Here is a 56,583-nt window from a genome sequence, read left to right as displayed (position 1 = left end):
AACCACCCGGTAATACCGCTTGTCATCCAAAACCAGGTCAATGGTGGTCCGGTCGTCACTCCCGGCAACCTGCAGGTAAACCGTCACCTGAAACTTCAACTGCAACGGGTCCGGCCCCGGCGGCAAGGCCACCACATCCACCCGCTTCACCCGCGGCTCAAACTTCTCGATGCACTGACGAATCGCCCCCCGAATCTGGATACTCAGATCCAGCGTCCCCAAGGTGGCATCGTTGAAATCCAGCAACCCGAGATCCGGTACGCTGGCGCTGTTGCCCGGATGGGCGTTCAGCAGGCGCACCAGGTGGCGCTTGATGGATTCCACCACATGGGTCACTTCACCCATTCCCTGCCCCGCGGGAGCGGCAGCCTGTTCGAGCCGTTCAAACAGGCTGCCGGTATTGCGAACGCCGTCAGTGCCGGTGTCGCCGAACACGGATTAATCCTTGTCCAGGCGGCCAACCAGCGACAGTTCGAAGTTGGCACCCATGTACTTGAAGTGCGGGCGCACGGCCAGGGAGACCTGGTACCAGCCCGGATCGCCTTCCACATCGGAGACTTCCACGTGGGCGGCACGCAACGGGCGGCGGCTGCGAACGTCGGCGGGCGGGTTCTCCTGGTCGGCCACGTACTGGCGAATCCAGGTGTTGAGCTCACGCTCCAGGTCCTGGCGCTCCTTCCAGGAACCGATCTGCTCGCGCTGCAGTACCTTGATGTAGTGGGCCAGGCGGTTCACGATCATCATGTACGGCAGCTGGGTGCCCAACTTGTAGTTGGTTTCCGCTTCTTTACCTTCCTTGGTGTTCGGGAACTGCTTGGGCTTCTGCACCGAGTTGGCGGAGAAGAACGCCGCGTTGTCGCTGCCTTTGCGCATGGTCAGGGCGATGAAGCCTTCTTCCGCCAGTTCGTATTCGCGGCGGTCGGTGATCAGCACTTCGGTCGGGATCTTGGCTTCCAGCTGGCCGAAGGATTCAAAGGTGTGCACCGGCAGGTCTTCCACCGCACCACCGCTTTGCGGGCCGATGATGTTCGGGCACCAGCGGTACTTGGCGAAGCTTTCGGTCAGTCGGGTCGCCAGCAGGTACGCAGTGTTGCCCCACAGGTAGTGCTCGTGGTCGCCGGACACTTCTTCCTTGTAGTTGAAGCTGCGCACCGGGTTCTCGGTGGGGTCATAGGGCACCCGCAGCAGGAAGCGCGGTGCGGTCAGGCCCAGGTAACGGGCGTCTTCGGATTCCCGCAGGGAGCGCCACTTGGCGTATTTCGGGCCTTCGAAAACGGCGCTCAGTTCCTTGATCGCCGGCAGCTCCTGGTAGCTGTCGACACCGAAGAACGACGGCGCCACCGAGGACAGGAATGGCGCGTGGGACATGGCGCCCACGGACGACACGTACTGCAGTAGTTTCATGTCCGGTGTGGACGGGCTGAAGGCGTAGTTGCCAACAATCGCGCCCACCGGCTCACCACCGAACTGACCATACTCGGCGGCATAGATGTGCTTGTAGAAGCCGGTCTGGGTCACGTCCGGGGCAAATTCGAAGTCTTCCAGCAGTTCGGTCTTGGTGGCATGCAGGATATCCACCTTGATGTTCTCGCGAAAATCGGTGCGATCCACCATCAGCTTCAGGCCGCGCCAGGACGATTCCAGTTCCTGCAGCTTGGGCGCGTGCAGGATTTCATCCATCTGGGCGCTGATCTTGCGATCCAGCTCCACCACCATCTGGTCCACCAGGGCCTTGTTGACCGGCTGGCCTTTTTCGTCGCTCTTCAGCAGGTTGGCGATAAACGTGGCCACCCCTTTGCGGGCAACATCGTAACCTTCGTCGGCCGGCGCCATGCGGCTGTTGGCCATAACCTGGTCCAGCAAGGACCCTTGTGCTACGGATTCGGAGGCAGCAGATTGCTGCACAGCAGTATCAGACATACCACATCCCTTCAGTACGTGATTGATAATCGGTGTTGGTTACCGGGTTCCGGTGGCGCGCTTATTCGCCGCCGTCGGTGGCCAGCTCAAGCTCCGCCAGCAGTTTTTCCCGGGCGCCGTCGTTGTCCAGCAGTTCCTGCAGCTTGCTGCGGAAGGCCGGTACGTTACCCAGTGGGCCCTTGAGGGCAACCAGGGCTTCGCGCAGTTCGATCAGCTTTTTCAGCTCGGGCACCTGGCGGGCGATGCTGTCCGGAGAAAAGTCGTCCAGGCCCTGGAAGTCCAGGTTCACCGGCAGGTCGTCGGCATTGTCTTCGAGCTTGTTGGAAACGGTGGTGGAGAGGGTCAGGCCCGCTTCCTTCATGACCGAACGGAAGTTGTTCTTGTCAACGGAAATGGCCTTGCGGTCTTCGATGGGGGTTTCTTCAGCATGGCCCTTGAAATCGCCAACCACGAACATCTTCAGCGGCAGCTCGGTTTCAGCCTGCTGGTCGCCGGTGGCGGGGACATACTTGATATTGATGCGCTCTTTAGGCGCGACAGAACCGTCTTTGGCAGACATGGCGTGCTCCCTGTGCAATTCATTTGCAGTGTCGTTCAATCCCTGAAGCCAGCCATCCTGGCAGGCAACGGCGCAAACTGTACACAGATGATCTGCTGTTCTCAAGCAGGCGCTGGCGAGAAATGACCTGAAATGTGCAGTCGGGCAAACTTTTGCCAGATTGCCCTGCCGCCCGTCATAACGCGCTTTCAGTCAATGACGGCGATTCACACCAGGGCTATACTCGGCCCACCCTCAGAGGAAAAAACCATTAAAACCAAGGAGCCAGACCATGAGTGACCTGAAAGCGAAATTCGATGACGCGGTAAACTACATCCAGTCCGCCGAAGGCGACTTCAAACCCTCCAACGAACTGAAGCTGGAGTTCTACGCACTGTACAAGCAAGCCACCGAAGGCGATGTTTCCGGCAAGCGCCCGGGCATGATGGACTTTGTCGGCCGCGCCAAGTACGACGCCTGGGAAAAGCTCAAAGGCACCTCCAGCGACGAAGCCATGCAGAAGTATATCGACAAGCTGGAAGCGCTGAAGTAACCAAGGCGCGCCCTGGGCCCGGAGCCCCCTGCTCCGGGCAGACAGCCCCTCGCCCGGTGGCTGCAGGTCTTTTTTGCACCATTCAAACGTTTGTCATATGATGCGCGCACCATAACAACAACAAGCTTTCCGGAAGAGTGCGTAACATGAATATTACCCAGGCGCTGGAGCAGTCACGACCCGGCATGGTCGACGAAGTTCAGGCGGCCATTCGCAAACACCAGCTCAATCAACGTGCCGAACAAACCTACCTGCACTGGATCAGCCGCTTTGTGCTGTTTCACGATCTGACCGACCCCGACAACCTTGCCGAAGAAGAGCAAAGGCAGTTTCTGGCGTATCTGAGTGACCAGATGCAGTTGTCCCGGGCCCGGCTGAACCAGGCTACCCAGGCACTGACATTTTTCTACCGGGATGTGCTGGGCAAACCGGTGGCGCTGGAATCGGCGGCCTGAAGGCTACCGGCGCTCGGTCATGTTGAGATTGAAGGTGTCGTAGGTGCGGTTCTCCGGCGGCCGGATCACATAGTTGTTGCTGTGGGTCTGGCCGGGAATCACCTTCGGGTTGCTGAAACGGATATCCACGGGAATTTCCGAGCGGCCCAGGTCAGTGCGGTCGTCCCTGGGCTGAAACGCCAGCGGGTCCAGGTAGAAGTCATCATCTTTTCCGACCTGCACCGGCACACCGGCTGCCGGCGCCTCCAGGCCACCCTCGATCACCGTGTTCGCCAGGGCTTCCTCTCCGATGGCCCGGAACGGGATGGTTTCAATGGTTGAACGCTGCTCAGGTTCGAAAGCAGACTCCGCACTCTGCGCCTGCACCACAGCCGGCACCAGCACCGTAATAGCCAGCACCATACCCGCCATAAGGGGCGGCCTTAGCCACGGTTGCTCTGTGCTCTGTCTGTTGCTGCTCATGGTATCTTCCTGAATCCTGGCTATCCGGTGCGGCACATCACTGATAACGCCCTGCGCACACTTAGTCTGTTCAGTTTATCGCCAACCCCGGGAGTTTTCCGGCAAGACTGGTCAAAGTGTGACCACCTTCACGTGTCCCTGCAGGCCATTCAGCAGTTGACCCGGATCCGCCCCGGCGATATGAATGGGCAAACTCTTTCACCTGACCTTTGAAGGCCTTATGGATACCAACGTTATTACCCCGGAAGGCTATGCCGAATTGCAGCAGGAACTGGACGAGCTGTGGCGCAAGGAACGCCCGGAAGTGACCAGGAAGGTACAGTGGGCGGCCAGCCTGGGCGATCGTTCAGAGAACGCGGATTACCAGTACAACAAGAAGCGATTGCGCGAAATCGACCGGCGGGTGCGATTCCTGAGAAACCGGCTGTCGAAACTGCGGGTGGTGGAGTACAGCCCGGTGCAGGAAGGCAAGGCCTTCTTTGGCGCCTGGGTAACCCTGGTGGACGAAGACGACAACGAACTCACCTTCCGGATTGTCGGGCCGGACGAGATCTACGGCAAAAACAACTACGTCTCGGTGCATGCGCCGGTGGTCAAAGCCTGCCTCGGCAAAAGCGAAGGCGACGAAATCATGGTGAGAACCCCGGAGTCGACCAAGCTGTGGGAAATCGATCGAATCTGTTACCAGCAGCCATAAAAAAACCCCGCGGGTAACGGGGTTAAGGCTAGCGCTGTGCTGGAGGGGGAGGCAGGCAACGGGTCACCCGCCTCCGCATCTACAGTACCCATTATCCTCACCTCTCATTACCTGCCTGTGGCCACGGAATTACCTTTTGGCAAGACATCACGCCCTTGGCTCCGGCCGGAAATTAGGTTGAACACTCTAGCGCCCGCCATTAGTTTGCAGGTAATTGACCCGATTTCCCTGTTAACGGAGACACACCGATGAACACCAAGAAGCTGCTGAACCTGGCACTGGAAGGCATTGATACCCTGGGCTTCCGCCTGGACGACATGGGCATTACCAGCAAACTCAACCGGCACAATATTGCCGCCTTTGTGATGGCAGAACAAAAACACCTGGAAGGGGAATGGGACAGCCTGCAGGCCAGGGTTGACCGTCGTCGCGCCCAGTTTGACCAGCTGGCACAGGCCGTCGAAAGCCGGGCCGACAACGTCATCGGGCCGGTACTCAGCCGGGTGAACCGGTTCCGCGCCAGCCAGTAAGCAGTCAGGCCTTGCCGGGTTCCGCCGTTGACGTTTGTTCATCAGCGGAATCCGCTGCAGGCTCCACCGTGGTGGCCTTGATCCGCTTTCGCACGCCGGTGAAGGCCGGCATGCGCACACTGACCGTAAGCCCCGGCGGCTCCTCGCCCGGATGGGTGTCGCTGAGCAGGATCTGGCCCTGGTGAATCTCGGCCACCGCACTGACCAGGCTCAGCCCCAAACCATTACCCGGCAATGACCGGCTCTTGCCGACCCGGTAAAAACGCTGGAACACCTGGTCTTTCTCGTCGTCCGGAATGCCGATACCGGAATCCCGCACTTCAAACACCGCCGCAGCACCTTCCCGGCGGACCGCCACCACGATACCACCATGCTCGGGGGTGTACTTGATGGCGTTATCAATCAGGTTGCTGACCATCTGGAACAACAGGTCGCGATCACCTTCAATCATCACCCCGGACGCCATCTCCTGGGTAAAGGTCTGCTCCTTGTCTTCCGCCAGGGCTTCGTAAAGCTCGCAGGCATCACTGACCAGCTCATCCAGCGACACCACCTTCATATCGGCGGAATTACCCCGGGTTTCCAGCCGGGCAATCCGCAGCAGGGCGTTGAAAGTCGCCAGCAGTTGATCGGCTTCCGCAACCGCCCGGCCTACCTGTTCGCGGGCCTCGTCGTTATCGACGGCAATCAGGGTGTTTTCCAGCTGGTTACGCAGGCGGGTCAGCGGGGTGCGAAGGTCGTGGGCGATGCTGTCCGATACATGCCGGATACCTTCCATCAGGTACACAATCCGGTCGAGCATCTGGTTCAGGTTTTCGGCCAGCTGGTCAAAGTCGTCTTCGGTACCCCGGGTGGGTATCCGCAACGACAGGTGCCCGTTCATGATCCGTCGCGAGGTGTTGTTGATTACTTCGATGCGCCGCGTGGTACTTCGGCTCATCAGAAAACCACCCAGCAGGGCCAGGGCCAGGGTGATGCCCATGCCCCAGTTGATGGCGGTCTCGATCACCCGCTTCAGGCTGGTCAGCTCATCCACATCCCGGCCGACCAGCAGGCGCAGGCCACCCTGGACATCAAAGATACGGGCGCGGGCCAGGCGTTCCGGCCCCTGCCAGCCCACGGTCGGGTTCAGGGTAAAATTGATCCAGCCACTGTCGGAAGAACGACTGCCTTCCGGCCAGGTTTCAATATTTCCGGCCAGTTTCAGGAAGTCATCGGTGGTCAGCAGGTAGATGGACTTGGCGTTCGGATCCCGGGCGACACGCTCACGGATGATGGTAATGAGCCCGTTCACGCCACGCCCGCGATACTGTTCCGCCAGACCGGCGATTTCCGCCTCGATGGTCTCGTCGGTCTGGGCGGTCATAAAGCCGGCCGTGCGCCAGTAAATGAATGCCAGGAGCAGGAATACAGAGGTGGCAAACACCACCATATAAAGCAGTGCCAGTTGGAACGATGACGTTCTGAGCTGACTAAGCAGTTTCACGCAACATGTATCCCGCACCCCGAACTGTCTGCAGCAAGGGTGTGTCGAATTCCTTGTCGATCTTGGCGCGCAGACGGCTGATGTGCACGTCGATTACGTTGGTCTGGGGGTCAAAGTGATAGTCCCAGACTTTCTCCAGCAACATGGTCCGGGTAACCACCTGGCCCGCGTTGCGCATCAGATATTCCAGCAAGCGGAATTCCCGGGGCTGGACATCGATATTATGGCCGGCGCGCTTCACGGTACGGGCCAGCAGGTCCATTTCCAGGTCTGCTACCTTCAGCACAGTTTCGGTTTCAGCCGCCTGCCGGTTACGGCGGATCAGCGACTCGATCCGGGCCAGCAGTTCGGTGAACGAGAACGGCTTGGTGAGGTAATCATCGCCCCCGCCACGCAGGCCTTCCACCCGGTCGTCCACATCACCCAGGGCACTGAGAATCAGCACCGGGGTCTGGTTGCCGGTGGCCCGCACGGTTTTGATGATGGATAGCCCATCCATGCCCGGCAGCATGCGGTCGACAATCATGATGTCGTATTCTTCACTGGCCGCCATCATCATGCCTTCCTTGCCGTCGGCCGCATGATCCACCACGAAGTCAGACTCTTTCAGCCCCTTCACCAGGTAACTTGCTACATCCTGATCGTCTTCGATTACCAGCGCTTTCACCGGTGACTCCTCCTGATAGCGGATTTGGTTGCTTACAAGGTTACGAATAACACCGGAACCCGGCCAGTTACGATCTTGTAAGAGGGTGTCGCCTATGACGACGGTCAACAACCGGGCCGGAACCAGCCCAGAGACGCCTCGGTTACAACAGAAGGCCGATACTCGGCACTGACCCAGCCAGCGTAGCCCAACCTGTCGAGGGCAGCGAAAACATTCGAAAAGTTAATCTCGCCGGTACCGGGCTCGTTCCGTCCCGGATTATCGGCAAACTGAATATGGGCAATCCAGGGCAACAGGCACTCCATGGAGCGAACCAGATCTCCCTCCATGACCTGCATGTGGTAGATGTCGTATTGCAGGCGCACGTTATCGGCATCCACCGCTTCAATCAGCTCCATCACCTTGCCGGTGGTATCCAGCAGGAAGCCGGGCATATCCACCCGGGAATTGATCGCCTCCAGGCACAGTGTCAGCCCCGCCTCGGCAAAGCGGTCCGCCGCATACTGAACATTCTCGACCAGCGTGCTCCAGGCCTCCTCCTCTGAAAACTCCGCCGGCTTGAGCCCGGCCAGGCAATTGAGCCGGGTATTACCCAGCCCCCTGGCATAGGCAATGCCCTGCTCGACACCAGCCCGGAATTCCTCAACGCGATCCGGCAAACAGGCAATTCCCCGCTCTCCCGAATGCCAGTCCCCCGGTGGCAGGTTGAACAGTACCTGGGTCAGCCCGTTCGCCTGCAACCTCTGCGCCAGCTCCTCTGCCGGCCACTCGTAGGGAAACAGGTACTCCACCGCCCTGAAACCCGAAGCTGCAGCACGCTCGAAACGCTCGAGAAACGGCACCTCGGTAAACAACATGGACAAATTCGCGGCAAAACGTGGCATCAGTGCCTCCTCAGTCCTTTGGCCCACGGCCCAGCGAGCCCAGCAAGGCCCCGTTCATATGCTCCAGCTCCAGCAACAAACCGCTGTGGTCCACATCGCTGTGGCCATTGGCCACCAGCGACAAATATTCGTTATGAGTCTGCTGCGCCAGCGGCAACGTCAGCCCCTCGGCCCGGGCCTCATCCAGGATCATACGCATATCCTTCAACTGAATCCGCGCCGGCGCCCCGGGGGCAAAGTCCCGGTCAATCATCCGTTGCCCGTGCAACTCCAGAATCCGGCTACCGGCAAAGCCGCCCAGCAACGCCTCCCGCACCGCGGCAGGATCCGCGCCACCCTTAGCCGCCAGCAACAAGGCTTCAGACACCGCACCAATGGTAATCCCCACAATCGCCTGATTCGCCAGCTTCGCCAACTGCCCGGCCCCCACCGGCCCGATCCGGGTACACTTGCCCAGCGCCCCGAACACCGGCAACGCCCGCTCAACATCCGCCTCTGAACCCCCGGCCATAATACTCAACCGAGCCTCCGCAGCCCCCACCGTACCCCCGGAAACCGGCGCATCCACAAACCCGGCCCCACGCTCCGCAGCCAGCCCCGCCAACTCACGGGCCAGCGACGGCTGCACCGAACTCATATCAACCACCAGCGCCCCGGCCCTCAATGCCCCGATCGCGCCCTGATGCACCAGCACATCCTCAACCACCTGCCCGTTCTCCAGCATAGTGATCACCAAATCCGCGTCCGCCACCGCCTCGGCCGGCGTCGCCGCAATCGTAGCCTCCTCCCGGAATGGCTCACACTTGCTGGCTGTCCGGTTCCACAGGGTCATCGGAAAGCCTGCATCCAGCAGGTTACGGGTCATCGGCGCGCCCATCAGGCCAATACCGAGGAAAGCGATATGGGGAGAATTTGCATTCATTTTCGGGAATCCCACTCAAAAGTCCGAAGAAGGGATTGGGGTGGGCTTTCCAAAAATGTGCGGAGCCATGGATGGCGGAGCAGAAGCGCCACATGGGCTCAGCCGAGCGCTTATGAAGCGAAGCTTCATGCGACAGCTGAGCGACCGCAATCTGTGATTGCGGGCCGGACCCCGTAGGGGTGCCGCAGAAGCGGTTTTTGGAAAGCCCACCCCAATCCCTTCCTCCCGGAGGTATGAATTGTCAAAGCCAGTACGGATTATACAAACAAAAACGCCACCAACCGCGAACGGTGGTGGCGTTTTCAAACCCCAAGGGCCAATGATCAGCTTCAGGCAACCTCGGCCATCTGCAACTTGATCTTCTTCATCGCATTCTTCTCAAGCTGCCGAATCCGCTCCGCAGACACACCATACTTGTCCGCCAGCTCATGCAACGTCGACTTGCTCTCGGTCAGCCAGCGCTCGCGAAGAATATCCTGACTGCGCTCATCCAGGTTTTCCATCGCCTGCATCAACCGGCCGTTGGAGTCCTCTGACCAGTCGGAATTCTCCAGCTGCACCGCCGGATCACTGCGGCGATCTTCCAGATAATGCGCCGGCGCCTGGTAGGCACTGTCTTCATCGTCATCCATCGGACCGTCGAACGCGGTATCCTGGGATGCCAGACGACCTTCCATCTCGCGCACCACCCTGGGCTCTACCCCCAGGTCCTTCGCGACCGCCTGAAGCTCATCGTGGTTCAGCCACGCCAGCTTCTTCTTCTGGCTGCGCAGATTGAAGAACAGCTTGCGCTGGGCCTTGGTGGTGGCCACCTTCACAATGCGCCAGTTGCGCAGAATGAACTCATGGATCTCTGCCTTGATCCAGTGCACCGCGAACGACACCAGCCGCACGCCATACTCCGGGTTGAAGCGCTTGACCGCCTTCATCAGGCCCACGTTACCTTCCTGGATCAGGTCAGCCTGAGCCAGGCCATAGCCTGAATAACTGCGGGCGATATGAATCACAAAGCGCAGGTGGGAGAGCACCAGATGACGGGCGGCTTCCACATCGCCATGGTAGTGAAGCCGTTCTGCCAGCTCCCGCTCCTCGTCAACTGAGAGAACCGGAATGCGACTCGCAGCCTGAATGTAAGACTCGAGATTCGCGCCCGGAACCAGTCTGTCAACCAGCTGTAAACTCGTACCCATGCAATAACCTCCGAACCTGACAGCCGTTAAATATAACAACTGAAACTTTGACCGCCAAGCACCTGATTAGTTCCCGAACTTCCCAGTAACACGTTAAAAATCATACATCTGGGGAATTCCTGAATGCCATTCCAGCGTCGATAACCGGTAACCAAGCTACGCTGGAACAAGCTGTATTTTCAATACGGTTTTCCCGCTATCCGGATCACCCTCCGGCAATATCGCCCGGTTCTATGTCATCCAGATGACGCTTCACTGCCACCCAGGCGCCAAGCCAGCCTAACACCATGGCTGTGATAATCAATGCCAGGGCGCCATCAAAGCCCGGGCCGTGAATCACAAACTCGCTCTGGTAAAGGCTCGCCAGCCGCTCGATGGGGCCGTTCAGCCACCATAGCGAAACCTGGATCAACACCCAGGCGACCACGCCGCCGCCCAAACCGAACCAGGCGCCAGTATAAAGAAAGGGCCGGCGTACGAAGGCATCGGTGCCTCCCACCAGCTTGGCCACGAGGATTTCATCCCGGCGGTTCTCGATGGAAAGCCGCACCGTGTTACCGATCACCAGGATCACCGCCGCACCCAGCAACAGCGCCAACGCCCAGACGGCCCTCGCCAGGATATCGGTAATGGCATTGAGCCGTTGCAGCCAGCCCAGATCTACCTGGACCCGCTCGACGGCATCCATGCCTTCCATAAAGGTCACCAGGGCCTGCACGCCGTCGGCAGAGCGGGCACTGTCTTCCGGCGTTACCAGCAGGGTGTGAGGCAACGGGTTGTCGTCCAGGAAATCCAGGGCATCATCCAGCCCGGACGACACCCGGAATTCAGCCAGGGCCTGGTCCCTGTCTACCATCTCTACCGACAACACCCGGCCATCACCGTCAATCTCGGAAGCCAGCTCCCGGGCCTGCTCCACCGGCACATCCAGTGACAGGTAGGCGGTAATCCGGGCACTGTTTTCCCAGCCGGCACTCACGCCCTGCAAACTACCCAGCAACAGCAACAGCGCCACCGGCAAAGCCAGGGCCACACCCATCACCATCCAGGTCATCATGCTGGCCACCGGACTGCGCCACAGCCGCTGGGCGGAATCTTTCGCCACCTTGCGGTGATGGTCCAGATAACTCCGGGCCTGGTTCGAGGCCGGTGAGCGGCCCCGGTTGGCGCCCCTGCGCTTCTCAGGCTTCTGGCGTGAGTCAGTAACCACTTACACCTCCGGTCAGGGGTGCATCTGCGCCGACAATCATCCGGCCATGGTCCAGGGTCAGCCGGCGCTTGTTCATCTGGTCGATCAGGGCAATATCGTGGGTGGCAATCAGCACAGTAACACCCACCTGGCTGAACTCGGTGAACAGGTGCATGATGTCTGCCGACAGCTCCGGGTCCAGGTTACCGGTGGGCTCATCCGCCAGCAGCACCGGCGGCTTGTTCACCACGGCGCGGGCAATGCCCACCCGTTGCTGCTCACCGCCCGACAGCTGCATAGGGTTCATCTTTTCCTTGTTCAGCAGGCCTACCTTGTCCAGGGCCGCCCGCACCCGCCGGCCGATGTCATCCGGCGACGCACCCATCACTTCCAGCGGCATGGCTACGTTGTCGAACACCGTGCGATCAAACAGCAGCTGGTGGTTCTGGAACACCACGCCAATGTGCCGGCGAATGTAGGGAATCTGCCGCCGGGGCAGGCTGTTGAGCTTCTGGCCGCCCACGATCACCTCACCGGCGGTGGGACGCTCCATCACCATGATCAGCTTCAGCAAGGTACTCTTGCCGGCACCGGAGTGGCCGGTCAGAAAGGCCAGCTCGCCCCGGTCCAGGTGGAAATTCACCTGGCGCAGGGCGGTGTGGTCGCTGTCATAGCGCTTGGTTACCTGACGAAACTCGATCATCGGGGGCTGGCTCCGTGGCCGGTACTTCAGTCGTCGAACAGGGCGTCTACAAAGGTTTCTGCATCAAAGCTGCGCAGGTCTTCCGCCTGCTCGCCGACACCGATAAACCGGATAGGCAGCTGCAACTGGCGGGCAATGGCGAAAACGATACCACCCTTCGCCGTGCCGTCGAGCTTGGTCAGGGTAATGCCAGACACGCCCACCGCCTGCTGGAACACCTGGGCCTGGCTCAGGGCATTCTGGCCGGTGCCGGCATCCAGCACCAGCATCACTTCGTGGGGCGCGGAATCGTCCAGTTTTTTCATTACCCGGACCACCTTTTCCAGCTCGTGCATCAGGTTGTCCTTGTTCTGCAACCGGCCGGCAGTATCGGCGATCACGATATCGGTACCCCGGGACTGGGCAGACTGGATGGCATCGAAAATCACCGAGGCACTGTCGGCACCCGTGTGCTGGGCAATAACCGGAACATTGTTGCGCTCGCCCCATACCTGCAGCTGTTCCACAGCCGCGGCCCGGAAGGTGTCGCCAGCCGCCAGCATCACCGACTTACCTTCCGCCTGGAATTTCTTGGTGAGTTTGCCGATGGTGGTGGTCTTGCCAACACCGTTCACGCCCACCATCAGGATCACGTAGGGCTGTTTGCCGGTATCGATTTCCAGCGGCCTGGTCACATCCTTGAGCAGGCCATGAAGCTCTTCCCTCAGGGCCTTGCGCAGGGCTTCGCCGTCTTTCAGCTGGTTGCGTTCCAGCTTGTCGGTCAGGGATTCGATGATTTCCGAAGTGGCCGTTACCCCCACGTCCGCCATTAGCAGGGTGGTTTCGATTTCCTCAAGCAGGTCTTCGTCGATCTTCTTGCCAACGGTGAACAGGTCCGCCAGGCCGCCGGTCAGGCTGGCGCGGGTCTTGCCCAGGCCCTTTTTGATGCGCTCGAAGACGCTGAGCTGAGGCTCTGGCTCTGGCTCTGGCTCTGGCTCTGGCTCTGGAGCAGGCTCGACGGCCGGGGCAGCTTCTTCTACCGGTGCCGGCTCGGCAGGCACTTCGGGCGGAGCCTCCGGTATGGCCTCAGCCACGGGAACTTCCGGCGCTTGCTCAGGCTGTACTTCCGGTTCAGGTGCTTGCTCCGGGGCAACCGGTGCCGGGCCCTTGGCCACCTCCGGCTTGCGCTGGGCCACCTTCTCCGGGCGCGGGGCGCGCTTGCGGTTGCCGGCGATATCCAGCACAAAGAACAGGACAAGAAGGGCCAGGAGGCCGATTGAAATCCACTCTGCCGTCATAGTCTTACCATCTGTCTGAAAATGGGCGGGCGAAAAGAAAGCCGGTATTCTAGCAGACTGCCGGCACTAAGTGATGGGGGCTCCGATTATCCCCTGCTGCGGGCTTTCCGGTAACATATCGGCCCGAACCTGATCACCGTTTCACCCACCGGAGCAGCTCCATGGCCAAGCGCAGACCACCTCAACGCAAACCCGCCCCGGGCGCCGCCAAGGCCGGCGGACAGGGCGAGTTGCGCATTATCGGTGGCGACTGGCGCAGCCGTAAGCTCCGCTTTCCGGATGCCGGCGGCGTGCGCCCCAGCCCGGCCCGAACCCGCGAAACCCTGTTCAACTGGCTGAATTTCCAGCTGGCCGGCAGCGATTGCCTGGACCTGTTCGCCGGCTCTGGCGCGCTGGGCCTGGAAGCCTTGTCCCGGGGTGCCGCAAAGGCAACCCTGGTGGACCATACCCCTCCACTGGCTACAGCCCTGCGGGATAACCTGCGGCTGTTGAAATCCGAAAACGGCGAAGTGGTCTGCCAGGACGTGGAAGGTTACCTGCGCAGCCCGAACCGACCGCCGTTCGACATTATCTTCATGGACCCCCCCTTCCGGCAGGGCTGGCTGGCGCGACTGCTGCCGCTGATCGCCGCCGGCCCCTGGGTGAAACCGGGTAGCTGGGTGTATGTAGAACACGAAAGTGAACTGACCGGGCTATCGGTACCCGAAGGCTGGCAGTTGCACCGCCAGAAAACCGCCGGCCAGGTAACCTACAACCTATACCGGGTGGCGCCGGAAGCCGACCAGGACTAACTGGTCAGCTACAAAAAAGCCGGAAGGGGGGGGGAATCCCGTCCGGCTTTTTGCATCTGCGGCCAATCAGGCCATCGGGCGCAGTGAATAGGCCCGCAGGTGCGCCGCAAACTCTTCCAGGTAACGGACACCGCTGGTTTCCGCTTCCTTGCACCAGTCCATCAGCGCCTGCAGCTTGTCCTGGGGCTTGAGGCCCCGCTGGCGCCACAGGGCCTGGAGCTCGTGGCTCTTGTCGTAGATCAGCTTGAGCATTTCATGACGCTCCAGCACCGAATCCAGGGTTTCTTTCTCGCGGGGATGGATCAGCGACACCTCCCGGGACAGCAGACGCTTGAGCTTGCGGTAGCGGGGGCGGATTTCATCGTCCATCAGGGACTTCTGCTGGCGCAGCACCGGCTCCATCACCCGCTTGCGATACTGGCGCATGATATCGAACCGGCTGTTGGTAATGGCTTGCACGGTTTCCACATCCATTTCCTGCTTGCCCGGCACATAGTGGGCAATGGGCCGGTAGCCCTTGGGCTTGGCCAGGCCGAACAACTGGAACAGGCGGATGTAACCCCAGCCAATGTCGATCTCATACCAGCGACGGGACAGCTTGGCGGAATTCGGATAGGTATGGTGGTTGTTATGCAGCTCTTCGCCGCCAATCAGGATACCCCAGGGGGAGATATTGCGGGCGTTGTCGGCACACTCGAAGTTGCGGTAACCCATATAATGGCCGATACCATTAACCACTCCGGCGGCCCAGAGCGGAATCCACATCATCTGCACGGCCCAGATCCAGATACCGTTAACCCCGAACAGAAGCAGGTTGATGACGGCCAGCAGGGCAATGCCACCCATTTTATAGGGGGTGTATACCTTGCGTTCGATCCAGTCTTCCGGGGTACGCTGGCCGTAACGTTCCAGGTTTTCCGGGGTTGCCGACTGGGCGTAGAGCTCCGCACCTTCAAACAGAACCTTGCGAATACCCAGAACCACCGGGCTGTGAGGGTCTTCCTCGGTCTCGCACTTGGCGTGGTGCTTGCGATGGATAGCAGTCCATTCCTTGGTATTCTGGGCCGTGGTCAGCCACAACCAGAAACGGAAAAAATGCTTGAGCACCGGATGCAGGTCCAGCGCATTGTGGGCCGAGTGGCGGTGCAGATACAGGGTTACACTGACGATGGTGATGTGCGTCATCACCAGGGTAACAGCGATCAGCTGCCACGCGGAGAGGTCCAGGAGACCGTTAAACCACATAAAATATCCTCAAAAATCAATCAACTTCGACAAGGCGATACTGCGGAGGTTTTCGCTGGTACTCGAAGGGGAAGTTACCTCGTCACTTTAGCGTACACTTGTACGCAACAACAACCGGGTTTGGCGCCATTTTTGTTACTGATTACACTTGGCGGCCGAGAAACCTGTTATCCGCGGAGGCCCCGTGCCTGAGTTACCGGAAGTTGAAACCACCCGCCAGGGCATTGCACCCCATTGTGAAGGCCAGACTGTGACCGGGGTATTAATCCGCAACCCCAGCCTGCGCTGGCCCGTACCGGATGACCTGCCCGAGAAACTGCTGAACCAGGTTATCCGGGCAGTGGACCGCCGGGCCAAGTACCTGTTCCTGCACCTGGATGCCGGCACTGTGATTGTCCACCTGGGCATGTCCGGCAGCCTGCGGGTGATTACCGACGACAGCCCCGCCGCCGCCCACGACCACGTGGAGATTGCCCTGGGCAACGGCCGCACCCTGCGCTTCAACGACCCCCGCCGCTTCGGCTGCTGGCTCTGGGCCGATGACTGCTCCGAACACCCGCTGATCCGGGACCTGGGGCCTGAGCCGCTGTCAGATACATTCAACGGACCCTGGTTGTTCCGGCTGTCCCGGGGCAAGCAAACGCCCATCAAGTCTTTCATTATGGACAACCACATTGTGGTCGGCGTGGGTAACATCTACGCCAATGAAGCCCTGTTCAAAGCCGGCATCCACCCGAAACGGAAAGCCGGCCGTATCTCCCTGGACCGCTACCACAAACTGGCTGAAGCCATTCGCGAAACCCTGAGCGCAGCCATTCTGATGGGCGGCACCACCCTGCGCGACTTCGTGAACAGCGACGGCAAACCCGGTTACTTTGCGCAGTCCCTGCTGGTGTACGGTCGCGGCGGCAACCCCTGCCCCGAATGTGCCACCACCCTGAAAGAGATCCGCATGAACAACCGCAGCACCGTCTATTGCCCCCGCTGCCAGCGCTAGCCAACCGCCAGAGTTGCCAACCGGATATCGAAAAATCGTTTGAAATTGGGGCAATATGATTCATAGTTAACAGAGTATTAACAGGAGAGAATAACGATGACCCGCAAGATTTCCCGCACCCTGATGGCCACGGTTGCAGCCTGTCTGCTCGCTTTTTCTTCTCTGGGCCATGCCAGGGCGATTGACGAAAGCCCGTCGGCGCTGGCCATGACCACCGACGCCGTGCTTCTGCGCCCGGTTCTGCTGGCCACCACCATTGTGGGCAGCGCGGTGTATCTGGTGTCTCTGCCGTTCTCTGCCCTGGGCGGTAATGCCGGTGAAGCTGGCGAAGTCCTGGTTGTCGGCCCGGCCAAGGCTACCTTTGTAAGGTGCCTGGGTTGTTCCCGCAGTGGCCGCAAGGCGGAAACCGTGGAGCAGTCCGAAGACTGATCCCGGGCATTCGTCCGTAGAATCCCGGCTTGCCAGAGGCCGGAAACTGAGGCAGCCTGAAGCAAATTCTTCAGGCTGTTTTTGTTTATGGTGGATTGGTCAACCCTCGATACCGTGTTCCTGGATATGGACGGAACACTGCTGGATCTGCACTTCGACTCGCACTTCTGGCTCGAACACCTGCCCTGGCGCTATGCCGAACAATACGACCTGCACCCGCAACAGGCCAAAGACCAGCTGCTGGCCATGATCATGGCCGAGCGGGGTTCCCTGAACTGGTATTGCACCGACTACTGGAGCGAACGGCTGTCGGTTGATATCAACCAGCTGAAAGCGGAGGTCAGTGACCGCATCGGCTACCGTCCCCACGTGCCGGACTTTCTCGCCTCCCTGCGCAAAGCCGGCCTGCACTCGGTGATCGTTACCAACTGCCACCCGGATCCCCTGGCACTGAAACTCAGCCGTACCGGACTGGACCGCCACGTGGATGCCATCGTATCCAGCCATGAACTGGGCAAGCCCAAGGAAGACCGGGCGTTCTGGAGCGACCTGGCCAGGCGGATTCCCTACCGCCAGGAGCGCACCCTGATGGTGGACGACAGCTTCCCGGTACTGGAAAGTGCCCGGGATGCCGGTATCGGCCAGTGCCTCGCGATCCTGGCACCGGACAGCACCCAGGCCCCGGCGACCGGGCACCCGGAAATACCGGGCATTCGTCACTTCGACGAGGTCCTGCCAACGCTGCAAGCCCGCCCGCCACTGCCATCGCAATGACAGGCCGGTTATAATCCGCACAGTTATCCATAGGTCAGGACAACCTGGCCTGCCAGGTGGGGAGATATGGCAGCAACAAACACCGACGACCCGAAAGTGAGGCTCGACAAGTGGCTCTGGGCCGCGCGCTTCTACAAAACCCGCGCGCTGGCAAAAGAAGCCATTGAGGGCGGCAAGGTGCACTACAACAGCCAGCGCACCAAGCCCGGCAAGATCGTGGAAACCGGCGCCAGGGTCTCCCTGCGTCTGGGCTGGCAGGAAAAAATTGTGGTGGTGGACGACATCAGTGACCGGCGCCGGGGCGCACCGGAAGCGCAGAAGCTGTACCACGAAACCGACGACAGCTTAAAAAAACGCGAAGACCTGGCCTGGCAGCGTAAGACCATGCAGGCCGCCCAGCTGCCACCGGCCCGGCGCCCGAGCAAGAAAGACCGCCGGGATATCCAGCGTTTCCGGGACCAGAACGGCCTTTAGAACCGGCTCGCCCAGCCTGGTTTCAGGCATTGCACCGCAACTTACATCCTTACAGGCATCACCAGTGAATCAACAGACAGTTTCAGGAGACATCATGGCTTCCCAGGATCAGTTCCAGCGTTTTATCTTCGAGCACAGCCAGGTGCGGGGAGCCTGGGTACAACTGGGCGACAGCTTCCGTGAAATCATCAACCAGGCTCCCTACCCGGATTCCGTACGCCAGCTGCTGGGCGAATCCCTGGTAGCCAGCGTACTGATGAGCAGCACCCTGAAGTTCGAGGGCACCCTGTCACTGCAGGCAGCCGGTGAAGGCGCCCTGCGCACCCTGATGGCCGAATGCAGCCACGATCGCAAGATCCGCGGCCTGGCCCGCTTTGACGAACAGGCCATGAGCGGCGAGACCCTGCACGAGCTGCTGGGCCAGAGCCGGATGGCGATTACCATTACCCCGGAAAAGGGCCAGCGCTACCAGGGCGTGGTCCCCCGGGAAGCAGACAACCTGGCCGGCTGCCTGGAAGAATACTTCGAGCGCTCCGAGCAGATTGCCACCAGCCTGTTCCTGTTTGCCGATGGCGATACCGCTGCCGGCCTGCTGCTGCAGCGCCTTCCCGGCCACACCGAGGAAGACGATGACCTGTGGAACCGGGTAAACCACCTGGCGCGCACCGTAGAAGCGGAAGAGCTGCTGAAACTGGACAGTGAAACCCTGCTGCACCGCCTGTTCCACGAGGAAACCGTGCGCCTGTACGAGCCGGAGCCGGTGGAATTCCGTTGCAGCTGTTCCCGCGAACGTACCCTGGCGGCGCTCGAATCGATCGGCAAGGAAGAGTGCTACAGCATTCTGGACGAACAGGGCAGCATCGACATGGACTGCCAGTTCTGCCACGCAAACTATCGCTTCAATAGAAATGACATTGATCACCTTTTCACCGGTCATACGCTACACTGACTACTCTTTAACATTGCCCGAAAGCCGCCAGTAGCGCGGCTTTCGGGGCAGTCGTTTTTTATCGGCGTCTCTGGCATAATAGCGCGCCTGAATTGACCCGATTGTTCAGAATTCCGCCAGTGTTCGGGGGCAAGGACTGGGCAATCACGAAGACATCCCGAGGGCGAGGTCGAAGTGAGCAACACTTATAGTGATCTGAGTACAGCAAGACTGGTTGAAGTAGCACTGGCACGGCAGGAAGGCCAGCTTGCGGCAAACGGTTCCCTGGTGGTTACCACCGGCGAGCGCACCGGCCGGTCTCCCATGGACCGTTTTATCGTTGAGGAGCCCAGCACCTCCGACGACATCCACTGGGGCCCGATCAACCGCCCGTTCGACGCCGACAAGTTCGACGCCCTGTGGGACCGTGTTGAAGCCTACATCGCTGAAAAAGACCAGTTTGTCTCTCACGTACACGTTGGCTCTGACCCCGAGCACTACCTGCCGGTGAAAATGACCACCGAAACCGCCTGGCAGAACCTGTTCGGCCGCAACCTGTTTATCCGCCCGGACGCCTACAACCCGGCCGACAAGCAGGAATGGCAGATCCTCAACGCCGCCAACTTCGAGTGCGTGCCCGAACGTGACGGCACCAACTCCAACGGCTGCGTTATCCTCAACTTTGCCAAGCGCAAGGTGCTGCTGGCCGGTATGCACTACGCCGGTGAGATGAAGAAAGCCATGTTCTCTGTGCAAAACTTCCTGCTGCCGGAGAAAGACGTACTGCCGATGCACTGCTCTGCCAACGTGAGCGAAACCGGCGAAACCTGCCTGTTCTTCGGCCTGTCCGGCACCGGCAAGACCACCCTGTCTGCCGATCCGCACCGCTACCTGATTGGTGATGACGAGCACGGCTGGGGCCCCGGCACTGTCTTCAACATCGAAGGCGGTTGCTACGCCAAGTGCATCGACCTGAGCCAGAAGAACGAGCCGATCATCTGGGACGCCATCCGTTTCGGCGCCATCGTCGAGAACGTGATGATCGACCCGGAAACCCGCGAGCCGGATTACACCGACGTTTCCCTGACCGAAAACTCCCGCTGTGCCTACCCGCTGGAGCACGTCGAGAAGCGCGTGATCGAGAACCGTGCCGGTGAACCGTCGCACATCATCTTCCTGACCTGCGACATGACCGGCGTTCTGCCTCCGGTATCGGTACTGAGCCGCGAAGCCGCTGCGTACCACTTCCTGAGTGGTTACACCGCGCTGGTGGGTTCCACCGAAATGGGCTCTTCCTCCAAGCTCAAGTCCACCTTCTCTACCTGCTTCGGCGCACCCTTCTTCCCGCGCCCGGCCGGCGTTTACGCCGAGCTGCTGATGAAGCGTATTGACGAGTTCGGCAGCAAGGTATTCCTGGTCAACACCGGCTGGACCGGCGGTCCTTACGGTGAAGGCAAGCGCTTCAGCATCCCGACCACCCGTGCCATCATCGCTGCCATCCAGAACGGCGACCTGGACGACGTGGAAACCGAGCACCTGGACGCCCTGAACCTGGACGTGCCCAAGCACATCCCGGGTGTCGAGACCGAACTGCTGAACCCGCGCAACACCTGGACCAGCCCGGAGTACTACGACGGCAAGGCCCAGGAGCTGATTGGCCAGTTCGTAGAGAACTTCAAGAAGTTCGACGTGGCAGACACCATCGTCGAAGCCGGCCCGAAACTCGACTGAGTTTCCCCGGCCTGAAAAAAAAGCGCCCTGCGAAAGCACGGCGCTTTTTTTGTATCGGTGGCTTTTGAGCCAGGCCGCCGGAAGCGGTCACCCTGCTCAGTTTGCGTAGAACAGCAGCGGCACAAACGCCACCAGTACCAGCGAGATGCCCATGGCAATCAGCGGCATGATGATGCGCTCATGGCGCTGGTAGAAAGTACCGCCTTCCTGCTGCGCCGCCAGCACTTCCGCTTCGCCCACCACCTGCCGGGTGAGCAGGTGGTTCAGGGCCACCGGCGGGCTCAGGTAACCCAGCTCGAACGCCACCAGGGTCACCATCCAGAAGTGCACCGGATGAATACCACTGGAATAGGCAATGGTTGCCACCGTAGCCGTCACCAGGATCACGGCACCGAAGGCATCCATGATCATGCCCAGAATCACCAGGATCACCACCATCAGCAACATCGCAGACCAGGCACTGTCGAACGCCTGCGGGAAGGCTTCCATGATATGGGAGCGTTCGATAACCCCGCCAATACTCACGGACAGCCCCAGCAACAACAGCAGGGCACCGATCTCGGCGGTGGTGTCGTTGGTGGCTCCCCGAATGCTGGTTTCCAGGCCCTGGTAATCCGTGTCGCCGGCCGTATCGTCCTGCCGGCGTTTGCGACTGAAGTGCTCGTACACCAGGATGGCCAGCATGATCACCGGCAGCAGGCGCGGTGCGGAGAATTCATCCATCTTCACATCCAGCGCCAGGCGATAGAACAGCACCACGGCAATGATCACCAGCACATAGGGTACCAGCGGCCGCAAGGCCAGCACCGAGGCCGGCATGGCATCGGTCACCGGGGCCAGGTTGAACTGGCTCTGGCGGTTCACCGTAACCGCCACCAGGCTGAACATGGTCGCCGTCAGCACAAACACCCAGATGCCCCAGCCGAAGAGTTCGTCGGTGGTCACTTCCCGGTTCAGGTAGGCAATCACCACCACCAGCAGGCACGGGCGCAGCACCACACCCAGGGAGCCGGACATCGCCGTGGCTGCCAGCGCCAGGTGGCGCCGGGCACCGGCCGCCCGCAGCTCGCTGTAGATCACCGCCCCGGCGGCGATCACGAAAATGCCCGAGGCGCCGGTATAGGCCGTGGGCACTGCTGCCACCAGCACGGCAACGACTGCCAGCAGCTCCGGCGGCATGCGCCAGGGCCGGAACACGTTGAACACCAGAGTCGCCAGCCGGGTCTGCTTGAGCATCATGCCCACCCAAACGTACAACCCCACGTTCAGGAACATGTCGGCCAGCTCCATCATCTTGCCCAGGTAAATACCGATGCCCGAGGAGTGGCCAATCATCGCGAAATAAGTGCCGGAAATCAGGCACATCACCGTGTAGAGCGGTACCGACAGGAAGGCCTGGCCCAGGCTGCCGCCGGCGGACAGGCCATCCGGCACCCGGAACAGACGGTACAGGCTGGCCAGGGTGAGACAGCCAAAGCCGATGATCCAGAAGTTGTGCAGCAACAACTCCTCGCCCGACACTGCGGTACTGCTGGCCAGGGTGGATTGCCGGAAAATCAGGCTGGAACCCAGCAACATGGCATTGGCGATGGTTTGCAGGGTCAGGGAAACGGTGTAGTCGAGGCGGGTTTCCATCGCCCGCATGGCAATATGGTGGCGGGTCAGGGTTGCGGTGACGGCACAGAGCATCACCAGGATCACCAGTATGTAGCGCTGGGCACTAAGCCCGAAGGCAATCAGGTCAGCCACAAACAGCTCAACGGCGCGGTAGGCCTTTACCCCGGCAGTCAGCTGGCCCTGTAACGACTCATAGCTGGCGTGGGCCGAGCGGCAATCCGCTACCGAACGCTCAATCGCCAGGCGCACATCGGCCGGGTCTTTTTCCACGGTGCCCAGCAAGGAGGCCATGGGATCATCCGCCGGGGCTTCCCTGGCCATTTCCTCGGCCACCGCAGCCTCGATATCCCGGTTGGCATCACACTCCGGCTTGGCTGGATCCATCCGGAGCTTGTAGTAGCCGCTCCAGAGCTGCTCCCCGCCCCGGAGCATCTGGTTGTGAATATCACTGCTGGTGGAGAACAGCACCACTGCCAGCAGCAACAGGCAAGCCGGCAAGGAGGAAAACCATTCCAGCCCGGTACGACGAAAACCACTCGGGGCCATAACTACCTACTCCGGGAATTGGGGGTTACAACAGATCATCCAGATCCATGGTTTCGGTCGGCGCCTGCTGGTCATCCCAGAAGCTGCCGAACTGCCCCATCGGGGTACGATGACCGGTATTTTCTACCCAGAGCCGGTCAGACATAGCCACCAGCATGTTGGTGGCCATGGCATCGACAAAGCGCCACTCTTCGTTGGCATCGTCATTTTTCAGGGACTCGGCGTGGTCACGGATAACCGCCTTCACCAGGGCTTCGTCGCCCTTGTTGCCCGCGGCAATGGCCTGGAACACGTGGCCAAGGCGCACGCCGGCCTGCTTGCCCTGTTCGCTGGCAATGGCTAGTCGCTCCAGCGGAACTTCACCTTCGGGCCTGGTCCCGGGAATCATGGCCCAGACAGTTGCCCTCAGGCCCATGGGGGCACCCCACCATTTCTTGTTGTCCAGGCACTGGGTAGCCCGCCCCACCACAGAGCCGGTGTTGAAGGGCACGCCGATGGAAGAGGTAGCCTGGATCTGGGCATTCAGGGCCTGCAGTCCGGACAGCAAGCCGGCCATGTAGATGAATTCATCCATGTCATCGTCAAAATCCGGGCACTCGGTTTCTTCCGGGTTTCCATAGTAGGCGTTGTGGTGCTGCCAGGCACGGTGATAGCGCTTGGCCGCGAGGGTATGGGCGCGCTTCTGGCGGATAAAGGCATCTTCAGCGGCCGTTCCATCCATGCCGTGCATGGCCGCAAGGCCTGCCAGCTCATGCTCCATGGCCTGCTCTTCGGCGCAGCTGCCGGACGACAGATACAGCATCACCGCCAGCTGGTCCGGCTCGCTGGTCACCCGGCCGAACGACATCAGCAGCGGCGCCGTGGCCTCGCTCATGGCACAGCCCATGGCCAGGTCTTCAGATTCCATCAGGTAGGGCACGGTATGGTTCCGGGAAAACCCCTGCATTACATCGCCGGTGGTCTTGTAGATCATGTGGTTCACCACGCCACAGCCACTCAGGGCGACGCTGGCCGCAACCGCTGCAGCAAAGCCGCGCAGGCGTTTGCCACAGGCCAGGGAGGTCCGGAAGTCTTTCATAACATTCGTGTCCTTTTTTATTTTTTCGAACATATCGTTACACGCCGGGGTTTGCACATTGGCCCCGAAGCCACTATAGATTGCTTCAACCGCCGGCACGGTCGGCGGTCTGGAGCAAAAAACAACAAACAGAACCAAGAACAGGAGTTTTCGATGCGTAAACCTGAACTAGCTGCCGCGATTGCCGACCAGACCGGCCTTACCCGCGAAAAAGCCAGCGACGTTATCAGCGCCTTTACCAACCAGATTTCCGCCGCCACAGCCAAGGGTGATGACGTTACCCTGATCGGCTTCGGCACTTTCAATGTCCGCAAGCGGGAAGCCCGCACCGGCCGCAACCCGCAGACCGGGGCCAGCATTGAAATTCCGGCCAGCAAGACCGTTGGCTTCAAGGCCGGCAAGGCCCTGAAAGACGCCATCCGCTGACCGCCAGGGCCCGCAGCTATGCGGGCCTGTCACCTTCCCTGCCCTGGCTGATCAGGACGCACATTCCGAACGGGCACCGTCTACCCGGCACCGGATCGCCTTCATCAGCTTGATCGCCCGCTCGTCATACACTCCGTCTTCCAGCAGCGACAAGCGGACCTGGCGCAGCATCTTGTCGTACTCGGCTACGTCTTTTGCCGGCGGATGCATCCACACGTTATCCGGAATGCCGGACTCGGCTTCGGCGATAATCGCGTAGGCTTCATCCAGCCGCTTGATGGCCTGGTCACGCACCATCTGGCCCGCTTCATCCGGGAACCGGTCCCGGTGGATGATCACCTGGAAGTTCATATACGCCAGCGCATACTTGAACACGCCGCCCTTTTCAGCCACGCCCTTGTACAGTTCCAGGGGCTGGTAAGCCACGGCCGGGGCATAGGCCAGGTCGACGCTGCCGTTATTGAATTTGCCGGCAAAGTTGGCGGAGTTCGAGCCCACCACGGAAGCACCTACGTGGCGCACCATGCGCACAGACGCGGAGTCATAGTCCAGGGTGGCGATGCGCTTGCCCTGCAGCTTCTCTACCGAATCGACGTTGCGGTCACGGGTGTGCAGGTAAATGGCACCACCGGGGAACACGCCGGCCACTTCGTAGGGACCATCGATCAGGAAGGGGCGCGCCTTGGGCTGGCTCAGGGTGTTGTACAGCAGGCGCATTTCCTCTTCGCCCGGCACGGCACCCATAGCTTCAAGGCTGCCGGTGAACTTGTTGAACTCCCGGGCGCGGGTGCCGGTGAGCAGCACGGCATCGCACTGGCCGGCCTTGAAATCCTCGGCCGCTACCTTTTCATCGGTGTAGGCGCGCAGGTCAAGCTTGATGCCCTGTTGCAGGGCAACCGGCTGAAACTCCTTGGTAATGGCAAACAGGGGGCCATTGGCACCCACCGGGTCAAACACACAGAAGCTGCGTTCGATAATCTCGGACTGGGCATGGGCAAGGGGCGGGACAAGGGCGGGAACAACAAGGCTGGCGCTCAGGGCAGCAGCCGCCGCCACCCGGCGGGAAAGACTGGATAACTTCACGGGTTCACTCCTGATTATTATTCTCTGGCGCGCGCTGCAGTCAGGCAGCCGCAGCTCGTGTCCTGGGACAACCATAAGGGGTCACCCCATAGGATACGTTGGCTCGGGTGCCTGTTATCAAGGGTTTTTCAGCAACAGGAAGGATTCTGTGACAGTGTCGACAGAGGCCGGACAACCTCTGCCGCACTTTCAGGACAGGCAGGTCAGGCCGGGTCGGCCCAGGCCGTTCTGCCGGCCACCAGCGTGAGCCGGACCCGGCCAGGCAATTCGCGGTCCAGTACCGGCGCGTGCCGGCCGGCGGAGACCAGGGTCTGCACTGACGGCTGCCAGGACTGCTCCGGCGCGAACACGCACAGGTCTGCCGCCTCGCCTTCGGCCAGCCGCGCGTTTCGACCCAGCACCGAGGCCGGGCCGGCGGTCAGCGCGCTCAGCAGCCGGGCGCGCTCCAGCTCACCCCGGGCGACCAGTTCCAGGCCCAGCGACAGCACGCTTTCGATGCTGGACAGTCCCGGCTCGGTAGCCGGCAGCGGTGCCTGCTTGGCAGCGCTGTCGTGGGGCTGGTGCTGGCTGACAATGGCATCGATCACACCATCCCGAACACCGGCCACCAGCGCCTGCCGGTCGGCTTCGGAGCGCAGCGGCGGGCGCACGTGGAAACGGCTGTCAAAACCGGCCAGGGCCTCTTCAGTGAAACTCAGCTGATGCATGGCCACGTCGGCCGTGACCTGAATCCCGCGCTTGCGGGCATCCGCCAGCATTTGCACACTCCGGCCCGAGGACAGCTGGCTCAGGTGCAGTTTCACACCGGTTTCTTCCGCCAGCAGCAGCATTTCCATCACCGCCGCGGTTTCCGCCACTTCCGGAATACCCAACAGACCCAGGCGGGTAGCCACCTGGCCATCGTGGGAATAACCGTCAGCCGCCAGGGCCTGGTTTTCCGGGCTGAACATCACGGTCAGGCCGAAGGTCTGGGCATAGGCCATACAACGGCGCAGGATCCGGGCATTACGCACACCCCGGGAACCATTGCCCACCGCCACACAACCGGCATTCTTCAGGCCCGCCATGTCGCTCAGCATTTCACCGTCGAGGCCCCGGGTGATGGCGCCCACCGGCAGTACCCGGACCGAGCCGCGGGAGTCTGCGCCTTCGCGGATCAGGTGGGTTACCGCACTGGAGTCGTTAACCGGCGAGGTTTCCGGCGAGGCACACACGGTGGTGAAGCCACCATGGGCCGCGGCCCGGGTTTCCGAGGCGATGTTGCCCTTCTGGCCATTGCCCGGCTCCCGCAGGTTGCAGCACAGGTCAATAAAACCCGGCGCAATCACGCAGCCACTGGCATCAAACTCCTGGGCCGCGCTGGCGCTTACCGCAGCGCTGCCGAGGGCCTCGATCCTGCCGTTGCGAACCAGCAGGCCGGGGTTGTCGGTTTCGGTGCCGGAACCGTCGAACAGGGTGCCACCGGTAATTTTCAGACTGTCATTGTGCTGGTGGCTCATGCCCGGGCTCCCTCGTGATCACTGTGTTTCTGCTGTCGTTCGGCCACCTGGCCGCCCATGGCCATGGACATCACCGCCATGCGGATGGCGATACCGTTGGTCACCTGGTTGAGGATGACCGATTGCGGGCCGTCGGCCACCGCTGATTCAATCTCGACGCCCCGGTTGATGGGCCCCGGGTGCATCACAATGCAGTCCGGCTTTGCCAGTGCAAGCTTGTCCTGGTTCAGTCCGTACAGCCGGTAGAACTCCCGCTCGCTGGGCAGCAGCGCCCCTTCCATACGTTCTTTTTGCAGCCGCAGCATGATCACCACGTCCAGGTCCTGCATGCCCCGGGCCATGTCGTATTCCACGGTGCAGCCCAGGTCTTCCACGTCTCTGGGCAGCAGGGTGCCCGGTGCAATCACCCGCACTTCCCCGGCGCCCAGTACGTTCAGGGCACGGATCTGGGAACGGGCCACCCGGGAGTGCAGCACATCGCCAACGATGGCCACTTTCAGGCCTTCGAAGCTGCCCTTGTGCTGGCGAATGGTCAGCATGTCGAGCATGGCCTGGGTCGGATGGGCATGGCGGCCGTCGCCGGCGTTGATGATGGCCACGCCCGGGGTCACGCTTTCGGCAATAAAGTGCGGCGCGCCGCTCTGGGAATGGCGCACCACAAACATGTCGCTGGCCATGGCTTCCAGGTTGAGCAGGGTGTCAGACAGGGACTCGCCCTTGGAGGTGGCGGAGGTATTGATATCCAGGTTCAGCACGTCGGCGGACAACCGCTTGGCGGCCAGCTCGAAGGTGCTGCGGGTGCGGGTACTGGATTCGAAAAACAGGTTAACCACCGTGCGGCCCCGCAGCAGGGGTACTTTCTTGATCCGCCGCTCGCCTACTTCGATGAACGAGTCGGCGGTGTCGAGGATGTCCGTAAGCAGTTCGCGGCCCAGGCCATCCAGGGTGAGGAAATGCCGCAACTGACCGTCCCGGGTCAGCTGCAAGTGGTTCGGGGAGGGGTCGTTCGCGGTCATGGCTCGCCTGTTGTCTGGTGGGGAGTATTACTGCCCGGTTTCCTGGAATTCAATGCGCAGCGGATCAGGGCCGCGCAGTTTTACTCGCTGATGGGCGTCCAGCGCAAGTGCCTTGCCGGTGACATCCGGCTGCACCGGCAATTCCCGGGCGCCCAGGTCAATCAGTGTGGCCAGTATGATACTTGCCGGACGGCCGTAATCGAAGATCTCGTTCATGGCTGCCCGGATCGTGCGGCCACTCATGATCACGTCATCAATCAGGATGATGTCACGGCCTTCGGTATCGAAAGGCAGGCTGGAGGGCGCTACCCTGGGGTTCAGGCCAATGCGGCTGAAATCGTCCCGGTAGAAGGAAATGTCCAGCTCGCCGTAGGGTTCGGCCAGGCCCAGGCGCTTGCTCATCACATCCGCCAGCCACACGCCGCCGGTACGGATGCCGATCAGCGCCGGGTTGTCGACGCCACGCTCTGCCAGAATCCGGCGCAGGCCGGCTTCCAGTTCATCCAGCAGCTGGTTGATATCAAGCAATGCGGTCATTAATGCCTCGTCAGTCAGGTTTGCCGGTCTGCTCCCGGCACCAGGTTTCCAGAATCAGTACGGCAGCCCGGTCGTCCACGCCGTGGCGGCCGAAATCCCGGCTGCCGCCGGCGGCCATCACATCGCCCTTGGCTTCAAAACTGGTCAGCCGCTCATCGACCATCTCTACCGGCACATGGTAGCGGCCGTGCAGGCGCTTGCCGAACTTGCGGGCCCGGGCACACATGTCGTTCTCGGTGTCGTCCATATTCAAAGGCAGGCCCACCACCACGATATCCGGCTGCCATTCCGCCAGCAGTTTCTCGACCTGCTGCCAGTCCGGAATGCCGTCACGGGCCGGGATCATGGCCAGCGGCTGGCCGGTGCCAAGCAGCTCCTGGCCGCTTGCCACACCAATGCGGCGGGTGCCGAAGTCAAACGCCAGGATTCTGCGGTTACCGGTATCAGGCATGGCCCACCGAATCGCTGAGCTGGTTCAGGTCTATGCCGATCAGTTTCAACACCGCCTCGTAACGTTTTTCCACCGGGGTGCGGAACAGGATGTCGGTGCTGGCCGGGCAGGTCAGCCAGGCATTGCTGCCCAGCTCTTCCTCCAGCTGGCCTTCACCCCAGCCGGAATAACCCAGCGCCACCAGAAACTCTTCCGGCCCTTCGTTGCGGCCGATGCCTTCCAGGATGTCCCGGGAGGTGGTCAGCAGTACGTCGTCGGTTACCGTGGCAGTATTCTGCCAGTGCTGCCCGGGAGAGTGCAGTACAAAGCCTCGCTCCGGCTGCACCGGGCCACCGGTAAATACCGGCAGGTCCAGCTCGCCACCGTGCATATCGAGCTGTTCAAGGATTTCACCCAGGTGAATGCCCAGAGGCTGGTTGATCATCAACCCGAGCGCACCCTCGGAGGAATGCTCGCACAGGTAGATCACGCCCCCGTGAAAATTGGGATCGGCCAGCCATGGCGATGCCACCAGGAAATGGTGCCGCAGACTTGCCTTGGTATCCGTGCCGGTTGTCATCCGGATGTCAGCCCCCGCCTCTGGAACGACCAGGTTCGTATGATTTCCAGTTCGTCGACCTGCTCGCGCATGTCTTCCGGGAAGGGTGCAAACGGCGCTGCCATGCGCACAATCCGGATGGCGGCATCATCGAGTACCGTGCTGCCGGACGACTGGAGAATCGCCACTTGCTTGATTGTGCCATCTTTGCGCAGAGAAACCAGCATCCTCAGGTCACCATACAGGCCGGAACGGCGCGCTTCGTTCGGATAGTTCATGTTGCCGACCCGGGTCACCTTGCTGACCCAGTTCTGCACGTACCAGGCGTTATCCGACTTGAGCGTGGACGCCGCGGTTACCCGCATGACCCTGGGGCGCCGGGCATAGGCCTGCTGCTGGGCGTCGAAGCGGGCTTCCAGGCTGGCGATTTCCAGGCTGCGCTCCATCAGGCTTTTGCGCTCGGCCCGGGGCAGCGGCTCCGGATCTTCCCGGGTTTCCGGCTGCCGGACCTGCTGGTGGGCCTTGCTTTCGGTCTGCACCACGGCCCGCTCTTCCTGCGGATTGGGCTCTGCCGTGGTTGCCGGCTCCGGCTGGATTTCGGCCACCTCGGGCTGGCTGACTTCCGCCGGCTGCGGCGAGGTCATTTCCATGGCCTGCTCTTCAGTACCACTGCCCTTCTGGCTGGTCTGGGCCAGGAAATCGGCCTTCTCCGGCGCTTCTTCGTCGTCAAACTGCGACAGGGTGATTTCCATGGTCTGGGCAGAGCTGCGGGGCGGTTCCGGGGCGAAGGTAATGCCCAGCACGACGATGGCGTGAACCGCCAGCGCCATGAACAGGGTGAAGGAAAACCGGTCGAAATCGCTTACCTGAACTGCCATTACCTATCCTGATTCTGTGCCCGCATTACCGGTGCTGTTCAGCCCTGTGACAACCGGCGCTCCACGGCGTCCAGCAACATACCGGCAATATCGATGCCGAAGGCAGCGTCCAGTTCCCGGATGCAGGTGGGACTGGTTACGTTGATTTCGGTGAGGTAGTCGCCAATCACATCCAGGCCCACAAACATCAGGCCCTTGGCCTTGATCACCGGCGCCACCCGGGCACAGATTTCACGATCCCTGGCGGTCAGTTCACGGCCCTCACCCCGGCCGCCGGCGGCCAGGTTGCCGCGATTCTCGCCTTGCGAAGGAATGCGCGCAAGGGCGTAGGGCACCGGCTCGCCATCAATCAGCAGGATGCGCTTGTCACCGTCGGTGATTTCCGGAATGAATTTCTGGGCCATGGCCTGGTGCGCGCCATGGTTGGTCAGGGTTTCGATGATCACACCCAGGTTGGCGTCGTTTTCTTTAACGCGGAAAATCGAGCGACCACCCATGCCATCTACGGGCTTCATGATGATGTCGCCGTGCTCGGCATAGAAATCCCGGAAACGCTGGGAGGAGCGGGTCACGATCAGCGGCGGTGTCAGGTCTTCAAACTGGGTGGCAAACAGCTTCTCGTTGCAATCCCGCAACGTGGCGGCCGGATTGACCACCAGGGCACCCTGCTGTTCCGCCGCTTCCAGTATATAGGTGGCCATCAGGAACTCCCTGTCGACCGGGGGATCCTTGCGCATCAGGATCACATCCAGGTCGCCCAGTGCCGTGTCTTCAGCGGCACCGTAGCTGAACCAGTTTTCCGGATCGTTATGCACCGTCAGCTTGCGGGTATGGGCACGGGCCTGGCCACCGGCCAGGTACATATCCGGCAATTCCATGTACTCGATTTCCCAGCCCCGTTTCTGGGCCGCCAGCAACATGGCCAGTGAGCTGTCTTTCTTGAAATGGATATCCTCGATCGGATCCATCACGATCCCGAGCCGGATTGTCATAGAGTCTCCTGGAAAGTCGGTTGGGGAGCGGGAAGTTGCTCCGTCAAAAACACGAACCGGTATACAGAGCAAACCGGTGCAAGGTGCTATGCTGAAACCCTAGATGGTATTGTACCCGAGCCATAAATGCATCCGGATAAATCGCCACATCAATCCGTGACGCAGCGGGCAGAAGTACATTTGGTCACAAACTAATGCTTTTTATCCGGCCATCGATATTCTATAAATGTGCGGGGTTTATAGATCAACCTTAATGTTTGTGTTAAAAACCCCGTTCGAAAATAACGACAGTCGCTAGAGCGCAAGGCAGTTGGACAATGGATGACAACTTCGAGAACTTGAAGATCATGGTGATCGACGACAGCAAAACCATTCGTCGCACCGCAGAAACCCTTCTGAAAAAAGTCGGTTGTGAGGTCATCACTGCCACTGACGGCTTTGACGCTCTGGCCAAGATTGCCGATTCCCAGCCGGACATCATCTTTGTTGACATCATGATGCCCCGCCTGGACGGCTACCAGACCTGCGCACTGATCAAGAACAATTCCTCTTTCAAGAAGACGCCGGTAATCATGCTTTCGAGCAAGGACGGCCTGTTCGACAAGGCTAAAGGCCGCATCGTAGGCTCCGACCAGTATCTGACCAAACCCTTCAGCAAGGATGAGCTGCTCAACACCATCCGCCACTACATGCCGCAGGCGGAACAGTAAAACCTGCTGAACCCCCAGAACCATCGAGGAAACCATGGCCCGCATTCTGATTGTTGACGATTCGCCAACCGAAGTTAAGAAAATCTCCACCATCCTGGAAAAGCACAAGCACGAAGTGCTGACCGCCGACAACGGCGCCGACGGCGTAGCCAAGGCCCGCGCGGAAACTCCGGACCTGGTGCTGATGGACGTGGTCATGCCCGGCCTGAACGGCTTCCAGGCGACACGCCAGCTGACCCGCGCACCGGAAACCGCATCTATTCCGGTTGTGATCGTAACCACCAAGGATCAGGAAACTGACCGGGTGTGGGGAACCCGCCAGGGTGCCAAGGGTTACCTGGTCAAGCCAGTTAACGAAGACGACCTGATCAAGACAATCAACAGCCTGATTGCCTGATCCCTGACTTTGGAGTTCGCATGTCCGCCCAGGCCGCCCCTTTTGCTGTTCTGACGGATATCGCCCGGCGCAGCCGTTCCATGGCGGCCGGCCTGCCGGAGCAGGAAGAAGCCGTTGAACTGTGGAACGGTATCGGCTTCATCCTGGCCGGCGAGCACTACGTTGCCCCGATGGGGGAAGTCACAGAAATCCTGCACGTGCCCCGGTTTACCCACATTCCGGGCGTCCGCCCGTTCCTGCTGGGTGCCGCCAACGTCCGGGGCCGGTTACTGCCGCTGGTTGACCTTGCCAACTTCTTCGACATCCCCCGCTCTTCACGGAATGCCCGTGAACGGCGGGTGCTGGTGGTTGAGCAGGGCGATGTATTCAGCGGCCTGGTGGTCGACACCGTGCTGGGCATGCAGTATTTCGCAAAAGACAGTTTCAGGGCCAGCACCAGCGGTGTGCCCGAAAACGTTCAGCCGTTTGTGAACGGCGGCTACGAACGTAACGACGAAATCTGGAAAGTATTCTCTGCCGCCACCCTGGTGGAAGACGAACGCTTTCTTGATGTTGCACAGTGGTAAGGGTGATGGCACTGGCAGGCACATCACCCTGTCCATCTGAAGCCCGCTACACCAATATTGCCATTTCCAGAAGAAAGAGGCCGGGAGCCAGAAAATGAAAAACAGAGCCGGAAGACTCAGTACCGGACAGGGCGGCAACAAACTCGTTGCCGGCCTGATCGCAGCGCTGATTGCACTTACCGTCCTGCTCGTTGTGGTGCTGTTCATCATCAACAAGGACGGCCAGAACGATCAGCAATACATTGCCAACACTGCAGAAATGCGGGTGCTGTCCCAGGAGATTGCGAAGAACGCGACCGAGGCTGCCGGTGGTACCGCCGAAGCGTTCGACCAGTTGCGTCGCTCCCGGGACGAGTTCCAGCAACTCTGGACCAGTGTTACCGAAGGCAATCCGGAAACCGGCCTTCCGGCCAGTGAACTGGCACAACAGAGCGGTGTACAGCAGCACTGGAACAGTGTTCGCGAAAACGCCGACAGCATCCTGTCTACCCGGGAAGCGGTACTGGGCCTGCATGAAGTAGCCCGCACCCTGAACGAAACCATTCCGCAGCTGCAGGTGGAATACGACGATATCGTTCAGATCCTGCTGGATAACGGCGCACCCGCCGAGCAGATCTCCCTGGCCCAGCGCCAGTCCCTGCTGGCCGAGCGTATTGTCCGCTCCGTTAACAACGTACTGTCCGGTGACGAAGACGCCGTTATCGCCGCCGACCGTTTCGGCCGCGACGCCAGCCTGTTCGGCCGGGTACTCGAAGGCCAGCTCAACGGCAACCCGGCCATGGGCATCACCCGGGTCGCCGATGAAGACGCCATCTACGGCCTGGAAGCGGTTGACGAGCTGTTCGAATTCGTTTCCCAGAACGTTGACGCGATTCTTGAAGCCTCTCCCGACCTCTTCAAGGTTCGTACCGCTGCCAGCGACATCTTCCAGAACTCCGAAATCCTGCTGGCCGAGCTGTCGGTACTGGCTGACGGCTTTGGCTCCCAGTCCGGCTCCCGCCTGGTCAGCCCCACCCTGGCCTTCTTCATCCTGGCGGCCATGGTAGCGATTGTAGTGTTCATCGGCCTGGCCCTGTACCGCGATGCCCAGTCCCGACTGGCCACCACCCAGGAACAGAACGAGCAGAACCAGAACGCGATCCTGCGACTGCTGGACGAACTGGCCGACCTGGCCGATGGTGACCTGACCACCGAGGCCACGGTAACCGAGGACTTCACCGGTGCCATCGCCGACTCCATCAACTACGCGATCGACCAGATGCGCGGGCTGGTACAGGCCATCCGGGGTACTGCCGTACGGGTAGCCGGTGCGGCCCAGGAAACCCAGGCCACAGCCATGCACCTGGCGGATGCTTCCGAGCACCAGGCCCAGGAAATTGCCGGCGCCTCTGCCGCGGTTAACGAGATGGCGGTGTCCATCGACCAGGTATCTTCCAACGCCGCGGAATCCTCAGCGGTTGCGGAGCGGTCGGTTGCGATCGCGAAGAAAGGCGCGGAAGTGGTACAGAACACCATCCGCGGCATGGACAACATCCGGGAGCAGATCCAGGAGACCTCCAAGCGGATCAAGCGTCTGGGTGAATCCTCCCAGGAAATCGGTGACATCGTATCCCTGATCAACGACATCGCCGACCAGACCAACATCCTGTCCCTGAACGCAGCAATCCAGGCCTCCATGGCCGGTGACGCGGGCCGGGGCTTCGCGGTGGTTGCGGACGAAGTTCAGCGCCTTGCGGAACGTTCCTCTGCGGCAACCAAGCAGATTGAAGCGCTGGTTAAGACGATCCAGTCTGACACCAACGAAGCGGTTATCTCCATGGAACACACCACCGCCGAGGTGGTCCGTGGTGCCCGTCTGGCCCAGGACGCGGGTATCGCCCTCGAGGAAATCGAGAACGTATCCATGTCCCTGGCGGAGCTGATCCAGAACATCTCCAACGCGGCACGCCAGCAATCGTCCTCTGCGGCGCACATTTCCAACACGATGAACGTTATCCAGGAAATCACCTCGCAGACCTCCTCCGGTACCAACGCCACGGCGAAGTCTATCGGTAACCTGGCTGAAATGGCGTCCGAGCTGCGGTCCTCCGTTGCCGGCTTCACCCTGCCGGATGAAGACCAGGCCGACCAGGAACAAGAGCAGGACAACGATATCCCGGTGGTCAGCTGATCACCGGCCCGGGGCAGATAACGGTTTATGGCTCAGATGCATAACCAGCTGTCAGCCGCCGAAGGGATCTGGGCACTGCGCCGGCTTCCGGATATGGACGAGGCGCAGTTCAACCAGTGGCAGACCCTGCTGGAACACCGTACCGGCATGACCCTGACGGCCGACCGCCGCTCCTTCCTGGAAACCAACCTGGGAATCCGGATGCGGGAAATCGGCTGCAGCAGCTACCAGGCCTACTACGAGAAAATCGTATCCGGCCCGGATGCCATCAGGGAATGGGCCACACTGGTGGACCGCCTGACCGTGCAGGAAACCCGGTTTTTCCGGGATGCCGATGCCTTCAGGCTGGTGGCCGATTACGTACTGACCCGGCCCCGGGAGCAACTGAGAAAGCGTGCACTGGAAGCCTGGAGTGTGGGCTGCTCCACCGGCGAGGAGCCCTACACCCTCGCGATGATTCTGAACGAATGCATGAACCAGCTGGCTCTGCAGCCCCTGTTCGGGGTAACCGGTTCGGACATCAGCCAGCCGGCCATCGAGAAGGCCAGGCTGGGCCAGTACAGCGCCCGCAAGTTGCTGGGTATGGATGAAGACCTGAAAGCCAGGTACTTCCGCCCTGCCGAAAGGAACACCGTAGAAATCGTGAACAGCATCCGTGAACGGGTGTGTTTTACCAGGCTCAACGTAATGGATCTGGGCAAGGCACCCATGCACGGCATGAACATTATCTTCTGCCAGAACCTGCTGATTTATTTCCGCCGCTGGCGTCGGCGGGACATTGTGAAAAGGCTAGCAGAGCGTCTGGCACCGGGGGGCTTACTGGTGCTTGGCCAGGGTGAACTGACCGATTGGCAGCCACCGGGCCTGCAGAGGGTTCCCTCGGAACATGTACTGGCGTGGATCAAGCGCCAGCCCGACGAAGAATAACCGGAGTGGTTATGGGCAATCACCATGACAGTATCGCCCTCGACTGGGTTCGGGGCGAAATACAGGACACGCTGACTCAAGGCCAGCATGCACTGGAAGCGTACGTCGAGAATCGCGACGACACCGCACGCCTGCGCTTCTGCCTGAACTACCTCCACCAGGTACACGGTACCCTGCAAATGGTGGAACTCTACGGTGCAGCCCTGCTCACCGAAGAGATGGAGAAACTGACCCAGGCCATTCTGAACGAATCCGTCACCAGCGTTGACGATGCCGTTGAAGTACTGATGCAGGCCATCCTGCAGCTGCCGCAATACCTGGAACACCTGGACAGCAGCCAGGACGATTTCCCGATGGTGCTGCTGCCCCTGCTGAACGACCTCCGGGCTGCCCGGGGCGATTCCCTGCTGTCTGATACCTCACTGTTCAAGCCTGACCTGACCCCCTCACAGCTGCAGGTCAGCGCCGCTGTTTCAGAACGCCTGCAAGATCCCAAGGTTCTCGGCCACCTGCGCAAACTGCGCCAGATGTACCAGTTTGCCCTGGCCGGCGTAGTGCGCGAGGAAAGCCTCTCAGCCCACTTCAACTACATGCAGAAGGTGCTCCAGCGCCTGATCCGCCTGTGCCAGAAAACCCCGAGGGGTGAACTCTACAAAGCCGCCAGCGGCTTTATCGAAACACTCCAGGGCGGTGCCAACCCGGTCAACACTGCGGTCAAATCCCTGTTGCGGGAGCTGGACGCGGAAATCCGCAGGCTCACCGACGAACACAGCAGCATCCTGCAACAGCCGGTACCCGAAGCCCTGTTCAAGCACCTGCTGTACTACGTCGCCCGCGCCCGCGACCTGGACATGCCCCAGGTCAGCGCCCTGCGCCAGGCCTACCAGCTGGATGATGCCCTGCCCTCGGACAGCGATGTCGACGCCGCCCGCACCCGGGTTTCCGGCCCGGGCCGGGACGCCATCCATTCGGTGGTGAGTGCGTTGAACGAAGAACTGGCTCGCCTGAAAGACCAGCTGGACCTGTTTGTCCGGGCCGAGCTGCGCCAGAACGATGAACTGGAAGAACTGCTGCCGGGTATGCGCCAGGTAGCCAACACCCTGGCAGTGATCGGCCTGGGCATTCCGCGCAAAGTGGTTACTGACCAGATCGAACTGGTGGAAAAGCTCAGCACCCAGAGCGACACCGTCGACGACGGCACCCTGATGGATATCGCCGGCGCCCTGCTCTACGTCGAGGCCAGCCTGGCCGGACTGGACAGCGATCGCCACGAACCGGCAGCCACCGGCGACAGTGAATTCCACCTTGGCTCCCAGGAACTGGGCGAGGCTAACGAAGCGCTGATCCGGGAATCCCGCAACACCCTGGAACAGGTCAAATCCTCGATTGTGAACTTTATCGCTTCCCAGTGGGATACCCGGGAAGTAGAACACGTTCCTGAGTTGCTGCACAGCATCCGCGGCGGCCTGTCGCTGTTGCCGCTGGAGCGTGTAGCCGACATGCTGGCCTCCGCCGAACGCTACGTAACCGACGTTCTGCTCAACGGCAAACAGGTACCGGACTGGAAACAGCTCGACACCCTGGCCGATGCGGTAACCAGCATTGAATACTACCTGGAGCACCTGGCCGACGGCATCACCGAGAACGACGCTATCCTGCGCGTTGCCGAAGACAGCCTGGCCAGCCTCGGCTTCCCGGTCGGCCAGGAACCCACCTGGCAGCAAGCCGAAGAGGACCTCCAGCCGGACGAACTGCCGGTACTGGATACCGGGGCGGCCGTCGAAGAGCCCGCCCAGGAAGCCAAGACCTCCGACCAGGACCTGGTCGACGACGAAATCCTCGGTATCTTCGTCGAAGAAGCCGAGGAAGTGCTGCAGACCATCCACGAGCATTACCCCCGTCTACGCCAGAATTACGACGACCGCGATGCCCTGACCGAAGTACGCCGGGCCTTCCACACCCTCAAGGGCAGTGGCCGCATGGTGGGAGCCACCTCCATTGGCGAGCTGGCCTGGTCTGTGGAGAACCTGCTGAACCGGGTGATCGACCAGACCCTCAAGCTCAATGACGACACCTTCGCCCTGGTCGACGAGGTCAACGCACGCATTCCGTCCCTGATCCAGGAATTCCGCCGGGGTGACTACACCGGCGATGTTGATGGCCTGATCAGCCGGGCCGAAGCCCTGGCCACCACCCGCCGCACCGAAACCGGCACCGCAGAAACGGAAGCGACCGAAGCAACCGAAGCAACCGAGACCGTCACTGAGGCCCCGGCCGCGGTTCCGGAACCCGAAGCGGAACCGGAACTGGCCCAGCCGGAGAGCACTGGCGAAACAGAGGCGGACGCCGACGACCTGATCGACGACGAAATCCTCGAGATCTTTGTTGAGGAAGCCGGCGAAGTTCTGGACACCATTCGCGAATACCTGCCGATGCTGCTGCGCCAGCACGACGATCGCAGCGCCCTGACCGAAGTACGCCGCGCATTCCACACCCTCAAAGGCAGCGGCCGCATGGTTGGCGCCAGTGTGATCGGCGAACTGGCCTGGTCTGTGGAAAACATGCTGAACCGGGTCATTGATGGCAGCATCTTCATGACCGAAGACGTGGCCAGCCTGCTGCAGGATGTCACCGATGCCGTGCCCGGCCTGGTTTCCGACTTCGAGAACCGCCGCCCGGCAGCGTTGGATACCTCGGCCCTTGAAGCCCGCGCCAATGCCCTGGCCAACGGAGAGATCCCGGACGCCAGCACCATGCCGGCAGCCGACTCCGAATCACTGGCTGAACCTGACACCGTTGGCGTCCAGGAAACCGACAGCGACGCTGAAGCCACTGAAGCCGCTGACTACGACGACGATGAATACGCCGTTGACCCGATCCTGCTGGAAATTTTCGAGAACGAAACCGAAACCCACCTGCAGACCATCAACGACTACCTGGCAACCGCCGGCGACAAGGCCACCGTCAGCTACACCGACGATCTGTCCCGGGCACTGCACACCCTCAAGGGCAGCGCGAACACGGCTGGCATTACCCCCATCGCCGCCGTCATCACCCCGCTGGAACGCTTTGTTAAGGAATCCCGTGCCCAGAACAAGCGGGCAGACCGTGATGTACTGGAACTGATTGCCGATGCCAAGGAGTTCCTGACCCGCGGCCTGGCCCAGCTCCGGGATAACCCGCAGGCAGACCTCGAAGGTACCGAAGACTACCTGGCCCGCCTGGAGCAGGTGTACCAGCGTACCCTGCAGTCCTCTGACCCGGCCGATGAACTGCAACCGGACACCCGGGCACCGTCCCAGCTGGTACAGCTGTTCCTGAACGAGGGCCTGGACATTGTGCTGGATGCCGAGAGCATCCTGGATGAATGGTCCCGCCATCCGGACCAGCGCCAGTCTGTGGAGACCCTGCAGAAAGAGCTGGAACAACTGGCTGCCGGCGCGGCGGAAGCCGGCCTGGTGGATGTTACCGAGCTGGCCGCTGCACTGAACCAGGCCTACAGCACGGTATCCGAAAAGCAGCTGGAGCCGGACGATACCTTCTTCGGCACCCTGCGCACCGGCCATGAGCAACTGATCAACTTGATGGACCAGGTCGCCGCCGGCCTGGCCACCGAGAGCAATGACAACCTGATCGACGAACTCTACGCCCTCGCGAACCGGGCAGACGAGAGCGAGCTGGAGCAGGAATTCGAGCAACAGTTCTCCGGCGATCTCGACGAAATCGACCTGAGCCTGGAATTCGACGAACTCGGCCAGCCCGACGAGCAGCCGGAACCCGAGTCGCCTGGCGAAGGCTGGCTGAGCGAAGAACCTGCGTTCGAAACTGCAGCTGCCACCGACGAAGACAGCGAACTGGACGACGAACTCGCTGCCATTTTCCTGGAAGAAGCGCGGGACCTGGTCGACAGCACCGCAACCTCGCTGCAGACCTGGAGCGAAGACACCGGCAACCTGGATACCCTGCACCTGTTGCAGCGCGACCTTCACACCCTCAAGGGCGGCGCCCGCCTAGCCGGCATTGCGCCCGTCGGTGACCTGTCCCACGAACTGGAAACCCTGTTCGAAGGCCTGACCGAGCAGCGTTTTGCCGTCAGCGATTCGTTGTCTGACCTGCTGTTCCGGTGCCATGACCGGTTGGCCAACATGGTCGACACCCTGGAAGCCGGCAACCAGCCCGAAGCAGCCCCGGACCTGATTGCCGATATCCATGCCTGGATCGATGGCGCCCGGGATGGCGGCGCCAGTAGCGAACCGGCGACCGACTTTGACGACGACATTCTGGCCCAGGCCGAAGCCGCGTTCGATGCGGACAGCGAAGAGGAAGCCACAGACAGTGCCGATGGGGATGCCCTGGCCGGCCTGTCTGACCTTGACCCGGAACTGACCGGCATCTTCCTGGAAGAAGCCTACGACCTGATCAACTCCACCGGCAGTGCCCTGCACACCTGGAGCGAAGATCCGTCGAACCAGGCCGTGGCCGCAGAACTGCAGCGCGATGTGCACACCCTGAAGGGTGGCGCGCGAATGGCCGGTGTCGACGCCATTGGCGACCTGACCCACGTTCTGGAAGACCTGTTCGAAAAAGTGGCCGAGGGCCAGCTGGCCGCCAGCAACGACATGACCGACCTGCTGTTTGCCTGCCATGACCGCCTGGCACAAATGGTGGAACAGGTTGCCACCCAGAAGCCCTGCCCGCCGGCCAACGACCTGGTTCAGCAGGTAGAAGCGATTCTCCGCGGTGAAACACCAGCACCGGCCAGCGAAGGGCAGGAACCGGCACAAGACCTTACCGAAGACACAGCGGATGACACCGGCTGGATGCCAGACACCGGGCTTGAGGCTGACGAAGACCTCACCGAAGCCTTCGAAGCCATGGGCGGTGACGACCTGGCCGGCATCTTCCTGGATGAAGGTCTGGAAATCCACGAAGCCATTACCGAGTGCCTCGACCAGTGGCGCGAAGATCCGGACGAACTGACCGTTCTGACCCGCCTGCAGCAGGAGCTGCACACCCTCAAGGGTGGTGCCCGGTTGTCCGATATCGACCCGGTGGCCGACCTTGCCGAAGCCTGGTCTGACAGCCTCGAGCCCCTGCTCTCCGGCGGCAACAACCAACAGGCGTTGCTGGCGCTCAGCGATCAGGGTGCCGCCAGCCTCAAGGGCATGCTCGACAGCCTGGAAGACGGCCATAAACCGGCCGCCGCCAGCGATCTGATCGAAGCCTTCCGCAGTGTTCAGGCCGAACCGGCTGAACAGGGCGATCAAGCGACAGCCACGGCAGAACCGGCCGCTGACGAAGCCGATGCGGTTGACCCGGAAGTGCTGGAAATCTTCCTGGAAGAAGCCGGCGAGATCATGGACCAGCTCGAGCAGGTGCTCGATGACTGGCGCAAAGACCCGAACAACCACCAGTACAACCAGGAAGCCCAGCGGGCCCTGCATACCCTCAAAGGTGGCGCCCGCCTGTCCCAGCTGAGCATGCTGGGCGACAAAGCCCATGCCTTGGAGACCCGGTTGATCGACCTGGGCGGCAATGCCCCGGGCGACAGCCAGTGGCAGGAGATCACCCAGGACCACGACGCCGTCATCGAGCTGGTCTCCGACGTTCGCCGGCGCTTTGCCGACGGTAGCCCGGTGGTCCAGCCGGAGCAGCCCGCGGAAGACGCACCCGAACACGAGCAGCCCGAACCGCAGGCCGCCGAGCCGGAAACACCGGTGCCCGAAGCCCCGAAACCGCCAGCGCCCGCCAAGCCGGCCCAGGCTCCGGCCAAGGCCCGCAACAAAGCAGCGGAAGCCCAGCGTGCCGCCCAGGAAACCATCCGGGTATCGGCACCGTTGCTGGACGAGCTGGTTAACCTGGCCGGTGAAACCAGTATTACCCGCGGCCGCCTGGAACAGCAGACCAGCGACTTCGGCCACACCCTTGAGGAAATGGCCGCTACCATCGAGCGTCTGCGCGAACAGTTGCGACGGATGGATATCGAAACCGAAGCCCAGATCCTGTTCCGTGCCGAACAGGAACACGGCCCGGATTACGGCGACGACTTCGACCCGCTTGAAATGGACCGCTACTCCTCGATCCAGCAGCTGTCACGGGCACTGAGCGAATCGTCTTCCGACCTTGCAGACCTGCGTGAAACCCTGTCTGACCGGGTACGGGATACCGAAACCCTGCTGGTGCAACAGTCCCGGATCAACACGGAACTCCAGGAAGGTCTGATGAAGACCCGGATGATTCCGTTTGCCTCCATGGTGCCGAGACTGCGCCGGATTGTGCGCCAGATCAGCAACGAACTGGGCAAGAAGGTCAACTTCGACGTGCGCAACGCCGAAGGTGAAATGGACCGCAACATCCTTGAGCGCATGATTGCGCCGCTGGAACACATGCTGCGGAACGCCCTCGACCACGGCATTGAAAGCCCCGAAGACCGGGCCCGTGCCGGCAAGCCGGAAACCGGTGAAGTCGTGCTCTCGCTGACCCGTGAAGGTGGCGACGTGGTGCTGCGCATGATCGACGACGGCAAAGGCATTCCCGCCGAAGTGATCCGTGACAAGGCCATTCGCCAGGGCCTGCTGCGGGCAGACGAAGACCTTACCGAACGGGAAGTCCTGCAGTTCATCCTGCAGCCCGGCTTCTCTACTGCCCAGCAGGTGACCCAGATTTCCGGCCGGGGCGTGGGTATGGACGTGGTATCCAGCGAGATCAAGCAGCTCGGCGGCAGCCTGGATATCGATTCGGCCCTGGGGCGTGGCACTACCTTCACGGTGCGCCTGCCATTCACGGTATCGGTTAACCGGGCCCTGATGGTCGCCACCGGCGAAGACTTCTACGCCATCCCGCTCAACACCATTGAAGGTATCGTGCGGGTCAGCACCTACGAGCTGGAAGAGTACTACAAGCCGGATGCACCGCTGTACGAATACGCCGGCCAGGAATATCGCCTGCAGTACCTGGGCAGCCTGCTGAACAGTGACCACCAGCCCAAGCTGCAAGGCCAGGCCCTGCCGCTGCCGGTGATCCTGGTACGGGGTGCCGAGCAGCCACTGGCCCTGCAGGTTGACCACCTGATGGGCAGCCGGGAAATCGTGGTTAAGTCTCTCGGCCCGCAGTTCAGCTCGGTTCGTGGCGTTTCCGGTGCCACCATTCTGGGTGACGGTAACGTGGTGGTGATTCTTGACCTGCCGGCCATGCTCCGTTCCGACATCCTGTCTGAGCGCCAGCGCCTGGCTAACCTGGACAAGGCCCGCGAAGCCGGCCGCTACGAAGACCAGACCACCACGGTTATGGTGGTGGACGACTCGGTTACCGTACGGAAGGTTACCTCCCGACTGCTGGAGCGCAACGGCATGGAGGTTATCCTCGCGAAGGACGGCCTGGATGCGGTGGCCCAGCTGCAGGACCATCGTCCGGACATTATCCTGCTGGATATCGAAATGCCCCGGATGGACGGTTTCGAAGTGGCCAGCTTTGTGCGCCACGACGAGAACCTGAAAGAGACGCCCATCTGTATGATCACCTCCCGGACCGGCGAGAAACACCGGGAACGGGCACTGGCCATCGGCGTCAACGAATATCTGGGCAAGCCGTTCCAGGAAGCCGAGCTGCTTGAAACCATCAAACGACTGACCGGGAACGGGTAATGACCGGCCATGACGGCCGGCCCGGCATCGGCATTGTGTCCGATGTGGTGTTGCAGCGGCACCGGTTGCAGGTGGCTGCCGGCAAGTTCGGACTTGAGGTCAGCTTTTCCGGCGGCCCCGACCGCCTGATGGATTATCCGGGGTTTCCCGATGCCGCCCTGTGGCTGGTAACCCTGGAAGACGAAGCCGACCACCCGGCGCTGTTCGAACACCTGCTGGAGCACACCGATGCCCCGGTTCTGTTCGGGATGGACCAGGCTCCAAAGCCCGGCACCAAGGACTATGTGCGCTGGGAAAGGCGTTTGCTCAACAAGCTGGAAAAGCAGCTGGGGCACCTGGAGAAACTGGACTCCGCCAACGACATCGAAGAGCTGGAAGTCCACGCCCGGCCATCACCCGAGGCACCACAACTGCCCCAGTGGATAACCCCGGCGGCTCCGGGTTCGGTAGCCGAGGAGATCTGGGTTCTGGGCGCTTCGCTGGGCGGTCCCGCTGCGGTGAAAACCTTTCTGGACCACCTGCCGGCCGGCCTGCCGGTCGGCTTTGTCTACGCCCAGCATATAGATGACAACTTTACCGGCGTGCTGACCCGGGTACTGGGCCGCCACGCCCACTACCAGCTGAAGCGGGCAGAGGAAGGCTACAAGGTTCGCAACGGCGATGTGGTACTGATGCCGGTAGAACAGGAGTGGTCGTTCGCCGACGACGGCAGCCTGACCGCCACCGGCAAGCCCTGGCCCGGCCCCTATGGCCCGTCTATCGACCAGGTGCTGCTGAACGTGGCTGACCACTTCCGCGAGCACTGCCACGCGATTCTGTTCTCCGGGATGGGCAACGACGGCGCCATCGCCGCACCGCTGCTGAAGAAACGGGGCAGCCGGATCTGGGTCCAGGACAGTGCCAGCTGTGGCAACAGTTCGATGCCCGAGTCTGTCGCTGCCACCGGCTGCGCCAGCTTCTGCGGCACACCGGACCAGCTCGCCGGCGAACTGATCAAAACCATTGAAAACCATTGCCTGCTCAAGGGCCGGCAAAAACGGGATTCTGCCTGAGGACACACAATGAACGAGAACAGCCAAACGCTTCCCTGCGTCATGATCCCTGTCTACGACCGTCACTTGCTGCTGCCCAACGTGTCCATCGCCGAGGTGGTGGATTTCAACAGCACAGACGCCGGCGCCAACACCCCGGACTGGCTGGTGGGTTTTCTGGACTGGCGCGGACTGACCTTGCCGGTCATATCCTACGATGCCGCCAATGGCGGATCGCTCACGGTTCCGGGCGATAACCGGGGCCGTATCATTGTGCTCAACACCATTGGCCCGGACCACAACAAGGCGCCGTTCATGGCCCTGGTGACCCAGGGCATTCCGAGCCAGGCCCGCCTGGATGAAAGCCAGCTGCGCAAGCTGGACGGAGAGCCCGGCCCCGCCGACCTGATGCTGGTAGACGTAGAAGGCGAAGCGGCCTGGATTCCCAACCTGGAATACCTGGAATCCCTGGCGGTGCAGGCCCGGAACTGATTCCATCCCGGGCCATGGCAGCCGATCCTGCAAATGTTATAATGTTGCAAACTTTGCAGGACACGGACCATGCCCGAACGCGCGCTCCCCTACCGCCCCCACAACCATGATGCCTGCGTCAGCCATGCCCTGGCCGACGCCCGCACCATTTGCCGGCAACAGAATGCCCGCCTGACGGCCATCCGTGAGCGGGTGCTGGAACTGATCTGGCAGTCCCACAAACCGCTGGGCGCCTACGATATCCTGGCCCGGCTGGGCGAAGAGGGCCACAACGCCGCGCCACCGACCGTGTACCGGGCCCTGGATTTCCTGCAGCAGTACGGACTGGTACACAGGATTGCCTCCCTGAACGCCTTTATCGGCTGCCCCCATGCCGGCGAACACCATCGTGGCACCTTCCTGATCTGCCGCCAGTGCGGCAATGTGCTGGAACTGGATGCGCCGACGGTCAGCGAATCGATTGAAGCCGCAGCCCGGGCCGAAGGTTTCCGGCCCGACGACATCACCCTGGAAATTTCTGGTCTGTGCCCCCGTTGCCAGGGAGCAGAAGCCCATGACTGAGGCGCTGGCAAACCTGGAGGGCGTTACCGTTCAGTTTGATGACCGGCTGGTGGTCAACCGGGTCAGCCTGACCGTACACCGGGGCGACATCATCACCATCATCGGCCCCAACGGAGCCGGCAAAACCACCCTGATCAAAACCGTACTCGGCCTGCAGCGTGCCACCAGCGGCAAGGTATCACGGGCCCCGGGGCTGGTAACCGGCTATGTGCCCCAGCACCTGACCCTGGAAGCCACCCTGCCCCTGAGCGTGCGCCGTTTCATGCTGCTCAGCGGCAAGCCGCTGGCAGATTGCGAGGCGGCGCTGGCCCGGACCGGGGTAAGCCATTTGCTGGAGGCCTCGGTGCATCACCTGTCTGGCGGCGAAAAACAGCGCTTACTGCTGGCCCGCGCGCTGGTGCGCAAACCGGACCTGCTGGTGCTGGACGAACCCGCCCAGGGCGTGGACATCAACGGCCAGGCCGCACTGTACGAACTGATCCGGGAGCTGCGGGACGAACTGCACTGCGGCGTCATCATGATCTCCCACGATTTGCACCTGGTGATGGCTGCCACCGACAAGGTGATCTGCCTGAACCAGCACGTCTGCTGCAGCGGCTATCCGGCGGATATTTCCCACGACCCGGCCTTTATCGAAACCTTCGGCCACCAGGTAGCGGAATCGCTGGCGGTGTATCACCACCACCATAACCACCAACATAACCTGCACGGCGACGTTGTTGCCGGCACCGGCCATCAGGGAGCCTGTAACCATGAGCATCATTGATGCGGTGCTGGGCGATTTCTTCTGGCGAGCCCTGATCGGCGGCCTGGGGGTGGCACTGGTGGCCGGGCCGCTGGGCTGTTTTGTGGTCTGGCGCCGGCTGGCCTATTTCGGCGACACCCTGGCCCACTCCGCCCTGCTGGGCATTGCCCTGAGCTTTCTGATCAGCGTACCGCTCAACCTGGCGGTGATCATCACCTGTGTAGTGATCGCCCTGGCGCTGGTGCTGTTGTCCCGTACCCGGGCCCTGTCGACCGACACCCTGCTGGGCATCCTGGCGCACTCGGCCCTGGCCATCGGCCTGGTTACCCTCAGCTTTATGCCGGAAGTACGGGTAGACCTCACCGGCCTGCTGTTTGGTGACCTGCTGGCCATGAGCCGCCAGGACCTGCTGTGGATCTATGGCGGCGCGGCGGTGGTACTGACCCTGCTGGCCGTGCTCTGGCGCGGTTTGCTGATGAGTACCATCCACGAAGAACTGGCGCGGGTGGAAGGTGTTCCGGTGGAGCGCCTGCGGCTGGCACTGATGCTGATGTTCTCGCTGGTGATTGCAGTCGCCATGAAGATTGTCGGGGTGCTGCTGATTACCGCCCTGCTGGTGATCCCGGCGGCAACCGCCCGGCGGCTGGCGAAAAACCCCGAGCATATGATGGCGCTGGCCGTGGTGTTCGGCTTCATTGCAGTTGCCGGCGGGTTAAGTATGTCCTGGTACCTGGACTCCCCCGCCGGCCCGTCGGTGGTGGTGACCGCCTTCCTGAGCTTCCTGCTGGTTTACGGAGCGGCCCGCAAGAGCAGCCACTGAGCCACCCGCCGGTCAAAGCGGCTGGAGCCGGTCCATCAGGCGACCGGTTTCCAGCAGTTCAAGGAACTCGTCACCCAGCCGGTCGCTCTCGGCGATGGCCTTGCGCCAGTCCCGTTCACGATCTTCGTCATCGCCCAGGTATTTCTCGAAATCCTTGCGGTCCGGCAGTTTGCGGTTCGGCAGGCTGTCCAGATACTCCCGGGACGGTGACACCAGTAGCACATCCTGCAGCCGGGTCGCGTCACCCCGGCGCCAGGGCAGGGTCTTGTCGAACCAGCCGGGCACCACCTTGTCGGTGAAGTGCGGGTAAAGAATCACCCCGGGCTGCTCGTAGGGCAGGTCCAGGTGGTAATCCAGCAATCCACCATCCCGATACACCCCCTCCGGCGCACCCGGAATGTTGCGGACACCGGACATCACCAGCGGAATGGATGCAGAGGCCAGCAACGCCGGCAGCAGGTTTTCCCGGGTCAGCGGTACTTCATGGCTGGGAAAATCCACCAGTTTCGACACCGGTGCCCGTACCCGGCCATCGTGCAGAATGCCCCGTTCCATATAACGGCCCAGATGCCGGCGGCTTACCATATTGGCACTGATGGCACTCATCAGCCCCAGGCCTAGCCGGCCCCGGGTGTCGTGCTCCAGAAAGCCTCGGCTGCGCACCACCACCACATTCAGGCGGTACCAGGGATGGTTGAGCAGGTAATCCTCACGGCCACCCAGCAACTCCTCCAGGAACAGGATGCTCTTGCGGGTCACTTCCGCCGCACTGACGCCCTTGGCAAAGCGCTGGCTGGTGTATAGCTCCGCCAGCTTTGCCAGCTGGGCCCGGGGGTCGTCGGAGGAGGCCACCGCCGCAAAGCGCCAGCTACCGATCGACGAGCCGATCAGCGCCCGTTCCTGTTCCACACGGGGCAGCCAGTCGCCAAAGATCGCTTTATCCAGGCCGCTGAGGCCCAGGGCTTTCGGGCCACCGGCAGCACCGGGAATAACGTGTACGTCTTCCGGCCCCAGCGGCTTTTGCTGCAACCGGTTCAGTGCCCGCCGTCCAACGCGAATGGTCAACGCCGGCTGTTTGATATGTATTGCCGTCATTCTGTTGTTCCTCTGGAAGTGCGGGGAGTTTAACGAACCCGGGCTGCAGCAGCCAAGAAAACCGGCTTTTTCCTTGGCACGCCGGATCTGCGTGCTAGACTCGATCGAAAACCTTCCAAGGAAGCAGGACTGCAGCAGGAGCAAGCGGTGAATCAATCTGCCCCGCCGGGGACGGCAAACACCAACCCTACCCTGGCGGTACTGGGTTTTCGACGGCAGCTGGTGTACCACCTGCATTTCTGGGCCTTTATTGCCGTTGCCCCGCTGGTGATGGTGCAGTGGCAGCACGGCAATTTGTTGCTGTCGGCCCTGCTGGTATTCTTCTGCGCCAATGCCGCACTGGTCCTGCTGTTTTTGCGGTTTCGCAACACCTACTTTCTGAAAGGCCGGCTGTTCCCCCTGCTGGCTGTCGTCTGCGCGGCCTACTCCACGGCCATCAACGGCCACGCCGGCCTGTACTGGGCCTATCCGGCGGCCATCGCCCTGTTCTTCCTGCTCCCCATCAAGGAAGCTATCGTCTGCAACGTCATTTTCGTCGCGGTTATGGCGGTGGTGTCGTTCCTGCAGTTCCCCGAGGCGGACTTCTGGCGCATTACCTTTTCGCTCGGGCTCAGCTGTCTGTTTGCCATGATCTTTGCCTGGCTGGTGGGGCGTCTGCAGCAGGAACTGACCCGGCTGGCGACCACCGATCCACTCACCGGCTGCCTGAACCGCTCGCAACTGGCCGATGTGCTGAACAGCCAGATCCAGATGCGGGAGCGCTATGAGCGGGTGTCCAGCCTGGTGCTGATCGACCTGGACTATTTCAAGAACATCAACGACCAGTGGGGCCACCTGGCCGGCGACCGGGTACTGAAGGAAATGGCCGGCAGGGTGCGCAAACGGCTGCGACAGAACGACCAGCTGTTCCGCATCGGCGGCGAAGAATTCATGGTGGTGCTGCCGGAAACCCGACAGAAAGACGGCCATACCCTGGCCCAGCAATTACTGACCAGTATCAGCGCCCGGCCATTTCTGGACGACATCCGGGTAACCGCCAGCGCCAGCATTGCCGAAGTCGAACGGGGTGAAACCTGGTCTGTGTGGCTCAACCGCGCCGACCAGGCGCTGTATGAAGCCAAGGCCCGGGGCCGCAACCAGGTGGTGCTGGCGCCAGCCAGCCGGCAGCCCCCGATGCCGCCGGAGCCATGGCAGCGGTCACCGGCACCGTTGCAACCGGTCAGCTCAGGCCCGGCTGCTTCCGGAACGCCCGATACGCCGTAAACACATCCCAGGGCTGCTCGAAGTGGGGGTAATGGCCCACATTTCTCAGGGTGACCACATCTGCATCGGTAATCAGTTCCCGGTAACGCCGAACCATACCGGCACCGGACACCGGATCCGCCGTGCCCGAGATCAGCCGCATCGGCTGGCGGGCATTCTGCAGTGCCCCCACCCAGCGGTTACGGTGGCACCGCCGCTCCTCCATAAAGTGAATCAGCTCATGCAGGATGCCGCGACCGTTGTTGTAGGTCAGCAGGTGCCAGAATTCGTCCATCTCCTGCTGGCCCGGAGGGTTGCGGGAGCCGAACAGCCGGCAGAAGTTGCGCTCGAACATGCTGCGGGTCAGGCCCCGGCTGATCAGTCCGCCTAAAGGGCTGCCCAATACGCGCTGGATTAACAGGGGGTTGTGCACTTCCGGGAAGATGCCGCCGTTCAGCAGGCACAGGCTGTCGACGGTAAAACCAAGGCCGCCTTCCTGGTCCCGGGCCAACAGTTCCTGGGCCACGGTGGAACCGTAATCATGGGCCAGCAGGTGAATGCCAGGCAGGCCAAGGCCTTCTATCCAGCCCTGAACCAGGTCTGCCTGGTCTTCAATGCTGTAGCGGTAGTTGCGGGGCTTGTCGGAAAACCCGAAACCCAGCATATCCACGGTCAGCAGGTTGTAGTGCCGGGCCAGCATAGGCCACACCCGGCTCCAGTCCCAGCTGGCGGTCGGAAAACCGTGCAGCAACACCAGCGGCTCACCCTGGCCGGCCATGCGGCTGAATATAGCGTGGCCGCCGTAGCTGAACCATTTGCCGGCCTGCTGCCAGCCATCCAGGGTCGATATGTCCTGTTTACCGGCGGCGGAAACGCCAGCCCCGGTCGTAAGCTGTTCCATGGCAGATCCCTGACACATTCCAAGCCTGTCACTTTAGATGAAAGCGCCAGCAACGGCCATAGCCCGGCCGGCAGCGCACTGGTCTGTTCCGGCCGGGGTATCGTAAAGCATGGAGATACGACCCGAATTCCCTTAAGCTTTGGCCCTTGTTAGGCACAGACTACCGGAAACCATTATGACTCTACCCCTCGATGACCTGGCCGGTCATTATTACTCCATCCTTGACGGCCTGGGCGAGAACCCCGAACGCGAAGGACTGAAAGACACCCCCATGCGCGCCGCCAAGGCCATGCAGTTCCTGACCCGGGGCTACCAGCAGGACCTTCAGGACCTGGTGAACAACGCCGTGTTCGAATCTGCCATGGACGAAATGGTGGTGGTGCAGGACATCGAACTGTACAGCATGTGTGAGCACCACATGCTGCCCTTCATCGGCAAGTGCCACATCGCCTACCTGCCCCAGGGCAAGGTGCTGGGCCTGTCCAAGTTCGCCCGCATTGTGGATATGTACGCCCGCCGGCTACAGATCCAGGAAAACCTGACCCGCCAGATTGCCGAAGCCGTGGAAAGCGTCACCGGCGCCAAGGGCGTGGCGGTGGTGATCGAAGCCCAGCACATGTGCATGATGATGCGCGGTGTCGAGAAGCAGAACTCCCGTATGAAGACCTCAATGATGCTGGGGCAGTTCCGCAAATCCCAGGCAACCCGTACCGAGTTTCTGAACCTGATCAGCAGTAACCACTGACAGCACGTACGACAGGAGAACCCATGGCAAACGTAACCGGCGACCACCTGGCCCGTGTCCGCATCAAAAACCTGCTGCTGCGCGCCTACATCGGCATCAAGGATGAAGAGATCAACAACCAGCAGGATGTGGTGATTAACGTTTGCCTGACCTACGATGCCTCCGAGGCCATCGAACAGAACGAGATCTCCGCCGCACTCAATTACCGCACCATCACCAAGCAGATCATCGGCCACGTGGATGGCAACCGGTTTGCCCTGCTGGAGCGGCTGACCCACGAAGTGTTGGCTATTGTGATGGAACACAAGGCGGTAAACTGGGCCAGTGTCGAGATCGACAAGCCCCATGCGCTACGCTATGCGGAGTCGGTTTCTGTTTGCCTTGAAGCCCGTCGTGAAACCCACAAGGAACTCTGAATGTCCCGTAACAGCCCTGAACAGATTCGCGAAATTCTCGAGACCGTCCGCACCATTGCCCTGGTGGGCGCCAGCGAGAAAACCAACCGCCCCTCCCATGAGGTGATGGAAAACCTGCAAGGCCACGGTTACCGGGTGATTCCGGTAAACCCGAGACTGGCCGGCCAGGAAATTCTCGGCGAGACCGTGTATGCCGACCTGGCCTCCTTGCCCGAGCCAGTCGACATGGCAGACCTGTTCCTGGCTCCGGAGCGCACCGATGCGGTGATCGACCAGGCCATCGAACAGAAAATCCCGGTGCTCTGGCTGCAGATTGGCGTGATCAACGAAGACGGTGCTGCCCGGGCGGAAGCCGCAGGGCTTAAAGTGGTCATGGACCGCTGCCCGAAGCAGGAAATTCCGAAACTGGGCATTGCCACACCCGCATCCGGCCGCTGATTCCCGCTCGAACCAAGAGGCCTGTCACAGTTTGGGCGAACAACTGTTACCCGTTTGCCCAGCCTGTCATAACCTAGCCTGCAGCGATTGTATCCGCACCCCCTTCGGGGGGTGATCCGTGGTCCCATAATAATCATAAGATTGGCCGAGCCATGTGGTTGAGAAGTATGCCGGGCAATGACACAGCCTTGAAACCGATCGTGCGTGCTCTGATGAGCCCGGCGTTCCCTGTGCTAATTCTGATGGTATTCCTGGCCGTCGGCTTCTGGCTGCGCAGCGGGCTGATCGAGGAAGACAGCCGTCACGTCCGGATTATCTTCGCCAGCCTGTTCCTGCTCGGGCTGCTCACCAGCCTGACCACGGTGCTGGTCCAGGCCATCCTCCGGCGCAACCAGGCCCTGCTGAAAACCCGTAAAGAGCTGGAGCGGGAGATCGACCAGCGCAAAGCCGTGCAGAAAGACCTGGAACGGCTGGAATCCACCGACACCCTCACCGGCCTGGCCAACCGCCGCTTCTTTATGGAAGACCTGGCCCATACCCTCGGCATTGCCGACCGGCAGATGCGCCAGGCAGCGCTGATCCTGCTCGACCTTGACCGCTTCCAGATGCTCAACGATACCCTCGGCCACCAGTTTGGCGACGAACTGCTGATTAGCGTGTCGGAACGGCTGAACCGCCTCAGCGACGAGTTGGTACTGGTGGCTTATTCCGGCGGTGACGAGTTCATGGTGTGCCAGCAACAGGTCGACGATATCGATGATGTCATTCATCTGCTGGGGCAAATCAGCCAGTGCTTCCAGGAGCCGTTCGAGGTTCAGGGCGAGCGCCACTGCATTACCGCCACCATGGGCGTGGCCTTGTATCCCCAGAGCGGCCTGGATGCCGACACCCTGCTGCGCAACGCCGACATTGCCCTGTACCGGGCCAAGGAGCAGGGCCGCAACACCTATCAGTTCTATATGGAAGGCATGCAGGACCGGGAGGTGATGCGGCTGGAACTGGACAAGGATCTGAGCCAGGCCCTGGCCAATGACGAATTCGTTCTGTACTACCAGCCCCAGCTCGACCTGGACTCCAACGAGGTGACCAGCGTCGAGGCACTGATTCGCTGGCAGCACCCGCGCCGGGGCTTGCTGGCACCCTGTGAGTTCATTCCCCTGGCGGAGGAAAGCGGCCGCATTACCGAGATCGGCCGCTGGGTGGTCCTGGCCGCCTGCCGCCAGCTGGCGCGCTGGAAAGGCACGCCCTGCGAAAACCTCCGGATTGCCGTCAACCTGTCGGGCCGGGAGCTGGACGATGAGTCCCTGGTGGCCCATATCCGGGACACCCTGCTGGCCGAGCAGGTGGACCCGGCCATGCTGGAGGTGGAGCTGACCGAGGAGATTTTCATCCAGAATATCGAGCACAACCTCAATCAGCTACGCCAGTTGCACCAGCTGGGTGTGCACCTGGCCATTGATGATTTCGGGGTGGGCTATTCGTCGCTGGGCTACCTGCGGGATTTCCCGGTGGATATGCTGAAGATTGACCGGTCGTTTATCACCGAGGTGACCAGCCGCCACGATGATGCGGTGATTACCCGGGCGGTGATCAACCTGGCCCACAACCTGGGCATCCGGGTGGTGGCCGAGGGTGTGGAGACCCGGGACCAGCTGAATTTCCTGCGCCGGCACCACTGCAACTTGGCCCAGGGTTTCCTGATCAATCATCCGGTGCCGCCGGAGGAGCTGGAGAGTTCCATCATGGTGGAAGCACCATTCGCCCGTGAGCCGGCCATTTCCCGATTGTAATTGCCTGCCGCTGGCTGCAAACTTCCGGTAAATTCTTTTCGGGTGGTTGTTATGTCTGCCAGGTATCTGACTCCGGAGCAGGATGCGAAGCTTCGCCGCTGGGAGCGGTGGAATCGCAATTATTTTGTCTTCGCGTTTGTGGCGTTGATTGTGGTGTTGGTGTTCAGCAGTCAGCTGGGGATTTCTTCCGGCGATGACTGGGGTTCACTGGGGGTGTTGCTGGCGTTGCTGGTGGCGCCGATTGTTGTGCTTCAGCTTCGGCTTCGGTGTCCGGCCTGTGGCGAGAAGATCGGTTGGCAGGCGAAGCTGATGGCGCCTGATCAGTGCAAGTCTTGTGGTGTGTTTCTTCGCTCTAAAAATTCCTCTTCCTGATTTCCTTTTCTGAAACCTTTGACCTGTGAGTTGGTCACAGGTTTTAGTCTATCCTTCAACGTAGTGAGTTTGCCGCGCTGGCACGGGGGTAGCCCCGCACCAGCACTCCGCTGACTTGATTCGTGGATTCAAAACCCTGCTTCCTGAACGCTGGACGTTGCTTATGAAAGTCAAAGAAATCGCCACCGCCGCCGGGGTTAACCCGGATACCGTCCGGTTCTACACCCGGGAAGGTCTGCTGCGTCCGGTGCGGAATCCGGATAACAACTATCAGCTTTATGATGCCGAGGATCTGCGGCGGTTGCGGTTTGCCCGGAAGGCGCGGCAGCTGGGTTTTTCGTTGCCGGAGATCCGGCAGATTCTGGAGCAGGCGGATGACCATCATTCTCCCTGCCCGATGGTGCGGGATGTGTTTACGCAGCGGCTGGCGGAGGTTGAGCGGGAGATTGCGGAGTTGCAGTTGTTGCGCAAGCGGATGGTGTCGGCGTTGTCGGCCTGGCAGGAGATGCCGGATGGGACGCCGGATGGGCATACGATTTGTCGGTTGATCGAGCATTGGGATGATCCTTCTGCCGGGTCTTGCTGTGGGAGTAGTGAGTGATGGGTGAAGCACCGGTTCTGAGAACAGCACTGTCGATTTCCGGGGCGTCTTGTCAGGGGTGTGCGAAGAAGATTCGCAATGCCCTGGAGCCGCTGGCCGGTAGTACCGAGCTGGTTGAGGTGAATCTCGAGGCACAGACGGTGGCCCTGCCTGAGGGCGTGGATGTGGCCGAGGCGGCGCGGATTGTGACGGAGACGGGGTATCCGGCAGAGGCCATTGCCGAGCCGGGGGCGGAGTCCGGCAGCTGTTGTGCGTCGAAGAAAACCACGTCCTGCTGTAGCAGCAAGGCGCAGGAAGAAACCCACAAGCCGGATGAGCCGGCAGCAGAGGCTGCGAGCGCAACTGAGGTGCCGGCCGATGGCGATGCGGTGGTGTTGGCGGTGACCGGGGCGACCTGTGCGTCTTGTGTGAATTCTATCGAGAAAGCCCTGATGTCGGTGCCCGGGGTAACCCATGCCCATATGAACCTGGCGGATAACACCGCCACCGCCAGCGGAGATGCCGACCCGCAGGCGCTGGTTAATGCGGTGGAGAGCGCCGGTTACGGCGCGCGGGTGATTGAAGACCCGGATGCGGCAGACGATCGCAAGCAGGAAGAGGACAAGAAGCAGTACAAGGTGCTGCTGGTGAAGATGGCCATCAGTCTGGGGCTGGGCCTTGGGCTGATGATCTGGGGCATGGGCTTCGGGTCGATGATGGTGACCGAGGCCAATCAGCTTACCTGGATCAATCTGGGTATTCTCACCCTGGGGGTGATGGTTGCCACTGGCGGGCATTTCTATACCGGGGCCTGGAAGGCGTTCAAACACCATAACGCCAATATGGACACGCTGATTGCCCTGGGTACCGGTACCGCCTGGCTGTATTCGATGGTGGTGGCCAGTGTGCCGGAGGCGCTGCCGGAGATGGCGCGGCATGTGTATTTTGAGGCCTCGGCGATGATTATCGGCCTGATCAACCTGGGCCAGGCGCTGGAGCTGCGGGCCAAGGGCAAGACCTCGGAGGCGGTGCGCCGGCTGCTGGATTTGCAGGCAAAGACGGCCCGGGTGATCCGCGATGGCCAGGAGCAGGACATTCCGGTGGAAGACGTGCAGAAAGGCGATCGCATCCGGGTACGCCCGGGCGAGAAGCTACCGGTAGACGGGGTGATTGCCGAGGGCTCCACCCGTATCGATGAAAGCATGCTGACCGGTGAGCCCATGCCGGTGAGCAAGGGCGAAGGCGATGAGGTCTCCGCCGGTACCCTGAACACCCACGGCTCCATTATCTATGAAGCCACCCGGGTAGGCAGCGAGACCGCGCTGGCGCAGATCATCAAGCTGGTGAAGAAGGCCCAGGGCTCCAAGCCTGCCATCGGGCGGCTGGCGGACAAGATTTCTTCCGTGTTCGTGCCCTCGGTGATGCTGATTGCCGTAGTG

At 61.2% G+C, this 56,583-nt stretch carries 55 protein-coding genes and 1 pseudogene (2 of these 56 only partly in view); 31 read left to right on the top strand and 25 right to left on the bottom strand.

The features are described 5' to 3' along the window. The 3 genes from tssE to tssB all read right to left on the bottom strand — a co-directional run. On the bottom strand, positions 1-435 hold the 5' portion of the coding sequence (gene tssE / locus B9Q17_RS08380; RefSeq protein WP_094624860.1) for a type VI secretion system baseplate subunit TssE. The gene continues 3 nt to the left of window position 1, outside the view; only the first 435 of its 438 coding nucleotides appear in the window; it begins with the start codon at positions 433-435; its stop codon lies beyond the left edge, outside the window. 3 nt (positions 436-438) lie between these two features. Then, positions 439-1,920 carry a type VI secretion system contractile sheath large subunit gene (tssC, locus tag B9Q17_RS08375; protein ID WP_094624859.1) on the bottom strand — a complete coding sequence of 494 codons (1,482 nt, stop codon included), beginning with the start codon at positions 1,918-1,920 and terminating at the stop codon, positions 439-441. A 61-nt stretch (positions 1,921-1,981) separates the two neighbouring features. Then, entirely contained in the window at positions 1,982-2,479 is a 498-nt protein-coding gene (gene tssB, locus B9Q17_RS08370) for a type VI secretion system contractile sheath small subunit (RefSeq protein WP_022988594.1), read from the bottom strand. Positions 2,480-2,750: 271 nt separating this feature from the next. On the opposite strand from tssB, the gene B9Q17_RS08365 reads away from it, so the two are divergent. Together B9Q17_RS08365 and B9Q17_RS08360 are read left to right on the top strand one after the other, a co-directional pair. Beyond that, a complete protein-coding gene (locus B9Q17_RS08365) occupies positions 2,751-3,011 on the top strand; it encodes an acyl-CoA-binding protein (protein WP_094624858.1) in 261 nt (86 codons plus the stop codon). A gap of 146 nt (positions 3,012-3,157) precedes the next feature. Then, complete coding sequence (locus B9Q17_RS08360) at positions 3,158-3,466, top strand: site-specific integrase (RefSeq protein ID WP_058342071.1); 309 nt, start codon at positions 3,158-3,160, stop codon at positions 3,464-3,466. Between the two features lie 3 nt (positions 3,467-3,469). On the opposite strand, the gene B9Q17_RS08355 is transcribed toward B9Q17_RS08360, so the two are convergent. Further along, positions 3,470-3,928, bottom strand: coding sequence for a hypothetical protein (locus B9Q17_RS08355; protein ID WP_244177346.1), 459 nt, complete (start codon positions 3,926-3,928; stop codon positions 3,470-3,472). Positions 3,929-4,148: 220 nt separating this feature from the next. Here B9Q17_RS08355 and greB point away from each other — a divergent pair, with 220 nt between their 5' ends. Together greB and B9Q17_RS08345 are read left to right on the top strand one after the other, a co-directional pair. Next, positions 4,149-4,625 (top strand): transcription elongation factor GreB, encoded by a 477-nt coding sequence (greB, locus tag B9Q17_RS08350; RefSeq protein WP_094624989.1) that lies wholly within the window; start codon positions 4,149-4,151, stop codon positions 4,623-4,625. Positions 4,626-4,873: 248 nt separating this feature from the next. After that, entirely contained in the window at positions 4,874-5,155 is a 282-nt protein-coding gene (locus B9Q17_RS08345; RefSeq protein ID WP_094624856.1) for a hypothetical protein, read from the top strand. Positions 5,156-5,159: 4 nt separating this feature from the next. Here B9Q17_RS08345 and B9Q17_RS08340 read toward each other — a convergent pair whose 3' ends face one another. The 8 genes from B9Q17_RS08340 to ftsY form a co-directional block, all read right to left on the bottom strand. Next, positions 5,160-6,641, bottom strand: a complete 1,482-nt coding sequence (locus tag B9Q17_RS08340) for a HAMP domain-containing sensor histidine kinase (protein ID WP_094624855.1) — start codon at positions 6,639-6,641, stop codon at positions 5,160-5,162. Then, positions 6,628-7,308 (bottom strand): winged helix-turn-helix domain-containing protein, encoded by a 681-nt coding sequence (locus B9Q17_RS08335; protein WP_022988601.1) that lies wholly within the window; start codon positions 7,306-7,308, stop codon positions 6,628-6,630. Before B9Q17_RS08335 ends, B9Q17_RS08340 begins: the two co-directional genes overlap by 14 nt. 104 nt (positions 7,309-7,412) lie before the next feature. After that, the gene (gene hyi, locus B9Q17_RS08330; RefSeq protein ID WP_094624854.1) at positions 7,413-8,192 is read right to left on the bottom strand and encodes a hydroxypyruvate isomerase; all 780 of its coding nucleotides are present in this window, start codon (positions 8,190-8,192) and stop codon (positions 7,413-7,415) included. Positions 8,193-8,202: 10 nt separating this feature from the next. Continuing rightward, positions 8,203-9,114: an NAD(P)-dependent oxidoreductase gene (locus B9Q17_RS08325; RefSeq protein WP_094624853.1), complete on the bottom strand. Its 912-nt coding sequence runs from the start codon at positions 9,112-9,114 to the stop codon at positions 8,203-8,205. A 329-nt stretch (positions 9,115-9,443) separates the two neighbouring features. After that, positions 9,444-10,304, bottom strand: a complete 861-nt coding sequence (rpoH, locus tag B9Q17_RS08320) for an RNA polymerase sigma factor RpoH (RefSeq protein WP_094624852.1) — start codon at positions 10,302-10,304, stop codon at positions 9,444-9,446. A gap of 205 nt (positions 10,305-10,509) precedes the next feature. Next, complete coding sequence (gene ftsX / locus B9Q17_RS08315) at positions 10,510-11,514, bottom strand: permease-like cell division protein FtsX (RefSeq protein WP_022990398.1); 1,005 nt, start codon at positions 11,512-11,514, stop codon at positions 10,510-10,512. Then, complete coding sequence (gene ftsE / locus B9Q17_RS08310) at positions 11,504-12,196, bottom strand: cell division ATP-binding protein FtsE (protein ID WP_094624851.1); 693 nt, start codon at positions 12,194-12,196, stop codon at positions 11,504-11,506. Before ftsE ends, ftsX begins: the two co-directional genes overlap by 11 nt. Positions 12,197-12,222: 26 nt before the next feature. Next, the gene (ftsY, locus tag B9Q17_RS08305) at positions 12,223-13,473 is read right to left on the bottom strand and encodes a signal recognition particle-docking protein FtsY (protein WP_094624850.1); all 1,251 of its coding nucleotides are present in this window, start codon (positions 13,471-13,473) and stop codon (positions 12,223-12,225) included. 161 nt (positions 13,474-13,634) lie between these two features. On the opposite strand from ftsY, the gene rsmD reads away from it, so the two are divergent. Beyond that, entirely contained in the window at positions 13,635-14,264 is a 630-nt protein-coding gene (rsmD, locus tag B9Q17_RS08300) for a 16S rRNA (guanine(966)-N(2))-methyltransferase RsmD (protein WP_094624849.1), read from the top strand. 66 nt (positions 14,265-14,330) lie between these two features. On the opposite strand, the gene B9Q17_RS08295 is transcribed toward rsmD, so the two are convergent. Beyond that, entirely contained in the window at positions 14,331-15,509 is a 1,179-nt protein-coding gene (locus tag B9Q17_RS08295) for a DesA family fatty acid desaturase (protein ID WP_094624848.1), read from the bottom strand. A 184-nt stretch (positions 15,510-15,693) separates the two neighbouring features. On the opposite strand from B9Q17_RS08295, the gene mutM reads away from it, so the two are divergent. The 6 genes from mutM (at position 15,694) to B9Q17_RS08265 (ending at position 20,842) form a co-directional block, all read left to right on the top strand. After that, positions 15,694-16,506 carry a bifunctional DNA-formamidopyrimidine glycosylase/DNA-(apurinic or apyrimidinic site) lyase gene (gene mutM / locus B9Q17_RS08290; RefSeq protein WP_094624847.1) on the top strand — a complete coding sequence of 271 codons (813 nt, stop codon included), beginning with the start codon at positions 15,694-15,696 and terminating at the stop codon, positions 16,504-16,506. Positions 16,507-16,602: 96 nt separating this feature from the next. Further along, positions 16,603-16,935 (top strand): hypothetical protein, encoded by a 333-nt coding sequence (locus B9Q17_RS08285; protein WP_022990392.1) that lies wholly within the window; start codon positions 16,603-16,605, stop codon positions 16,933-16,935. An 87-nt stretch (positions 16,936-17,022) separates the two neighbouring features. Continuing rightward, the gene (gene yrfG / locus B9Q17_RS08280) at positions 17,023-17,709 is read left to right on the top strand and encodes a GMP/IMP nucleotidase (protein WP_094624846.1); all 687 of its coding nucleotides are present in this window, start codon (positions 17,023-17,025) and stop codon (positions 17,707-17,709) included. Between the two features lie 66 nt (positions 17,710-17,775). Further along, the gene (gene hslR, locus B9Q17_RS08275; RefSeq protein ID WP_094624845.1) at positions 17,776-18,183 is read left to right on the top strand and encodes a ribosome-associated heat shock protein Hsp15; all 408 of its coding nucleotides are present in this window, start codon (positions 17,776-17,778) and stop codon (positions 18,181-18,183) included. A gap of 94 nt (positions 18,184-18,277) precedes the next feature. Beyond that, positions 18,278-19,132 (top strand): Hsp33 family molecular chaperone HslO, encoded by an 855-nt coding sequence (hslO, locus tag B9Q17_RS08270; RefSeq protein WP_022990389.1) that lies wholly within the window; start codon positions 18,278-18,280, stop codon positions 19,130-19,132. 174 nt (positions 19,133-19,306) lie between these two features. Further along, positions 19,307-20,842, top strand: a complete 1,536-nt coding sequence (locus tag B9Q17_RS08265) for a phosphoenolpyruvate carboxykinase (protein WP_022990388.1) — start codon at positions 19,307-19,309, stop codon at positions 20,840-20,842. Positions 20,843-20,938: 96 nt separating this feature from the next. Here the strand turns inward: B9Q17_RS08265 and B9Q17_RS08260 are convergent, their stop codons facing one another. Together B9Q17_RS08260 and B9Q17_RS08255 are read right to left on the bottom strand one after the other, a co-directional pair. Further along, on the bottom strand, positions 20,939-23,005 hold the full coding sequence (locus tag B9Q17_RS08260) for a TRAP transporter large permease subunit (RefSeq protein WP_094624844.1): 2,067 nt from the start codon (positions 23,003-23,005) through the stop codon (positions 20,939-20,941). Between the two features lie 25 nt (positions 23,006-23,030). Further along, positions 23,031-24,083: a hypothetical protein gene (locus B9Q17_RS08255; protein ID WP_058342453.1), complete on the bottom strand. Its 1,053-nt coding sequence runs from the start codon at positions 24,081-24,083 to the stop codon at positions 23,031-23,033. Between the two features lie 153 nt (positions 24,084-24,236). On the opposite strand from B9Q17_RS08255, the gene B9Q17_RS08250 reads away from it, so the two are divergent. Further along, positions 24,237-24,509 (top strand): HU family DNA-binding protein, encoded by a 273-nt coding sequence (locus B9Q17_RS08250; RefSeq protein WP_094624843.1) that lies wholly within the window; start codon positions 24,237-24,239, stop codon positions 24,507-24,509. A 51-nt stretch (positions 24,510-24,560) separates the two neighbouring features. On the opposite strand, the gene B9Q17_RS08245 is transcribed toward B9Q17_RS08250, so the two are convergent. The 8 genes from B9Q17_RS08245 to gshB form a co-directional block, all read right to left on the bottom strand. Beyond that, positions 24,561-25,592, bottom strand: a complete 1,032-nt coding sequence (locus tag B9Q17_RS08245; RefSeq protein ID WP_094624842.1) for a putative solute-binding protein — start codon at positions 25,590-25,592, stop codon at positions 24,561-24,563. A 203-nt stretch (positions 25,593-25,795) separates the two neighbouring features. Then, entirely contained in the window at positions 25,796-27,091 is a 1,296-nt protein-coding gene (locus B9Q17_RS08240) for a dihydroorotase (RefSeq protein WP_094624841.1), read from the bottom strand. Next, a complete protein-coding gene (locus tag B9Q17_RS08235; protein WP_022990368.1) occupies positions 27,088-28,107 on the bottom strand; it encodes an aspartate carbamoyltransferase catalytic subunit in 1,020 nt (339 codons plus the stop codon). Before B9Q17_RS08235 ends, B9Q17_RS08240 begins: the two co-directional genes overlap by 4 nt. A gap of 27 nt (positions 28,108-28,134) precedes the next feature. Next, entirely contained in the window at positions 28,135-28,644 is a 510-nt protein-coding gene (pyrR, locus tag B9Q17_RS08230) for a bifunctional pyr operon transcriptional regulator/uracil phosphoribosyltransferase PyrR (RefSeq protein WP_058342089.1), read from the bottom strand. A 10-nt stretch (positions 28,645-28,654) separates the two neighbouring features. Continuing rightward, positions 28,655-29,095, bottom strand: coding sequence for a Holliday junction resolvase RuvX (ruvX, locus tag B9Q17_RS08225; protein WP_058342090.1), 441 nt, complete (start codon positions 29,093-29,095; stop codon positions 28,655-28,657). Further along, positions 29,088-29,654 (bottom strand): YqgE/AlgH family protein, encoded by a 567-nt coding sequence (locus B9Q17_RS08220; protein WP_167373020.1) that lies wholly within the window; start codon positions 29,652-29,654, stop codon positions 29,088-29,090. Before B9Q17_RS08220 ends, ruvX begins: the two co-directional genes overlap by 8 nt. Continuing rightward, positions 29,651-30,511: an energy transducer TonB gene (locus B9Q17_RS08215; RefSeq protein ID WP_094624840.1), complete on the bottom strand. Its 861-nt coding sequence runs from the start codon at positions 30,509-30,511 to the stop codon at positions 29,651-29,653. The genes B9Q17_RS08220 and B9Q17_RS08215 overlap by 4 nt, the downstream gene beginning before the upstream one ends. Before the next feature lie 38 nt (positions 30,512-30,549). Next, positions 30,550-31,503 carry a glutathione synthase gene (gshB, locus tag B9Q17_RS08210; protein WP_094624839.1) on the bottom strand — a complete coding sequence of 318 codons (954 nt, stop codon included), beginning with the start codon at positions 31,501-31,503 and terminating at the stop codon, positions 30,550-30,552. Between the two features lie 317 nt (positions 31,504-31,820). Here gshB and pilG point away from each other — a divergent pair, with 317 nt between their 5' ends. The 11 genes from pilG to B9Q17_RS08155 all read left to right on the top strand — a co-directional run bounded on the left by pilG (position 31,821) and on the right by B9Q17_RS08155 (position 47,565). Further along, positions 31,821-32,213, top strand: a complete 393-nt coding sequence (pilG, locus tag B9Q17_RS08205; RefSeq protein ID WP_022990362.1) for a twitching motility response regulator PilG — start codon at positions 31,821-31,823, stop codon at positions 32,211-32,213. 34 nt (positions 32,214-32,247) lie between these two features. After that, entirely contained in the window at positions 32,248-32,610 is a 363-nt protein-coding gene (gene pilH, locus B9Q17_RS08200; protein ID WP_011787171.1) for a twitching motility response regulator PilH, read from the top strand. A 20-nt stretch (positions 32,611-32,630) separates the two neighbouring features. Next, positions 32,631-33,176, top strand: a complete 546-nt coding sequence (locus B9Q17_RS08195) for a chemotaxis protein CheW (RefSeq protein WP_058342093.1) — start codon at positions 32,631-32,633, stop codon at positions 33,174-33,176. Positions 33,177-33,270: 94 nt separating this feature from the next. After that, on the top strand, positions 33,271-35,346 hold the full coding sequence (locus B9Q17_RS08190; RefSeq protein ID WP_094624838.1) for a methyl-accepting chemotaxis protein: 2,076 nt from the start codon (positions 33,271-33,273) through the stop codon (positions 35,344-35,346). 27 nt (positions 35,347-35,373) lie between these two features. Further along, positions 35,374-36,273, top strand: a complete 900-nt coding sequence (locus tag B9Q17_RS08185; RefSeq protein ID WP_094624837.1) for a CheR family methyltransferase — start codon at positions 35,374-35,376, stop codon at positions 36,271-36,273. Between the two features lie 11 nt (positions 36,274-36,284). Next, a complete protein-coding gene (locus B9Q17_RS08180; protein WP_094624836.1) occupies positions 36,285-43,916 on the top strand; it encodes a hybrid sensor histidine kinase/response regulator in 7,632 nt (2,543 codons plus the stop codon). Continuing rightward, positions 43,916-44,968 carry a chemotaxis protein CheB gene (locus tag B9Q17_RS08175; protein WP_022990357.1) on the top strand — a complete coding sequence of 351 codons (1,053 nt, stop codon included), beginning with the start codon at positions 43,916-43,918 and terminating at the stop codon, positions 44,966-44,968. The genes B9Q17_RS08180 and B9Q17_RS08175 overlap by 1 nt, the downstream gene beginning before the upstream one ends. A gap of 9 nt (positions 44,969-44,977) precedes the next feature. Then, positions 44,978-45,439 (top strand): chemotaxis protein CheW, encoded by a 462-nt coding sequence (locus B9Q17_RS08170; protein ID WP_094624835.1) that lies wholly within the window; start codon positions 44,978-44,980, stop codon positions 45,437-45,439. 69 nt (positions 45,440-45,508) lie between these two features. Continuing rightward, positions 45,509-46,000 (top strand): Fur family transcriptional regulator, encoded by a 492-nt coding sequence (locus B9Q17_RS08165; protein WP_094624834.1) that lies wholly within the window; start codon positions 45,509-45,511, stop codon positions 45,998-46,000. Continuing rightward, positions 45,993-46,766, top strand: coding sequence for a zinc ABC transporter ATP-binding protein ZnuC (gene znuC, locus B9Q17_RS08160; RefSeq protein ID WP_094624833.1), 774 nt, complete (start codon positions 45,993-45,995; stop codon positions 46,764-46,766). The genes B9Q17_RS08165 and znuC overlap by 8 nt, the downstream gene beginning before the upstream one ends. Further along, on the top strand, positions 46,753-47,565 hold the full coding sequence (locus B9Q17_RS08155; protein WP_094624832.1) for an iron chelate uptake ABC transporter family permease subunit: 813 nt from the start codon (positions 46,753-46,755) through the stop codon (positions 47,563-47,565). The genes znuC and B9Q17_RS08155 overlap by 14 nt, the downstream gene beginning before the upstream one ends. A 12-nt stretch (positions 47,566-47,577) precedes the next feature. Here the strand turns inward: B9Q17_RS08155 and B9Q17_RS08150 are convergent, their stop codons facing one another. After that, entirely contained in the window at positions 47,578-48,660 is a 1,083-nt protein-coding gene (locus B9Q17_RS08150) for a patatin-like phospholipase family protein (RefSeq protein ID WP_094624831.1), read from the bottom strand. A 147-nt stretch (positions 48,661-48,807) separates the two neighbouring features. Between B9Q17_RS08150 and B9Q17_RS08145 the strand changes: the two genes are divergently transcribed. Further along, on the top strand, positions 48,808-49,923 hold the full coding sequence (locus B9Q17_RS08145) for a GGDEF domain-containing protein (RefSeq protein WP_094624830.1): 1,116 nt from the start codon (positions 48,808-48,810) through the stop codon (positions 49,921-49,923). Here B9Q17_RS08145 and B9Q17_RS08140 read toward each other — a convergent pair. Then, positions 49,880-50,803: an alpha/beta fold hydrolase gene (locus tag B9Q17_RS08140; RefSeq protein WP_058342100.1), complete on the bottom strand. Its 924-nt coding sequence runs from the start codon at positions 50,801-50,803 to the stop codon at positions 49,880-49,882. The two genes, B9Q17_RS08145 and B9Q17_RS08140, sit on opposite strands and share 44 nt — an antisense overlap. A 175-nt stretch (positions 50,804-50,978) precedes the next feature. Here B9Q17_RS08140 and folE point away from each other — a divergent pair, with 175 nt between their 5' ends. The 7 genes and pseudogenes from folE to B9Q17_RS08105 form a co-directional block, all read left to right on the top strand. Then, positions 50,979-51,548 carry a GTP cyclohydrolase I FolE gene (gene folE, locus B9Q17_RS08135; RefSeq protein WP_022990349.1) on the top strand — a complete coding sequence of 190 codons (570 nt, stop codon included), beginning with the start codon at positions 50,979-50,981 and terminating at the stop codon, positions 51,546-51,548. Positions 51,549-51,571: 23 nt separating this feature from the next. Next, a complete protein-coding gene (gene folX, locus B9Q17_RS08130; RefSeq protein WP_022990348.1) occupies positions 51,572-51,964 on the top strand; it encodes a dihydroneopterin triphosphate 2'-epimerase in 393 nt (130 codons plus the stop codon). Further along, the gene (locus B9Q17_RS08125) at positions 51,965-52,402 is read left to right on the top strand and encodes a CoA-binding protein (protein WP_094624829.1); all 438 of its coding nucleotides are present in this window, start codon (positions 51,965-51,967) and stop codon (positions 52,400-52,402) included. A gap of 323 nt (positions 52,403-52,725) precedes the next feature. Beyond that, positions 52,726-54,192, top strand: a pseudogene (locus B9Q17_RS08120) (putative bifunctional diguanylate cyclase/phosphodiesterase); the annotation flags it as partial. Between the two features lie 51 nt (positions 54,193-54,243). Continuing rightward, the gene (locus B9Q17_RS08115; protein ID WP_094624988.1) at positions 54,244-54,564 is read left to right on the top strand and encodes a hypothetical protein; all 321 of its coding nucleotides are present in this window, start codon (positions 54,244-54,246) and stop codon (positions 54,562-54,564) included. A 163-nt stretch (positions 54,565-54,727) separates the two neighbouring features. Beyond that, positions 54,728-55,165: a MerR family transcriptional regulator gene (locus B9Q17_RS08110; RefSeq protein ID WP_022990344.1), complete on the top strand. Its 438-nt coding sequence runs from the start codon at positions 54,728-54,730 to the stop codon at positions 55,163-55,165. Further along, on the top strand, positions 55,165-56,583 hold the 5' portion of the coding sequence (locus B9Q17_RS08105; protein ID WP_094624828.1) for a heavy metal translocating P-type ATPase. The gene runs 1,194 nt beyond the window's last position; the window shows 1,419 of its 2,613 coding nt (coding positions 1-1,419); the start codon lies at positions 55,165-55,167; its stop codon lies beyond the right edge, outside the window. The genes B9Q17_RS08110 and B9Q17_RS08105 overlap by 1 nt, the downstream gene beginning before the upstream one ends.

Origin of the sequence: Marinobacter vinifirmus (genome assembly GCF_002258215.1) — a bacterium.
Lineage (GTDB): Bacteria > Pseudomonadota > Gammaproteobacteria > Pseudomonadales > Oleiphilaceae > Marinobacter > Marinobacter vinifirmus.
Note: the sequence above shows the minus strand (reverse complement) of the source record. Positions and strands in the feature narration are given on the sequence as shown.

Excerpts from the sequence above, each read along its gene's own strand:
- ftsY (WP_094624850.1), bottom strand. The coding sequence starts at position 13,473 with ATGACGGCAGAGTGGATTTCAATCGGCCTCCTGGCCCTTCTTGTCCTG.
- B9Q17_RS08165 (WP_094624834.1), top strand. The coding sequence starts at position 45,509 with ATGCCCGAACGCGCGCTCCCCTACCGCCCCCACAACCATGATGCCTGC.
- B9Q17_RS08220 (WP_167373020.1), bottom strand. The coding sequence starts at position 29,654 with ATGACAACCGGCACGGATACCAAGGCAAGTCTGCGGCACCATTTCCTG.
- hslR (WP_094624845.1), top strand. The coding sequence starts at position 17,776 with ATGGCAGCAACAAACACCGACGACCCGAAAGTGAGGCTCGACAAGTGG.
- rsmD (WP_094624849.1), top strand. The coding sequence starts at position 13,635 with ATGGCCAAGCGCAGACCACCTCAACGCAAACCCGCCCCGGGCGCCGCC.
- ruvX (WP_058342090.1), bottom strand. The coding sequence starts at position 29,095 with ATGCCTGATACCGGTAACCGCAGAATCCTGGCGTTTGACTTCGGCACC.
- B9Q17_RS08240 (WP_094624841.1), bottom strand. The coding sequence starts at position 27,091 with ATGAGCCACCAGCACAATGACAGTCTGAAAATTACCGGTGGCACCCTG.
- B9Q17_RS08235 (WP_022990368.1), bottom strand. The coding sequence starts at position 28,107 with ATGACCGCGAACGACCCCTCCCCGAACCACTTGCAGCTGACCCGGGAC.
- B9Q17_RS08110 (WP_022990344.1), top strand. The coding sequence starts at position 54,728 with ATGAAAGTCAAAGAAATCGCCACCGCCGCCGGGGTTAACCCGGATACC.
- B9Q17_RS08345 (WP_094624856.1), top strand. The coding sequence starts at position 4,874 with ATGAACACCAAGAAGCTGCTGAACCTGGCACTGGAAGGCATTGATACC.
- B9Q17_RS08115 (WP_094624988.1), top strand. The coding sequence starts at position 54,244 with ATGTCTGCCAGGTATCTGACTCCGGAGCAGGATGCGAAGCTTCGCCGC.
- B9Q17_RS08355 (WP_244177346.1), bottom strand. The coding sequence starts at position 3,928 with ATGAGCAGCAACAGACAGAGCACAGAGCAACCGTGGCTAAGGCCGCCC.
- B9Q17_RS08325 (WP_094624853.1), bottom strand. The coding sequence starts at position 9,114 with ATGAATGCAAATTCTCCCCATATCGCTTTCCTCGGTATTGGCCTGATG.
- znuC (WP_094624833.1), top strand. The coding sequence starts at position 45,993 with ATGACTGAGGCGCTGGCAAACCTGGAGGGCGTTACCGTTCAGTTTGAT.
- ftsE (WP_094624851.1), bottom strand. The coding sequence starts at position 12,196 with ATGATCGAGTTTCGTCAGGTAACCAAGCGCTATGACAGCGACCACACC.
- pilG (WP_022990362.1), top strand. The coding sequence starts at position 31,821 with ATGGATGACAACTTCGAGAACTTGAAGATCATGGTGATCGACGACAGC.
- rpoH (WP_094624852.1), bottom strand. The coding sequence starts at position 10,304 with ATGGGTACGAGTTTACAGCTGGTTGACAGACTGGTTCCGGGCGCGAAT.
- B9Q17_RS08360 (WP_058342071.1), top strand. The coding sequence starts at position 3,158 with ATGAATATTACCCAGGCGCTGGAGCAGTCACGACCCGGCATGGTCGAC.
- B9Q17_RS08190 (WP_094624838.1), top strand. The coding sequence starts at position 33,271 with ATGAAAAACAGAGCCGGAAGACTCAGTACCGGACAGGGCGGCAACAAA.
- B9Q17_RS08195 (WP_058342093.1), top strand. The coding sequence starts at position 32,631 with ATGTCCGCCCAGGCCGCCCCTTTTGCTGTTCTGACGGATATCGCCCGG.
- B9Q17_RS08175 (WP_022990357.1), top strand. The coding sequence starts at position 43,916 with ATGACCGGCCATGACGGCCGGCCCGGCATCGGCATTGTGTCCGATGTG.
- B9Q17_RS08215 (WP_094624840.1), bottom strand. The coding sequence starts at position 30,511 with ATGGCAGTTCAGGTAAGCGATTTCGACCGGTTTTCCTTCACCCTGTTC.
- B9Q17_RS08185 (WP_094624837.1), top strand. The coding sequence starts at position 35,374 with ATGGCTCAGATGCATAACCAGCTGTCAGCCGCCGAAGGGATCTGGGCA.
- B9Q17_RS08250 (WP_094624843.1), top strand. The coding sequence starts at position 24,237 with ATGCGTAAACCTGAACTAGCTGCCGCGATTGCCGACCAGACCGGCCTT.
- hslO (WP_022990389.1), top strand. The coding sequence starts at position 18,278 with ATGGCTTCCCAGGATCAGTTCCAGCGTTTTATCTTCGAGCACAGCCAG.
- B9Q17_RS08170 (WP_094624835.1), top strand. The coding sequence starts at position 44,978 with ATGAACGAGAACAGCCAAACGCTTCCCTGCGTCATGATCCCTGTCTAC.
- B9Q17_RS08285 (WP_022990392.1), top strand. The coding sequence starts at position 16,603 with ATGACCCGCAAGATTTCCCGCACCCTGATGGCCACGGTTGCAGCCTGT.
- B9Q17_RS08155 (WP_094624832.1), top strand. The coding sequence starts at position 46,753 with ATGAGCATCATTGATGCGGTGCTGGGCGATTTCTTCTGGCGAGCCCTG.
- B9Q17_RS08150 (WP_094624831.1), bottom strand. The coding sequence starts at position 48,660 with ATGACGGCAATACATATCAAACAGCCGGCGTTGACCATTCGCGTTGGA.
- pyrR (WP_058342089.1), bottom strand. The coding sequence starts at position 28,644 with ATGACCGCATTGCTTGATATCAACCAGCTGCTGGATGAACTGGAAGCC.
- folX (WP_022990348.1), top strand. The coding sequence starts at position 51,572 with ATGGCAAACGTAACCGGCGACCACCTGGCCCGTGTCCGCATCAAAAAC.
- B9Q17_RS08180 (WP_094624836.1), top strand. The coding sequence starts at position 36,285 with ATGGGCAATCACCATGACAGTATCGCCCTCGACTGGGTTCGGGGCGAA.
- B9Q17_RS08260 (WP_094624844.1), bottom strand. The coding sequence starts at position 23,005 with ATGGCCCCGAGTGGTTTTCGTCGTACCGGGCTGGAATGGTTTTCCTCC.
- B9Q17_RS08295 (WP_094624848.1), bottom strand. The coding sequence starts at position 15,509 with ATGTGGTTTAACGGTCTCCTGGACCTCTCCGCGTGGCAGCTGATCGCT.
- tssB (WP_022988594.1), bottom strand. The coding sequence starts at position 2,479 with ATGTCTGCCAAAGACGGTTCTGTCGCGCCTAAAGAGCGCATCAATATC.
- hyi (WP_094624854.1), bottom strand. The coding sequence starts at position 8,192 with ATGCCACGTTTTGCCGCGAATTTGTCCATGTTGTTTACCGAGGTGCCG.
- B9Q17_RS08140 (WP_058342100.1), bottom strand. The coding sequence starts at position 50,803 with ATGGAACAGCTTACGACCGGGGCTGGCGTTTCCGCCGCCGGTAAACAG.
- B9Q17_RS08255 (WP_058342453.1), bottom strand. The coding sequence starts at position 24,083 with ATGAAAGACTTCCGGACCTCCCTGGCCTGTGGCAAACGCCTGCGCGGC.
- B9Q17_RS08365 (WP_094624858.1), top strand. The coding sequence starts at position 2,751 with ATGAGTGACCTGAAAGCGAAATTCGATGACGCGGTAAACTACATCCAG.
- tssC (WP_094624859.1), bottom strand. The coding sequence starts at position 1,920 with ATGTCTGATACTGCTGTGCAGCAATCTGCTGCCTCCGAATCCGTAGCA.
- B9Q17_RS08125 (WP_094624829.1), top strand. The coding sequence starts at position 51,965 with ATGTCCCGTAACAGCCCTGAACAGATTCGCGAAATTCTCGAGACCGTC.
- greB (WP_094624989.1), top strand. The coding sequence starts at position 4,149 with ATGGATACCAACGTTATTACCCCGGAAGGCTATGCCGAATTGCAGCAG.
- yrfG (WP_094624846.1), top strand. The coding sequence starts at position 17,023 with ATGGTGGATTGGTCAACCCTCGATACCGTGTTCCTGGATATGGACGGA.
- pilH (WP_011787171.1), top strand. The coding sequence starts at position 32,248 with ATGGCCCGCATTCTGATTGTTGACGATTCGCCAACCGAAGTTAAGAAA.
- gshB (WP_094624839.1), bottom strand. The coding sequence starts at position 31,503 with ATGACAATCCGGCTCGGGATCGTGATGGATCCGATCGAGGATATCCAT.
- folE (WP_022990349.1), top strand. The coding sequence starts at position 50,979 with ATGACTCTACCCCTCGATGACCTGGCCGGTCATTATTACTCCATCCTT.